Source organism: Pleionea sp. CnH1-48, assembly GCF_024124665.1.
Lineage (GTDB): Bacteria > Pseudomonadota > Gammaproteobacteria > Enterobacterales > Kangiellaceae > JAMXSB01.
Map to the genome: position 1 here is coordinate 1 of NZ_JAMXSB010000016.1, position 57,671 is coordinate 57,671.

49 protein-coding genes are annotated in these 57,671 nt (G+C 43.6%); 22 read left to right on the forward strand and 27 right to left on the reverse strand.

Annotation, left to right across the window (positions count from 1 at the left end):
• The first annotated feature begins 308 nt into the window (after positions 1-308).
• On the forward strand, positions 309-866 hold the full coding sequence (locus NH399_RS21290) for a hypothetical protein (RefSeq protein WP_253043223.1): 558 nt from the start codon (positions 309-311) through the stop codon (positions 864-866).
• 57 nt (positions 867-923) lie between these two features.
• Here NH399_RS21290 and NH399_RS21295 read toward each other — a convergent pair whose 3' ends face one another.
• Positions 924-3,026 carry a tetratricopeptide repeat protein gene (locus NH399_RS21295; RefSeq protein WP_253043224.1) on the reverse strand — a complete coding sequence of 701 codons (2,103 nt, stop codon included), beginning with the start codon at positions 3,024-3,026 and terminating at the stop codon, positions 924-926.
• A 207-nt stretch (positions 3,027-3,233) separates the two neighbouring features.
• Here NH399_RS21295 and NH399_RS21300 point away from each other — a divergent pair, with 207 nt between their 5' ends.
• A complete protein-coding gene (locus tag NH399_RS21300) occupies positions 3,234-3,590 on the forward strand; it encodes a hypothetical protein (RefSeq protein ID WP_253043225.1) in 357 nt (118 codons plus the stop codon).
• 56 nt (positions 3,591-3,646) lie between these two features.
• On the opposite strand, the gene cysZ is transcribed toward NH399_RS21300, so the two are convergent.
• Positions 3,647-4,393 (reverse strand): sulfate transporter CysZ, encoded by a 747-nt coding sequence (gene cysZ / locus NH399_RS21305; protein WP_253043226.1) that lies wholly within the window; start codon positions 4,391-4,393, stop codon positions 3,647-3,649.
• A gap of 275 nt (positions 4,394-4,668) precedes the next feature.
• Between cysZ and smc the strand changes: the two genes are divergently transcribed.
• The 3 genes from smc to NH399_RS21320 all read left to right on the forward strand — a co-directional run bounded on the left by smc (position 4,669) and on the right by NH399_RS21320 (position 11,063).
• Entirely contained in the window at positions 4,669-8,163 is a 3,495-nt protein-coding gene (gene smc / locus NH399_RS21310; protein WP_253043227.1) for a chromosome segregation protein SMC, read from the forward strand.
• Positions 8,164-8,180: 17 nt separating this feature from the next.
• Complete coding sequence (zipA, locus tag NH399_RS21315; protein WP_253043228.1) at positions 8,181-8,933, forward strand: cell division protein ZipA; 753 nt, start codon at positions 8,181-8,183, stop codon at positions 8,931-8,933.
• A gap of 180 nt (positions 8,934-9,113) precedes the next feature.
• Positions 9,114-11,063, forward strand: coding sequence for a helix-hairpin-helix domain-containing protein (locus tag NH399_RS21320; protein WP_253043229.1), 1,950 nt, complete (start codon positions 9,114-9,116; stop codon positions 11,061-11,063).
• A gap of 32 nt (positions 11,064-11,095) precedes the next feature.
• Here the strand turns inward: NH399_RS21320 and NH399_RS21325 are convergent, their stop codons facing one another.
• Positions 11,096-12,034 (reverse strand): MBL fold metallo-hydrolase, encoded by a 939-nt coding sequence (locus NH399_RS21325; protein WP_253043230.1) that lies wholly within the window; start codon positions 12,032-12,034, stop codon positions 11,096-11,098.
• Positions 12,035-12,398: 364 nt separating this feature from the next.
• On the opposite strand from NH399_RS21325, the gene NH399_RS21330 reads away from it, so the two are divergent.
• The 4 genes from NH399_RS21330 (at position 12,399) to rsgA (ending at position 16,037) form a co-directional block, all read left to right on the forward strand.
• On the forward strand, positions 12,399-12,791 hold the full coding sequence (locus NH399_RS21330; protein WP_253043231.1) for an MAPEG family protein: 393 nt from the start codon (positions 12,399-12,401) through the stop codon (positions 12,789-12,791).
• Positions 12,792-12,873: 82 nt separating this feature from the next.
• On the forward strand, positions 12,874-13,938 hold the full coding sequence (locus tag NH399_RS21335) for an isoaspartyl peptidase/L-asparaginase family protein (RefSeq protein WP_253043232.1): 1,065 nt from the start codon (positions 12,874-12,876) through the stop codon (positions 13,936-13,938).
• Positions 13,939-14,026: 88 nt separating this feature from the next.
• Positions 14,027-14,767 (forward strand): type I methionyl aminopeptidase, encoded by a 741-nt coding sequence (gene map, locus NH399_RS21340; protein WP_253043233.1) that lies wholly within the window; start codon positions 14,027-14,029, stop codon positions 14,765-14,767.
• Positions 14,768-14,999: 232 nt separating this feature from the next.
• Positions 15,000-16,037: a ribosome small subunit-dependent GTPase A gene (gene rsgA, locus NH399_RS21345; RefSeq protein ID WP_253043234.1), complete on the forward strand. Its 1,038-nt coding sequence runs from the start codon at positions 15,000-15,002 to the stop codon at positions 16,035-16,037.
• 179 nt (positions 16,038-16,216) lie between these two features.
• Here rsgA and NH399_RS21350 read toward each other — a convergent pair whose 3' ends face one another.
• The gene (locus tag NH399_RS21350) at positions 16,217-16,747 is read right to left on the reverse strand and encodes a hypothetical protein (protein WP_253043235.1); all 531 of its coding nucleotides are present in this window, start codon (positions 16,745-16,747) and stop codon (positions 16,217-16,219) included.
• 288 nt (positions 16,748-17,035) lie between these two features.
• Between NH399_RS21350 and NH399_RS21355 the strand changes: the two genes are divergently transcribed.
• Positions 17,036-17,476, forward strand: a complete 441-nt coding sequence (locus NH399_RS21355) for a hypothetical protein (RefSeq protein WP_253043236.1) — start codon at positions 17,036-17,038, stop codon at positions 17,474-17,476.
• 61 nt (positions 17,477-17,537) lie between these two features.
• Here the strand turns inward: NH399_RS21355 and NH399_RS21360 are convergent, their stop codons facing one another.
• The 12 genes from NH399_RS21360 to NH399_RS21415 all read right to left on the reverse strand — a co-directional run bounded on the left by NH399_RS21360 (position 17,538) and on the right by NH399_RS21415 (position 32,273).
• Positions 17,538-18,323, reverse strand: coding sequence for a sporulation protein (locus NH399_RS21360; RefSeq protein WP_253043237.1), 786 nt, complete (start codon positions 18,321-18,323; stop codon positions 17,538-17,540).
• Between the two features lie 75 nt (positions 18,324-18,398).
• Positions 18,399-20,558 carry a S46 family peptidase gene (locus NH399_RS21365; protein WP_253043238.1) on the reverse strand — a complete coding sequence of 720 codons (2,160 nt, stop codon included), beginning with the start codon at positions 20,556-20,558 and terminating at the stop codon, positions 18,399-18,401.
• Between the two features lie 407 nt (positions 20,559-20,965).
• Entirely contained in the window at positions 20,966-21,625 is a 660-nt protein-coding gene (locus NH399_RS21370) for a CoA transferase subunit B (protein WP_253043239.1), read from the reverse strand.
• 15 nt (positions 21,626-21,640) lie between these two features.
• Positions 21,641-22,339, reverse strand: coding sequence for a CoA transferase subunit A (locus NH399_RS21375; RefSeq protein WP_253043240.1), 699 nt, complete (start codon positions 22,337-22,339; stop codon positions 21,641-21,643).
• Positions 22,340-22,447: 108 nt separating this feature from the next.
• Positions 22,448-23,353: a hydroxymethylglutaryl-CoA lyase gene (locus tag NH399_RS21380; protein ID WP_253043241.1), complete on the reverse strand. Its 906-nt coding sequence runs from the start codon at positions 23,351-23,353 to the stop codon at positions 22,448-22,450.
• 3 nt (positions 23,354-23,356) lie between these two features.
• Positions 23,357-25,363, reverse strand: coding sequence for an acetyl/propionyl/methylcrotonyl-CoA carboxylase subunit alpha (locus NH399_RS21385; RefSeq protein WP_253043242.1), 2,007 nt, complete (start codon positions 25,361-25,363; stop codon positions 23,357-23,359).
• 14 nt (positions 25,364-25,377) lie between these two features.
• Positions 25,378-26,208, reverse strand: a complete 831-nt coding sequence (locus NH399_RS21390; RefSeq protein ID WP_253043243.1) for an enoyl-CoA hydratase/isomerase family protein — start codon at positions 26,206-26,208, stop codon at positions 25,378-25,380.
• Positions 26,209-26,229: 21 nt separating this feature from the next.
• A complete protein-coding gene (locus NH399_RS21395) occupies positions 26,230-27,837 on the reverse strand; it encodes a carboxyl transferase domain-containing protein (RefSeq protein WP_253043244.1) in 1,608 nt (535 codons plus the stop codon).
• 57 nt (positions 27,838-27,894) lie between these two features.
• Positions 27,895-29,031 (reverse strand): acyl-CoA dehydrogenase family protein, encoded by a 1,137-nt coding sequence (locus NH399_RS21400; RefSeq protein WP_253043245.1) that lies wholly within the window; start codon positions 29,029-29,031, stop codon positions 27,895-27,897.
• A 204-nt stretch (positions 29,032-29,235) separates the two neighbouring features.
• Positions 29,236-30,420, reverse strand: a complete 1,185-nt coding sequence (locus tag NH399_RS21405; protein ID WP_253043246.1) for an acetyl-CoA C-acyltransferase — start codon at positions 30,418-30,420, stop codon at positions 29,236-29,238.
• Between the two features lie 260 nt (positions 30,421-30,680).
• Positions 30,681-31,841, reverse strand: coding sequence for an isovaleryl-CoA dehydrogenase (locus NH399_RS21410; protein WP_253043247.1), 1,161 nt, complete (start codon positions 31,839-31,841; stop codon positions 30,681-30,683).
• 60 nt (positions 31,842-31,901) lie between these two features.
• Positions 31,902-32,273, reverse strand: coding sequence for a MerR family DNA-binding transcriptional regulator (locus tag NH399_RS21415; protein WP_253043248.1), 372 nt, complete (start codon positions 32,271-32,273; stop codon positions 31,902-31,904).
• Between the two features lie 582 nt (positions 32,274-32,855).
• Between NH399_RS21415 and rmf the strand changes: the two genes are divergently transcribed.
• Positions 32,856-33,029: a ribosome modulation factor gene (gene rmf, locus NH399_RS21420; RefSeq protein WP_253043249.1), complete on the forward strand. Its 174-nt coding sequence runs from the start codon at positions 32,856-32,858 to the stop codon at positions 33,027-33,029.
• Between the two features lie 115 nt (positions 33,030-33,144).
• Here rmf and NH399_RS21425 read toward each other — a convergent pair whose 3' ends face one another.
• Entirely contained in the window at positions 33,145-33,681 is a 537-nt protein-coding gene (locus NH399_RS21425; RefSeq protein WP_253043250.1) for an NUDIX hydrolase, read from the reverse strand.
• A 1,126-nt stretch (positions 33,682-34,807) separates the two neighbouring features.
• Here NH399_RS21425 and nadA point away from each other — a divergent pair.
• Both nadA and NH399_RS21435 read left to right on the forward strand, forming a co-directional pair.
• On the forward strand, positions 34,808-35,836 hold the full coding sequence (gene nadA, locus NH399_RS21430) for a quinolinate synthase NadA (RefSeq protein WP_253043251.1): 1,029 nt from the start codon (positions 34,808-34,810) through the stop codon (positions 35,834-35,836).
• Positions 35,837-35,898: 62 nt separating this feature from the next.
• Entirely contained in the window at positions 35,899-36,732 is an 834-nt protein-coding gene (locus tag NH399_RS21435) for a class I SAM-dependent methyltransferase (RefSeq protein WP_253043252.1), read from the forward strand.
• 127 nt (positions 36,733-36,859) lie between these two features.
• Here the strand turns inward: NH399_RS21435 and NH399_RS21440 are convergent, their stop codons facing one another.
• A complete protein-coding gene (locus NH399_RS21440; RefSeq protein ID WP_253043253.1) occupies positions 36,860-39,103 on the reverse strand; it encodes a TonB-dependent receptor in 2,244 nt (747 codons plus the stop codon).
• Positions 39,104-39,385: 282 nt separating this feature from the next.
• Here NH399_RS21440 and NH399_RS21445 point away from each other — a divergent pair, with 282 nt between their 5' ends.
• Positions 39,386-39,745 (forward strand): cupin domain-containing protein, encoded by a 360-nt coding sequence (locus NH399_RS21445; protein ID WP_253043254.1) that lies wholly within the window; start codon positions 39,386-39,388, stop codon positions 39,743-39,745.
• Positions 39,746-39,797: 52 nt separating this feature from the next.
• On the forward strand, positions 39,798-40,298 hold the full coding sequence (locus NH399_RS21450; protein ID WP_253043255.1) for a histidine phosphatase family protein: 501 nt from the start codon (positions 39,798-39,800) through the stop codon (positions 40,296-40,298).
• 29 nt (positions 40,299-40,327) lie between these two features.
• Here NH399_RS21450 and NH399_RS21455 read toward each other — a convergent pair whose 3' ends face one another.
• Positions 40,328-41,146, reverse strand: a complete 819-nt coding sequence (locus NH399_RS21455; RefSeq protein WP_253043256.1) for a pyruvate, water dikinase regulatory protein — start codon at positions 41,144-41,146, stop codon at positions 40,328-40,330.
• A gap of 104 nt (positions 41,147-41,250) precedes the next feature.
• Here NH399_RS21455 and ppsA point away from each other — a divergent pair, with 104 nt between their 5' ends.
• From ppsA to NH399_RS21490, 7 genes are all read left to right on the forward strand, one after another.
• Positions 41,251-43,626, forward strand: coding sequence for a phosphoenolpyruvate synthase (gene ppsA, locus NH399_RS21460; RefSeq protein ID WP_253043257.1), 2,376 nt, complete (start codon positions 41,251-41,253; stop codon positions 43,624-43,626).
• Between the two features lie 127 nt (positions 43,627-43,753).
• Entirely contained in the window at positions 43,754-44,194 is a 441-nt protein-coding gene (locus NH399_RS21465) for a GNAT family N-acetyltransferase (protein ID WP_253043258.1), read from the forward strand.
• A 379-nt stretch (positions 44,195-44,573) separates the two neighbouring features.
• The gene (locus NH399_RS21470) at positions 44,574-46,205 is read left to right on the forward strand and encodes an AMP-binding protein (RefSeq protein ID WP_253043259.1); all 1,632 of its coding nucleotides are present in this window, start codon (positions 44,574-44,576) and stop codon (positions 46,203-46,205) included.
• A complete protein-coding gene (locus NH399_RS21475; protein WP_253043260.1) occupies positions 46,202-47,092 on the forward strand; it encodes an alpha/beta fold hydrolase in 891 nt (296 codons plus the stop codon). The genes NH399_RS21470 and NH399_RS21475 overlap by 4 nt, the downstream gene beginning before the upstream one ends.
• On the forward strand, positions 47,092-47,538 hold the full coding sequence (arsN2, locus tag NH399_RS21480; protein WP_253043261.1) for an arsenic resistance N-acetyltransferase ArsN2: 447 nt from the start codon (positions 47,092-47,094) through the stop codon (positions 47,536-47,538). Before NH399_RS21475 ends, arsN2 begins: the two co-directional genes overlap by 1 nt.
• Positions 47,539-47,541: 3 nt before the next feature.
• Positions 47,542-48,423 carry an EamA family transporter gene (locus NH399_RS21485; protein ID WP_253043262.1) on the forward strand — a complete coding sequence of 294 codons (882 nt, stop codon included), beginning with the start codon at positions 47,542-47,544 and terminating at the stop codon, positions 48,421-48,423.
• Positions 48,424-48,624: 201 nt separating this feature from the next.
• A complete protein-coding gene (locus NH399_RS21490; protein WP_253043263.1) occupies positions 48,625-50,670 on the forward strand; it encodes a S9 family peptidase in 2,046 nt (681 codons plus the stop codon).
• Positions 50,671-50,723: 53 nt separating this feature from the next.
• On the opposite strand, the gene NH399_RS21495 is transcribed toward NH399_RS21490, so the two are convergent.
• The 8 genes from NH399_RS21495 to NH399_RS21530 all read right to left on the reverse strand — a co-directional run bounded on the left by NH399_RS21495 (position 50,724) and on the right by NH399_RS21530 (position 57,641).
• Positions 50,724-51,152, reverse strand: a complete 429-nt coding sequence (locus NH399_RS21495) for a SufE family protein (protein ID WP_253043264.1) — start codon at positions 51,150-51,152, stop codon at positions 50,724-50,726.
• A 61-nt stretch (positions 51,153-51,213) separates the two neighbouring features.
• Positions 51,214-51,747 carry a putative Fe-S cluster assembly protein SufT gene (gene sufT, locus NH399_RS21500; RefSeq protein ID WP_253043265.1) on the reverse strand — a complete coding sequence of 178 codons (534 nt, stop codon included), beginning with the start codon at positions 51,745-51,747 and terminating at the stop codon, positions 51,214-51,216.
• Between the two features lie 17 nt (positions 51,748-51,764).
• The gene (locus NH399_RS21505; RefSeq protein WP_253043266.1) at positions 51,765-52,112 is read right to left on the reverse strand and encodes an iron-sulfur cluster assembly accessory protein; all 348 of its coding nucleotides are present in this window, start codon (positions 52,110-52,112) and stop codon (positions 51,765-51,767) included.
• Positions 52,113-52,132: 20 nt separating this feature from the next.
• The gene (locus NH399_RS21510) at positions 52,133-53,380 is read right to left on the reverse strand and encodes an aminotransferase class V-fold PLP-dependent enzyme (protein ID WP_256489755.1); all 1,248 of its coding nucleotides are present in this window, start codon (positions 53,378-53,380) and stop codon (positions 52,133-52,135) included.
• Positions 53,377-54,702 carry a Fe-S cluster assembly protein SufD gene (gene sufD, locus NH399_RS21515; protein ID WP_253043267.1) on the reverse strand — a complete coding sequence of 442 codons (1,326 nt, stop codon included), beginning with the start codon at positions 54,700-54,702 and terminating at the stop codon, positions 53,377-53,379. Before sufD ends, NH399_RS21510 begins: the two co-directional genes overlap by 4 nt.
• 2 nt (positions 54,703-54,704) lie before the next feature.
• Complete coding sequence (sufC, locus tag NH399_RS21520) at positions 54,705-55,454, reverse strand: Fe-S cluster assembly ATPase SufC (RefSeq protein ID WP_253043268.1); 750 nt, start codon at positions 55,452-55,454, stop codon at positions 54,705-54,707.
• A gap of 24 nt (positions 55,455-55,478) precedes the next feature.
• Positions 55,479-56,915 (reverse strand): Fe-S cluster assembly protein SufB, encoded by a 1,437-nt coding sequence (gene sufB, locus NH399_RS21525; protein WP_253043269.1) that lies wholly within the window; start codon positions 56,913-56,915, stop codon positions 55,479-55,481.
• Positions 56,916-57,143: 228 nt separating this feature from the next.
• Complete coding sequence (locus tag NH399_RS21530) at positions 57,144-57,641, reverse strand: Rrf2 family transcriptional regulator (protein WP_253043270.1); 498 nt, start codon at positions 57,639-57,641, stop codon at positions 57,144-57,146.
• Between the last annotated feature and the right edge of the window lie 30 nt (positions 57,642-57,671).

Below are 57,671 nucleotides of genomic sequence, written 5' to 3' on the forward strand. Positions count from 1 at the left end.
TTCCTCTGTCTTGATACCTTTAGCTGCTTTACGTGCCCAGGCTTCAATTTCTTTCTTGTCCATCGGTCTACCATCTCCTATTCAATAGGTTAATAATAGACAGTTACACAGAGTTATTTACAGTCTCTGGATATATTTAAGTATTCGCCCTAAAAATAGGTCATTAATTAATACTAGACTGCTTCTTTTTTGCTACCTGATTTTTGTAGTGAATTGGTGCGTCCTGTTTTATACGATATTTCATATCAGGTTTTGACAGTTAAATTACTGTAAGCATATTTATTATTTTTATAATCGGAGTTAAATACATGCTAAGTTGCATTAATAAGAGAGTCGCATTAGTCGGCGCTGCTTCTATCCTTTTTTTATCTGGCTGTACTTTTCAGGCTACACCATACTCACCATCTGCCGTTAACGTGAAGGTGATCTCTAACGAAAGCTTTAATAAATTCGAAATCAGTGAGTTCTCTTCTTTTAACTCTGATTTAAAATCCATAGGTTGCCGAGCTGCGGGACCTGTAAAGACACCTAATGGTCAAACCTATGAGAGCTATATCTTTGAAGCTTTTAAGAGTGAGCTTAAATTAGCTGAAGTTTTCTCGGAAGACTCCGCTGTTAAGTTGAAAGGAAAACTTGAACATATCGACTTTAATTCAAACTTAGGCTCTGGAAATTGGAACATCCGTTTGTCTTTCACTGATGGTAATGAATCATTTGAAGTAAATACTATTTATCCTTTCGAGTCATTCTGGGTCGCCGATCGAGCCTGTCAAAAAGTAGCTGAGTCACTGGCTCCAGCGGTTCAAAAAACAATTCAGGACATTGTCGCCCATCCTAAATTCAAATTAATGGTTGGTAAACGCTAATATTGCGATAGTTAAGCTGCCTGTTTATATTTTATAGTCAATCAAGCTATAGCTCTGTCACAGAGCTTTAGCTTCTTTCAATTCCTGTAACTCTTGCTGAGCAGGCCAAAATCTCAGCGATGTCTCCAAAAACTCATTGGCTTCTGATTGTTTAGAATGTTCTAGTAAATACTTTGCATAATAAAGATTAAATAACTTGAACAGGGAGCTAGTGGAATATTGGTTACCTGTTTCTCTGACACGTTTAAAGGCGGATTCACAACTGCTTGCTTTGATCACACCCTCACGGCTATCAAAAATGCATTCAGATATGTCCGCATAAAGTAAGCGGGAGTCTAGCAGCTTGTATTTATCTTTAATCTTTTTGATCAAACGGTGAGCTTGACTTTTGTTATTAGCTAAAGTTTCAATATGCAGCTGTATTTGTTCGATATAGCTTTGTGCCTCATGGTCATATCGTTCTGAAAGTGCGAGCGTAATTTCTCTGGCTTTCTCAAAGTGACTTTGTTCGGCATAGGTTAATGCGAGCTCGCTGTCGATTTGCAATTGATGGACCATCATTTGCGATTTTTTAGACTTTAAGCGTTTGTAAATTTCAATAGCAGTTTCAGGCTGGTTAAGCATGCGATAGTTGCTGGCTAAAGCTAACCCTTCATCCTTGGAGCCAGAGAAAGAATCTAGGCTGGTCAGCAAGGGGAGTGCATCATTATATCGTCCTTCTCGAATAAAAAAGCGGCTTCGTAATTGGTCAACTTCCGCAGAATTTCCTAAAAGGAGTGCTGCTTCATCAAGCAAGCTATGAGCTTTCTCATATTCGCCGGAGAAGTGATAAGTTCTTGCGATTTGAGCCAGATAGTGGTGTTGTTCTGGAGCTTCTGCGTATAAGGAAGTGTAAAGCGTTTGAGCTTTCTTTAAGTCTCCCATCAACATGTACTGTCTAGCAAGCAAAGATTTATACTGTTTGTGCGTGAGTGATACTTCTTCTAATAACTTTATGGTTTTGTTGACTTTGGAAAAAGTCATATAAAACATAAGCAACTCGATCTTAGCGTAGATATTGTTGCTTTCCATCGAGTTCCATGACTCTAGTAACTGTTGCTGTTTATCGTATTGGTGAGCATAGTTAAATTTAGCGGTCTTTAATACGTAGACTAGATCATTGGGCAGCTTAAAGTGATATTTGAGTGCCCGATTAACGTATTGTAAAGACTCTTCGCTATTACCTGTTTTTTGTACGGTAGCAACGCCTAATTCTGCTAATGCTAGAGCAAACTGGCTGTCTTTCGATACTGCGCTTTCCAATAACTCTAATGCTTTATCAAGTTGTCTCTTACGAATAGAAATTAGGCCCTGTGTATAGTCTTTTAAAGCGCTGACATTGCTGGTTACAAGTTCCAAAGCGGGGTAGTCATCCCCCTCCCATTTCTGATTCAATGCTTGAGTGATATCTTGTGTGAATTGGTCGACGCAGTTCACTAAGGAGTCATCACACTGCATATCCTTTATTTTTTTGACTGGATTTGTTGAATAAAGTGAAAGCTTCAGTTGATGGTTGTCGCCTGTGCTAGCTTGCTCTCCTGTTAACAGGTACTGCGCTGCAATCTTGTTAGCAATGTAAATTGAAGATTTAAGGTTTTTGTGCTCAATAGGTAGAGCTGAACCGGATGAGTTATAGGCGAAATAGGAGCTCGATATTGAACTTGCCACACGTATGTTTTTATTTTGTTCTAGATCCATCTGTAGCAATAAAGTGAAAGCTTGAGACCACCAAGCGTTGTCTTCATCACTCAGATTTTTTAGTGGAATAATGGCTATTAAGGGAGGCTGACGTGACGAGCTTTTTTCGACGACCACTTCAAGTGTTTTATCTGCCTTGTTAGAGATATAAGCAAGTATTCCGCCACTGATGATTAAATTAACAATGATGAGCCAGAGTTCTTTTTTTGACCACTCATCACGCCCTTTAGCGCCATGATTGTAGGCGACATAAGTTACAGCGGGTAGCAGCGTGAGAAAAAACACTGCAAATTGCAAAGGAAACCGGGTACTTAAGTTAAATTCCCCAGAAAGCCAGCTAGACATCTCGACACATAACCAAACAAATGCCAGATAACCTCCAACAATTTGAAGTACTCTCCTCTCCAAAATCTCTTTAAACAAGTTGTTAATCATCCTGGTTGGTTTATGAATCTAACTAATACATATGAGCGCTAATAGTATCACAGCAGACCCCAAGATGACTTATATTTAACCTAAGTTAAACTGGTCGTTTTTTGATATACTCATAGGGTCGTATGGCATAATCCAATAGATTTCTTTTTCGCCATATCGACAATAGTCGAATATTTAGTATCTAAGGAATTCTTTATGAAGTTATGTTTATCTAAATTACTTTTGTCTGCTGTTTTATTGGGGGCTGTGGTGAATGCAAAAGCCGCCTATGTATATAGCGGCATTAGCAATATCACTTATCTTTCTGTTTATAATCGGAGTAGTGCTCCTGGTGATATTTTTGTGAAGTTATCTAATCCTGCTGAAGAGTGTACTGCTGGTTATTATGTATCGGCGGACTCACCGGGTAGAGATACGGTGATGAGTGTTTTGCTTTCTGCTTATCACGCGAAGTCGAGAATTCGTATTAATGCTTATGATTCGCCAAACTGGAGAGGAAGCAATAACGATAAAACTTGCGAAATAGAAGGCGTTAATTTCGTCGACTATTAATGTCTTGTAAGTAGGAATAAACCCGCTGCTCTTAGTATTAGAGCAACGGGTTACGTTTAATTTTTATACTGCTCAAACCACATAATAGTAGCGCCAGCCACAGCAACGGGCATAACCAAAATATTCACAACAGGGATCATAGTAAAAAACACGATCACTAAACCAAAGCCCATGGGGCCAGAGCGATTTTGGCGTAATAGTTCGAGTGTGTGTTCAAAGGGTCTTTTGCGGTTGTCCTGAGGATAGTCCACATACTGAATGCACATCATCCAGGCACTAAACAAAATCCAGATGATTGGAGCAATTAAATTAAGTCCCGGGACAATAAACAACACTAGACATATCAGTGCTTTGGGTAGCCAATACTTAAACTTGTGCCATTCGCGACCGAGTAATCTGGGCAAGTCTTTTACCACTTCGCCTGCAGTCATATCCAGACCGTCGTAGTCTTTCCCGGCTATTTTCTTCTCTACCGCTTCTGATAACAACCCGTTAAAAGGCGCGGCTATCCAGTTGGCTAAAATGGCAAAAGCATAAAAAATACTCAAGATGATGACTAGGGTGAAAATTGGCCAAATCAGCCAGCCCATGTAGTCGAAGACCCATTGAACCCACTCCCAGCTCGCGTCATAAATCGCTTGTTTCCAATCTGATAGGCGAGAAAATATCCAAACCGCCGCTCCTGCGAGTAATAAGAAATTGATGAGCAAAGGAAAAAACACAAATTTGCGTATTCCCTTTTGCTTGACCATGGCTAACCCACGGGTGAAATATTGAGCACCACTAAATCCACTGGTTATCATATTGTTAAATTCTTCCTCAAAATAGATATCAAAGAGTGTGTTTCCGGTACGAAATAATTTACACTAACTGGCTAAAGTTGAAAAAGCGAAATGTTGAAAGAACTGTAAGAGATATCTGTCTTTTTTGTTCATTTGGACTAAGTTTTAAAAACAAAAAGTAATAAAAATCATTATCTTGATTAGTTTTTGGTCAAGAGGGTGTGTTGAAAAATACCTATTTGCGATAAAATGCGCGAGTGAAACACATATAATTAATAACGATACAGATTCGAGTTATGCGCTTAAAACAAATTAAGTTAGCGGGATTTAAGTCTTTTGTGGACCCCACAGTTGTACCTTTTCCTCAAAATTTGACCGCCATTGTGGGTCCTAACGGCTGTGGCAAGTCGAACCTGATTGATGCTGTTCGATGGGTAATGGGGGAGTCTTCTGCCAAGCACTTGCGTGGCGACTCGATGACTGACGTTATTTTTAATGGCTCCACAGCCCGTAAGCCCGTAGGGCAGGCCAGTATCGAGCTGGTATTTGATAACTGCGAAGGGCGTGTTATTGGCGAACTGGCCAATTTTTCTGAAATTTCTATCCGTCGCATGGTGACACGCGAGGGACAATCTAATTATTTCCTCAATGGCGCACGTTGTCGCCGTAAAGACATCACCGACGTGTTCTTAGGCACCGGTCTTGGGCCACGTTCTTATGCGATCATCGAGCAGGGTATGATCTCGCGCTTGATCGAGTCAAAGCCCCAGGAACTTCGTGTCTTTATCGAAGAGGCGGCAGGTATCTCTAAGTACAAAGAGCGTCGTAGAGAGACTGAGAACCGTATTCGCCACACTCGTGAAAACCTCGAACGCCTTGAAGACATTCGTGAGGAGTTGGGCAAGCAGCTATCTCACCTGCAACGTCAGGCCACATCGGCCATGAAGTACAAAGAGTTCAAAGCCGAAGAGCGTGAATTGAAGGCACAGCTCTCTGCCTTGCGTTGGCAGCGCTTCCATAATCAGGTGGGAGAATATGAGCAACTGATTGGCCAGTTAGAAACCGAGCTGGAATCTCGCATTGCCGATCAGCGTGGTGCCGATGCCGATATCGAGCGCTCTCGAGAGCTACACATTGAATTGAGTGATCAGTTTAATGAAGTACAAGGCCGGTTTTATGGTATCGGTGCAGATATCGCGCGTCTTGAGCAAGCCATTAAGCACCAAAAAGAACGCAAAGTTCAGCTAGTTGAAGACATCCGAAACGTAAGCGAGTCTTTACATCAAATTGGTGATCAAAAAGAAAACGACCAATCCCGTCTTGAAGAACTGCAACAAGAGTTGATGGAAGCTGAACCAGAGCTCGAAATGCATAATGAGTCTTTTGAGGCGTCTCAAGAAGAACTCATGCAGCTAGAAGAGTACATGCTGGATTGGCAAAGTCAGTGGGATTCGTTTAATCAGGAATCCTCCAAAAACAACCAGCAACTGGAAGTTGAGAAAACTCGATTACAGCACCTTGAATCGCATATCTCGCGAATGGTGTCGCGTCTAGAAAATACCGAAAGAGAGCTGGCAGGTTTAGAGTCTGACTCGATGGAAGCATCGATGATGGAAGCTTCTGAAGCGCTAAGTTTGGCGGAAGAAGAAACCGCTGCACTGGCTGAGATGGTAGAAGAGCTGGTTGAGCAGATTTCTGGGTTGCGAGAGCAACAACGTGAGAAGTCTCGCACCATCGATGAAACTCGTAAAGAAGTTCAAAAAATGCAGGGCCGCAAGGTCTCGCTTGAAGCCTTACAGAAAGCCGCTTTAGGACGTTCTAACAAGGTCGCCAGCCAATGGTTGGAGCAAAAAGGCCTTAAGTCTAACCAGCGCCTGGTTGAAAAAATGTCGGTAGAAAGCGGCTGGGAAACAGCCGTAGAAACCGTTTTGGGCGATACGTTGCAGGCCGTGTTGGTGGATGATGTTGAGCTGTTAGCCGATCTGAACGAGCTGAGTGAAGGCGAATTATCTTTCTTGCAAAAGAATACCAATGGTGAATTGGTTGCTGATAGCTTGGCTAGCAAGGTAACTGCCCCCGTCGATCTTGGTGGCATTCTTGGTAAAGTAAAAATGGCTGATGACTTGGCCAGTGCGATGTCGATGAGAAGCCAACTAGCTTCTGATGAAAGTGTGGTGACTCGAGACGGTATCTGGCTGGGCAAAGAATGGATCCGTGTTAGTCGTAAAGCCGAGAACGAAGCCGGTCTGGTTGAGCGTGAGGCAGAGCTGAAAGAATTATCGGCACAGCTGGAGGAGAAAGAGCTTTGGTTAGAAGAGCGTGAAGAAGAAGCCGAAGCACTGAAAGAAAAAACGCGCCAGCAAGAAAATGCCTGGGAGCAAAAACAGCGTGAACTGCGCGACGCCAATAAGGTCTATAGTGAATTAAGAGCCAAAGTTGGTAGCCAGCAAGCCAAGCTAGATCAAACTCGCCAACGTATGGAAAAACTGCGTCGTGAGCAAAGCGAAGTTCAGCAGCAAATCCAGACAGACGAAACTAATGTCACCAAAAGCCGAATGCTGATCGGTGAGCTGGTCGAATCGATGGCGGGTGATTTAGAGAAGAAAGAAGAACTATCTTCGATGCGCGAAGAAAAGCGCAATCGATTAGAGCAGGCACGCAGTCGTTCTCGTGAAGCAAAAGACGTTGCTCATAAATTAGCGTTACGAGTGGAGTCGCTAAAAACGCAAATCAACTCAACTCAAGTCAACTTTCAGCGTATGCATGACCAAGTGGCACAGCTGCAACAACGTAAAGCAACGCTAGAAGACAACTTAGCGGGTGTGAGTGAACCAACTGATGATTTGCAGATCGACCTTGAGGATGCGTTAGAAAAGCGCTTGCTGGTAGAAGAAGAATTAAAAGCTGCACGTGAAAAATTATCGGAAGCTGATAATCAAATGCGTGTGCTGGATAAAAAGCGTGCTGAAGCTGAGCAAGCCGCGCAAGTTATTCGCTCACGTCTTGAACGCTCGCGAATGGAATGGCAAGAATGCAAAACGCGTCAAAACACTCAGGCCGAATCTCTGGTAGAAGAAGAGCATGCGGTAGAAGAGTTAGTCGCTGGTTTGCCAGAAGACGCTAATGAAGATGAATGGCAAAAACGTCTTGAACAAATTGCCACTCGTATTCAGCGTCTGGGTGCTATTAATCTGGCTGCCATTGATGAGCATAAGCAACAAGAAGAGCGCAAGGTTTATCTTGATACTCAACATGAAGATTTAACCGGTGCCTTAGAAACGCTGGAGAATGCGATTCGTAAAATTGATCGCGAAACTCGTACGCGTTTCAAAGAGACCTTTGATAAAATTAACTCAGGTTTAAAAGAATTATTCCCGAAAGTTTTTGGTGGCGGTCACGCTTACCTGGAACTGACTGGAGAAGATTTACTCGATACTGGCGTGGCCGTTATGGCACGACCTCCGGGTAAACGTAACAGTACGATCCATCTGTTATCAGGTGGTGAAAAAGCATTAACAGCGATTGCGTTGGTATTCTCGATATTCCAGCTGAATCCATCACCTTTCTGTATGTTGGATGAGGTTGATGCACCATTAGACGATGCCAACGTTGGTCGTTTTTGTAACATTGTTAAAGAGATGTCAGAGAAAGTTCAGTTTATATATATTTCGCACAATAAGGTTGCGATGGAAATGGCGCACCAGCTCGCAGGGGTAACTATGCAAGAGCCTGGAGTATCGCGTCTGGTTGCTGTAGACATCGAAGAAGCAGCAGCTCTGGCATCACAGTAATCATCAAGGAGTGTGATATGGAGTGGGAATTAAGAATAATACTCGCGGTAATAGGGTTTGCGATCCTCGGTATTATTTTGTGGGACGGCATGCGTCGTTCTCGTAATCGCAAACAAAAGCAGAAGCTTCATCCGAGTGATGTTGCAACTGATGGGGCTTCGCGCGATAGCCAGGGCTTCGATATGGATGGAGTGAGCGAGGCTCGTGTGGTGAGTCGAGCTAAAGCACCACAAATGGTTATTGACGATGAGCCTTTGGTGGCTTCTCGTAATGACGAAAAAACGGAGCCTAAGGTAGAGCCAATTTCGACAGTCGAGCAGAGTGAAGAGCAAGAGCCCGAAGTCATTTTGTCTTTGGCTTTAATTTCTCAAGATGAAGAACTTTTCTCTGGGCAAAAGCTATTGCAATCAATGATCGAAAATGGTTTGCGATTTGGCGATATGGATATTTTCCATTACAACCGAACCATTACGGATTCTCAGCATAAATGGTTCAGTGTTGCCAATGCGATGAATCCTGGCACCTTCGACCTCAATATAATGGAAAATGAGCAGTTTAAAGGGTTAACCTTTTTTATGACTCTGCCAGGACCTTTTGAGCCAACCCAGGCCTATTCTAAGATGGTTGAGGTGGTCCGCAGTATTCAAGAGAGTGTTGGTGGGCAAATTATTGATGGCAGTCGCAGTGTGTTCACTGAACAAACTTTTCAGCACGAGCTGGAAAAAATCAAAGAATTTAAGCGACAAAATTTGACGCCAAAGCATAGTTAAATAGTACTTCTAGCAAGCAGCATAGGTTTGTAAATGTGCTGCTTATTAGTTTCTCTAATTATGTTTATGGTGGGATCTGGCCTGTACCTATTGTCTAAGTAAAGCCAGATATTCCTTATGGATAAATAATCATTTCTTCTATTCTGCTTCTGAATAGAGCCAGTTTCAGGTCAACTAATAATGAGTACAACAATTAATCAAGAACAACTAGATGCATTAGCAAATGCCAATTTAAAGGTTGGTGAAGAGCGAGTTCTTTTTTTACTTAATGAAGAGAACTTAACGAGCTTATCTATTAATGATTTAGAAGAAACGTTAAAAATTGCTAATGCGGCCTATCGAGCTGGTGTCCCTCTTATTGATGATCATGTTTATGATCACGTTTTCTTAAAAGAACTAGCGACCCGTGATCCTCAACATCCTTTTTTAACCCTTGTTGAACCTGAGCCTGTTCATGTATCAAAGACTGTGGCGTTACCACAAAAAATGCTATCTACGGATAAAGCATACAGCGAAGAAGATATTATTAAATGGATTGATCGATTAAAAAAAGCGGCTGACGAAATTGATTTGCCGCTTAGCGAACTGATGATTCGAGTAACGCCAAAACTGGATGGGTATGCGGCGTATGATGATGGTGAAACGCTATACACTCGTGGTGATGGTGTTCGCGGTCAGGATATCACTCGTGCGTTTGCACGTGGAATGCAAGTTGCTGAGCAAAGTGCTCGCGGCCAGGGTGCTGGTGAGATTGTTATTAAGAAGAGTTACTTTGAACAACACCTAAATGAACATTTCGAAAACTCGCGTAATATTCAGGCCGCTATTATTGCAGAAAAGAAAGTTGATGAACGCGTTCAGAAGGCAATTGATGATGGCGCTGTCGTGTTTTATCCCTTTGCGGCGATCACTAACTGGCAAGGGCATTTCGAGGCCTTGTTAAAAGATTTTGACGAGGTTACTGGAGAAATCTGGAGCGCTGTTGATTTCGATGTGGATGGAGTGATTTTAGAAGCGACTCATGATGAGCTTAAACAACATATGGGAGCTACTCGACATCATCATCGTTGGCAAATTGCTTATAAATCCAATGTCGAAAAAGCAGAAGTTAAAGTAATAAAAGTAACGCCTCAAACCTCTCGTACAGGAAGAATTAGCCCTGTAGCAGAGTTAGAACCTACCCGGTTGAGTGGAGCGACTATTAGCCGAGCCACGGTTCATCACTATGGCATGGTAAAAAGCAATGGTGTAGGACCTGGAGCGGTTGTTCAATTGGTTCGTAGCGGCTTGGTCATTCCAAAGATAGAAGAAGTGTTGCAACCTGTTGAGCCTGAGTTTCCTGAAGAGTGTCCTAGCTGTGGTTCTCATGTTGTATGGGATGGCGATCATATTATATGTCCTAATACGACTGAATGCCCTGCACAAACCGAAAACACCATGATTCATTTCTTTAAAACCCTGGGCAACATTGATGGTTTTGGACCTGCGACGATTGCGATACTCAACGAGAAAGGCGTTCGTTCCATTCATGAAATTTATCAATCAAAAGTTGAAGATTTTGTTGAGATGGGATTTGGTGATAAAACCTCTGAAAACCTGGTCAATCAATTGGCAGCGAGTCGCAGCATAGAGATCGAAGATTGGCGTTTTTTAGCAGCTTTTGGAGTTGTCCGTCTTGGTCCTGGCAACTGCGAAAGATTACTGGAGCATCATGATATCGAAACAATTTTTGATGTGTCGGTTGAAGATATGGTGAAGATTGATGGCTTTGCCGAGCTTAGTGCGCAAACTATTGCTGAAGGCTTAAAGAATATTAAGCACGAGTTTTTCCAGATTTTTAATTTGCAGTTTAATTTACGCAGAACCGAAAAACTCGGTGGTGGAGATGGTGCCGAAACGCCCATCACCGGAAAACAGGTCGTTTTTACCGGGAGCATGGTTTCTGGTCCTCGTGGTGATATGGAGAAGCAAGCCAAAGCTCTGGGAGCCAAAGTAGGCAAGTCTGTATCAGGAAAAACCGATTATCTGGTTACGGGTGAAAAGGTAGGGGCTAATAAGATTAATGCGGCTAAAGAGAAAGGCGTAACGGTGTTAACCGAAAGTGAATACCTTGCCATGATCAATGGATAAAACAAAGGCGGCTGAATAGCCGCCTTTTTCATTTAATGCTGGTGAGAATGAGAGTGACTGGCTTTTTTCGTTTGAGTGAGTCCTTTATAAACTTGTCGGGTCATTCTTTCTGTAGTAATAAAGCCCCAATTCCATTTGTCGTGATATTTTTTTAATGGATTCATAGCGACAACTTCATCTTCCGATTTTCCGGCTTTAATCGCTTTAGCAATCAGTTTTTTGGCATCTTTTAACATAGCGACTGAACGAGCCAGATCTTCCTTTGAGGCCAAAGGACCATGGCCAGGTATGATTTTGGTTTTGTCATTACTTAACTTCAAAATTTTCTTCTGCGCTTTAATATAACCATCTACGCTACCACCACTGTTTAGATCAATGAATGGAAACATACCATTAAAGAAAACATCGCCAGTATGTACAACATTAGATTTTTTAAAGAAAATTACTGCATCACCATCAGTATGAGCGTGGGCAACGTGAATAAGGCGTGCATTCTCGCCATTCAGATGAAAGTTCATGGCATGAGAAAACGTAATAACGGGTAATGCGTCTTCAGAAACGGGCACATTTTCTTTACCGTTAAACATGCCTTTCTTAACAAGATGACGACGTAAGTTTTCGTGGGCTACGATCCGAGCGCCTTCTTTTTTCATTGCTGCATTATTAGCAATGTGATCGCCATGTACATGAGTATTGATAACAAAGTCGACAGGCTTTTTTGTCACACTTTTTATCGCTGTTTTCATAATATCTAGCATGGGAGGCATGGAGTCATCAATCATCACAACTCCGTCTTTTCCTATGGATAAACCGATATTGCCGCCTGTAAACCCGCCGACACCGGATAGCATATAAATGCCTGGAGCAACTTGAGTCGACTCAAAGCTGAGTTCTTGCTTTTTTTCTTCTGAATAGGTGTTTGTTACAGCCAGTGCAAGGCAGAGAGATAAAGATTTTATTAGAGTTTTCATTTATGAATCTCCGGGTTTATGTAACGTAAAGCACGATGGATTAGCAAGATAACACAAACAGGATAAGGCGATAAGCTGATAATAGTGCGAGAAGAGTTAATGCTATAAAGCGATTGATTTCGTCGTTAACCAGTTTGAATAAGTTACAAAGTTGACAGGGTAGGCTTTTTTAGAATATTTATTGGTTTTAAAGATAGGATGGTGTGTTGATTACACCAAATAGGTAGCTGATTCAGTGCCGCTATTCCCAATCTCAAATAAATTTCCTATACTAACCTGAATACCTTAAGCAAAGATTGAAGTATTGATGCGAAATAGGGTAAAAATGTTGCACCATAACAATTAGAAAATAAGTAAGTATATTATGATGTTATCGATTACAGGGTTATACGCTGCTCCGTTGGCGCTATTGATTTTATTTTTGGCTTATCGTGTTACTAAGTTTCGCCGTAAGCTATTAGTGGGTGTTGGTAGTGGTGGAGATAAAGAACTTGAAGGAGCTATCAGAGCTCATGCGAACGCAATTGAGTATGTGCCTATTGCACTAATCATTATTGCTATTTTGGAAGTAAATGGTTCAGCAGAATATTTCGTGCATGGTTTAGGGGCGACGTTACTTATTGGTAGAATCCTCCATGCGCAAGGACTCAGTTCTTCTATCGGCAAGTCGTTTGGACGCTTTTGGGGAACATTATTAACTTGGTTAGTGATCCTTATTGCCTCGGTTAGCAATTTGGTTTTATTTGTCATGAATTAAGTTGCGACTTTCTTGATCTAGCCAGGTAGCCGGAGAACATTATCCCGGTGAAATATCATTAAAATAAAAGTCGGGAGATTGTATGCGCGTATTGTTTGTTTTTGTGATGTTGAGTATGTCTACTTGGGCAGTGTCTTCAGAAAAAAAAGCGATTTCTCAGCCTCCTTTTGCCATTGCCATTCATGGTGGTGCTGGAACCATTCTCAAAGAAAACCTGTCACCCAGATTAGAGCGGGCTTATCACAAAAAAATGACCGAAGCGCTTAAGGCAGGTTACGAAGTTTTAGTGATGGGCGGTAGCAGTGTTGACGCTGTGCAAACTACGATTGTTATATTAGAAGACTCTCCGCTTTTTAATGCTGGTAAAGGATCGGTTTTTACTCACGAAAAAACCAATGAGCTGGATGCTTCAATCATGGAAGGAAAACATCTTAACGCTGGAGCTATCTCTGGTGTGAGTAATGTTAAAAATCCTATCAAGTTAGCTCATGCTGTCATGACTCAATCAAAACACGTTATGCTCAGTGGTGGTGGTGCAGAAGTGTTTGCGGAGAAAAACGGATTAGATATCGTCGACAGCGGATATTTTTATACCGAGCGCCGCTGGAATCAATTAATGCGTGTGTTAAAAGATAACAGCAAATCTTCTCGGTTATCAGAAGATAAAGATGATCAGTTTTCGGGCCTTAAGAGCTGGCCCGACGATGACAAGTTTGGAACCGTAGGGGCTGTTGCCCTTGATCAGGCTGGTAATCTAGCTGCAGGTACTTCAACTGGTGGAATGACCAATAAAAAGTTTGGACGTATTGGTGATTCTCCAGTGATTGGAGCTGGAACCTACGCCGATAATAATGCCTGCGCTGTGTCGGCTACCGGGCATGGTGAGTATTTTATTCGAGCGTCGGTTGCACATGACATTTGCGCTCGTGTTTTATACAAGAATATTTCATTGCAACAAGCGGCTGACGAAGTCATTAAGGATAAGCTGGTAAAAATGAAAGGTGAGGGAGGCGTTGTCGCTTTAGATCCCAAAGGCAATCCTGTGTTTTCCTTCAACTCGGTAGGCATGTATCGAGGATATATCGATAAAGATGGGAACGTTTATACTGGAATCTTCAAAGAGCCTCTGAAAACGGAAGAAAAATAACCCTCTTCTGTTAGTAAGCTAAAGCCATGGCCGAATCTATGGCTATTTGTTAGTATACTTTTATTGATAGAAATAAAAGTAAGAGCTTATGACCATCACTTCAGATGACGATATTAAAGGCTTAAAACATATCGGGCATATTGTTGCACGAACGCTTAAGACCATGGGACAGCATTTAAAACCCGGTATAACTACCCTCGAGTTGGACAAGATAGGTGGAGAGTTTTTAACTCAACAGGGAGCTAAGTCTGCCCCTAAACTGGTTTACAATTTCCCTGGGTTTACTTGTATCAGCGTTAATGAAGAAGCGGCACATGGAATTCCTGGAGACCGCATTATTCAGCCCGGTGATATTGTAAACATTGATGTGTCGGCGGAGAAAGATGGTTACTTCGCTGACAGTGGTTTTACCTTCCTTGTTGCCCCCGTTGATCCTGCAAAGCAATGGTTAATTGATTCAACTCAAAGAGCATTGAAAGCGGCTATGTCGGTCGCCAGAGCGGGTAAGAAATTGAATCAAATTGGCAAGGCTATTGAGACTACGGCAAAGAAAGCGGGATTTACAACATTGCGAGATCTGACGAGCCATGGAGTAGGGCGTGCTCTACATGAGGAGCCTGAACATATTCCTAATTTTTACGAGCCCGGTGACAAACGTGTTTTGCACGAAGGTATGGTGATCACCATCGAACCTTTTCTATCTACACGCAGTCAATACACCGAAACGGCAGACGATGGTTGGACCTTGTTAACAGGGGCTGGCAATTTATCGGCTCAATTTGAGCACACCATGATCATTACCAAAGGTAAGCCGATGATCGTAACCTGAGCAATATTGCTCAGCAAATAGATTACTATTGATGCCAGCTGGGTATTTTTTTATAATTCGGCTAACTGATAAGCACATTTTAAAGACTGGAGGATGCAGATGATTGTATCAAACATCTTCCGGGTTATTATTCCATAGCGCTTTTGCGCTTCTTATAACCCGGCGTTACACGCTGGGGCCTTAATATAGCCCCGTAGATAATTAATGATGATTTTGATCGTCAGGGGTTTCTATGTCACATTATTATCAACTGTCCCAAATGGGATGGAAACCATTTTTTCAGCAACAACTTTCTTTAGAAGAGTTTGAAGAGCACGATATTTACCGAGTCTCTTCTGTTTCGCGTGGTCACATTGAGTGTTTTGGTGAGCGTAATATACAAACGATTCCTTTACTAAGTTACTACTCAGATGCAGCTGTGGGAGATTGGCTCTTGTTAAATAAACAAGGCGCTGTCGTTCGCATTCTTGAGCGCTTTAGCGAGTTTCGTCGTAAAGCCGCTGGCAGCAAAGTCGAATCACAATTGATGGCTGCCAATGTTGATATGGCTTTTATTGTGTGTTCGCTAAATGATGATTTTAGTTTAAACCGAATTGAACGGTATTTGGCGTTAGTTAAAGAAGCGGGAGCAGAGCCTGTTGTTATTCTTACTAAGGCAGATCTATGCAACGGCATTGATGATTACCTTCAAAAAGTACAAGGCTTAGATCCATTATTAAGAGTACAAGCTGTTAACGCGCTGGATGCATCTTCTAGTCAATCTTTGATGCAGTTGGCTTTGAGTGGTAAAACTATAGCCTTCTTGGGATCGTCGGGTGTTGGAAAGTCAACTTTGATTAATCAACTCTCGTCTTCACATCAGTCTACAGGCTCTATCAGAATGGATGATGATAAAGGACGCCACACGACAACAGCACGATCGTTGCATTTTTTGTCCTGCGGAGGTGTATTGATTGATATGCCTGGCATGCGAGAGTTGCAGTTGGCTGATTGTGAGTCTGGAGTTAATGCAACTTTTGCAGATATTTATCAGCTATCTGCTGCTTGTCGTTTTACTGACTGTCAACATCAGGAAGAGCCTGGATGTGCTGTTCAAAAAGCGATTGAAGAAGGAGGTTTGGAGCGTCGCCGATTGGAACACTATCGTCGATTAATGCGAGAGCAATTTGTTAATGGCGCAAGCCTGGCAGAGAAGCGCTCCCGCGATAAGGCGATGAGTCGAATGTATCGAAAGGTTCAGCAGGCTGCTCGAGCATCAAAACATAAGTAAAGGAAAAGTTCATGGCTTCTGGTCATGAGCTTTTATACCCGTCGCCTTTCAAGGTGCAGCGCTGTTGTTCAAGTTGCAGCGCTGCGCGCACTCACCCCAATCACTTAGTCTATCTAAGCTCAGGGATTCGTTTGCTGGCCGCCTATCTGCCCCTTGAAATGCTTTGGGGATAGGTCGGATTACAGTTGTTCGTTAAAAAGTTCCAACAACTTATTTTGATAAGGCGAATCTACTGTTACCCGCGTAATGGTGTCGATACGAATCAGTTTGTGCAGCCGTGATAGTGAGTTTTTAGGGCCATAAGTGTGAATCTTTATCCATTCTTTGTCTTTCGCTTTTATTTCTCCAATGTCAAAGCTGTCTTCTTCTTGCTGATGAAAAAAGCACAGTTGAGAGTGGGTTTCTGCCAGCTCAAATAACAGACTTTCAAATGATTGTTGGTGCAGCTTCAATTTTTTATGCTCGCCATATTCGTTGACCAACAATTTTATGGCTTCATGTTCTCTATTACCCCAAAAGAGGCAATCAATTTGGTGAGTCTCAAACAAAGTAAATCCATCATATTCTCCATCATCAGTGTACAAACACATGACAACCGCATCATCACTGACAAACTCTATAGTGCCTGTTAAATCTTCATCTGAGCAGTCTCTACTGACCGATATTAGCTCGCTTTGAAGTTTTAATTTCTTTAGTTCTTGAGTAAGCATGAGAAGTCCAGGCTCCTTTGTTAATACCGCTACTAAAAGCTTATTATCTTATGATTGTAGCGTTTTAGTCAGCGCTTTGACAATCATTACAATGAGTACTCTGATCCTAAAAAGTATCGACTAAAGGAATCGGTAATTTAAGCAAAAAATAACATTAATAAAAATGCCAACTGGCTCACGAATAGAGGTTAATTAATACAAAATTTGATGTCGGGTGTTAATGCTGGCACCTATCTAAGATGATATTCTAGTTATTCAATACAAGCGTTTTGGGGTTTGATAAATACTATGTTTTATTTTGGACGTGTGGAGTTTCCCTGGCCATTGCTATTGGTTGTTGCAACCATTGCTGTGGCAGCTTTGTTTTATCATCAGTTGCCTGCCTACCGTATGTCTGACAGCAAACGCTATCGCTTTGCATTCATTGCGACAAGTTTTACCAACCTGGCTCCGGTACTTTCTCTTATTGTTAGCCTTTGGGTATTCACTTTTGCCCAGAGTCACCCAACCGCTCAAATATCTGGTGCTGGTGGTTCTTGGGGTGTATGGACAATGTTTTGGCCCTTGTCTTTGCTAGCGCATCTGGTGGGAGGGGTGGCAATATTAGTGAGTTTGATTCTTGAATATCACTGGTTAAAACATAAGTTCTTCTTTTTGTATCGTTTGCTAAGTCTTGGACTGTTATTGCTTTCTTTCTCTTGTGTTATGGGGAACTTTCCTGATGCTTGATCTTTTCTGTCTATTTAAAGGATAAGACGCAGTAGTGAACTGCGCCATACTAATGTAGTGCTTAGCTATGTGAGCTGATTACATCGGCTAACAAGTTTTGTATGTCGTGAATATTGTGTTCATTAACCGTAAGAGCTGTTTTGGTTTCGTCCATATCAAACATAGATAGGAATAGACCGCTCATGCCTCGTGCACGGCGATCAATTTCTAACATAAGGCGCAGTTGATGCCCATCGTTAATAAATACGACTTCAACTTCGCTGACGCGTCCTGCAAACGGCCCAGAAGGCGCTTTAAACTCTAGCTCTTGCATAAAAGGAACATGGAAGTTTTTTACTGCTTCACATTCGGCTTCTACTAAAACAAAACCTAGCTCTTCTAATGCTTGAAGTACGCTAAGTTGAAGATCATTGGGTTCAACCTGCACATAATCTTTGTCGGATTTATCCAGAGCAAACTCGATATCTAGATTGGTTTCTACCCATGTGCGGCTGCGGCCTAGTGTGAGTGGCGAGGTTTCTGGCATAGTGATGCTAAAGGGAACTTCGCGTTCTTCATCAGGCTGAATTTCGAAAGCTTCGGGAAGATCGTAGGCAACAAGGGTTGCTGTTTCTTCTACCGTTTCAGTCTCTTCATTTCCATCTTCATCTTCCACTTCTATTTCGACCATATAGTTGCAACGGACATCCAGATCGATTTTTTGGATTTTTTGTGCGGCTTTGCCGCCTTTGATTTGAATAATACCGGAGAGTTCTCCGCCAGGATAAACGACCGAGTTATCTAAAATAGCGTCTACTTTTGCAGCACCGATGCCCACTTTTGATAAGGCTTTCTTAAAGAATGACATAAGTAATTTCCTTTTGTAGGTTTTTCATTAAACGAATAAAAGCGTACCAGCCGAGGCTGGTACGAATACAACAAACTATCGAATAACGTCCATTTCTTTGATTAGGTTGTCTGCGCCATCAATGTTTTCCATTACCCATAACATATAGCGGGCATCAACATGAATAGAACGGTTAAGAGCTGGCTCATAATCCCAGTCGCCAATAATGCTCTCATAAACACCATCAAACACCAATCCAACAAGCTCAGCTTTGCCGTTAAGTGTCGGTGAGCCTGAGTTGCCACCAGTAATATCCAGAGTTCCTAAGAAGTTAACTGGAACCGAATCGATGTCTTTCATGTAGTAGTTGCCATATTGCTTACCCTCAATCAACTCAAGTTGTTTTTTGGGGGAGTCAAATGGCTTTTCACCTGTATCTTTTTGCGTAATACCTTCTAAGCGAGTGAAAGGTACTGCATACAATCCATCTTTTGGAGAGTAGCCTTTTACATTACCGTAGGTAACGCGCAATGTGCTATTTGCATCAGCGTATACTGGCTTGTTTTTGCTATTGTAGAAAGCAATCATGGCTTCCATGTATTTAGGACGTACTGCATTAATGTCGCCAGAAAGCTGTTTGCTTTCTTTCTCGGCTTTCATTCGTGCATCATAAGTCGCAATAGCAAGCTTAATGAATGGATCGTCACTTTTGTTAAAGTCTTCTACTGATTTGTTCATCCAGTCCAGACGAGTATTCTCGTCACCTAACTTAGATTTTGCATACATGGCATCAAGACGCTTGCTTAATTTTTTTGCATCTAGTTTTTTACCAATACCAAAGAATTTATCAAGATCTTTACGACGTTGTTCTTTAGGAAGCTCCGCGTAACGTGTCAACATGTGCTGTAATAAAGCTTTGTCTACTTTGGGTGCATAACGACGGTCCATTGCACGCATGCCTTGTTCAAAACGCTTCATATCACGTTCTTGATAACCACGTTCGCGATCGATGTCAGCTTTTTGTTTTTCGATAGCTAGACGGTGTAGACGGTTAGCTGTTGACATCATGCGAGTAAAGCCCATGAAGTTTAAGATAGTATCGCGCTTCGCATCTTTTTGAGCTTTGTCGATTAACTTATCCAGCTGACTGATGGCTTTGCCATATTTTTTGTTGTTTGATTTACTTTTCTTAACCCAGCCGCGCATGGCTTTTTCGCGCGCGTCTTTGCGTTGTTGCGTCGTGCCTTTGTGATAGCTTTCGATCATGCTGCCACGATTTTTCTCGTAGTTGGCCAGACCAGCAAGTGAGCTTTCGTATTTGATGCGATCATCACTGCCTTCAGCAGAATTATCTTTAATCACCTGAATCAATTCGCCCATTAATGCTTTTGTCAGCGGGTAGTTCACCGTGAATTCATTTTGAACTTCCGTAGCCGTGCGATAGCGGTTAGTACGTCCAGGGTAACCCAGAACCATAATGTAATCTTTGTCAGCTACACCTTTAGCGTTAACTTTTAAGTGATGTTTTGGCTCAAAAGGTACATTGTCTTTGTTGAAATCAGCTGGCTTGCCATCTTTGCCGACATAAGCTCGGTAGAAAGCATAGTCGCCCGTGTGGCGTGGCCATTGCCAGTTATCAATGTCACCGCCGTATTTTCCGATGCTGGAAGCGGGAGCATGAACCAGACGAACGTCGCGAATGGTTAACTGCTTAAACAGATAGTATTCAAGGCCACCATGGAAGTTCACAACAGAACATCGGTAATCTTTGTTCGACTCACACTCTGCAACCAAGGTTTTTGTCATTTTATCCAGAGCTTTAAAACGCTCTTCACCACCCATCTTATCGTTAACGACGCTTTTCATTTTGTCGGTTACGTTGGTGATGTTTTCGGTCACATAAACTCGCGAGCCAGGAGCTGCAGGCAACTCTTTATCGAACGACTTTGCAAGGAAACCTTTTTCTAACAGGTTGTTACCTTCTTTTGAGTTGTACTGGATTGAACCATAGGCACAGTGATGATTCGTGACTACCAAACCCTTATCTGAAACAAACGAAGCCGTACAGCCACCCAGGCTAACAATGGCGCCCATTGGGAATCCGGTGAGATCCTGAAGATCTTTAGGGTCCAGCTCCAGACCTGCTTCTTTAAGCTTTCCGGCGATGATAGGAAGTTGATGAGGTTGCCACATACCTTCATCGGCGACGACGAGAGACGTCATACCTGCGGCAAGGAGAGTGAGTAGTTTCTTCATTATTATTTACCTTAGTTATTATGAGAAGGAAGCAACCAAACTCACCTGAACTGAACCTTGTCATCCATCGTTACTTTCCTAGTCGTGATAAAACCAGGTTTATTACCAAGTATTAGTAGAAGAGATAGATTTAACGGAGATTTGGCAGGTGATTGGCCTAATTTCCCAGAGATACGAGTATCGGCAGCCATCTTACCTATTATGACCGCAGGTTTGAATAGCCAGCAAGGGGGAACTTGCTCTAGTTATTAACAAAATGTTTACGTAATTAATGAGGTAGCAGTGAATGCTCTTTTTGTATGATATTTGAACTGATTTGTTGTGTTTGGAAGGCTGGTTAGAACGATATTCCACTAAAAAGGCGAGTTAAAACTCGCCTTTTAAAGTCGAAATGCTATTCATGCTGTTTATGCAAAAGTCATTTCTGGTACGTCACCTTCAACCACTAAATCGCCTTCTGTTTTCTGTTTGATTTCTTCAACAGAAACACCCGGAGCACGTTCAATAAGGTGAAAGCGTCCGTCACGAATTTCCATAACGGCCAGGTCGGTAACGATTTTCTTGATGCAGTTAACGCCAGTTAGCGGAAGGCTGCATTGCTTTAATAACTTGGAGTTACCTTTTTTATCGGCGTGAGTCATGGTTACAACAATATTCTGTGCGCCTGCAACCAGATCCATTGCACCACCCATGCCTTTAACCAGCTTGCCAGGAATCATCCAGGAAGCGATGTTGCCATTTTGGTCAACTTCGAAAGCACCCAGTACAGTCAAGTCCACGTGACCACCACGGATCATGGCGAAGCTTTCTGCTGAGTTAAAAATCGCAGCGCCTGTTGCAGCGGTAACGGTTTCTTTACCCGCGTTGATCATGTCGGCATCCACTTGATCTTCGGTCGGGTAGGGGCCCATACCTAACAAGCCGTTTTCGGATTGCAACATGACTTCCATACCTTCTGGTACGTAGTTGGCTACCAAGGTAGGAATACCAATGCCTAGGTTTACGTAGTAACCATCTTGCAACTCTTGCGCAACGCGCATAGCAATTTGTTCACGAGTCAGTCCCATGATTTTCTCCTGAGCTTATTTGCTTAAAGTGAGTCGCTCGATACGCTTTTCGAACGTACCTTGAATCACACGGTTAACGTAAATACCTGGAGTATGAATTTCTGTTGGATTCAATTCTCCGGGCTCGACAATTTCTTCGGCTTCTACAACGGTAATTTTTCCTGCAGTAGCGGCCATTGGATTAAAGTTCATCGCAGTGTCACGATAAATGCAGTTGCCGTAGCGATCAGCTTTCCAGGCTCTGACGATGGCGAATTCACCCGTAATGGATTCTTCCAGTACATAAGGACGGCCATCAAATTCGCGAGTCTCTTTGCCTTCGGCAACAGGAGTACCATAACCTGTTGCGGTAAAGAATGCGGGAATACCAGCACCGCCAGCACGCATTTTCTCGGCCAGAGTACCTTGAGGTGTTAATTCAACTTCTAATTCCCCTGCCAGATATTGACGTTCAAACTCTGCGTTTTCACCTACATAAGATGAGATCATTTTTTTGATTTGTTTGCCTTGCAACAAAATACCCAAACCAAAATCATCAACACCACAGTTGTTTGAAACGAAGGTTAAGTCTTTTGTACCCATGGTTTTTATCTGGGCAATTAAACCTTCAGGAATACCACATAATCCGAAGCCACCGGCGATAACGGTCATACCGTCTTCGAGTCCGGCCATCGCTTCTTCATAGGTTTTAACGACTTTGTCAAAACCAGCCATAGGAGCTCCTTGTATAGTTCATTTTATAGCGGGACAGTGGTGATACTGTCCCTGTTGTCTAGTGAAGCTTCTTTGTTAAAAAAGAAGCTCAAAAATTATTTTGGTGATTTATGAGCACTGGCTTTTGAGTGCTACTGCCACTTTGGATACGGGTTCGCGTTCAAGGTGTTGTGAAATAAAACGCCCAACGGCGGCCAGCTTATCCAAATCAACACCCGTATGAATGCCCATACCTTGCAGCATATAAACAACGTCTTCAGTAGCCAGATTGCCCGACGCGCCCTTAGCATACGGACAACCGCCTAAGCCTGCAACAGAACTGTCAAGGGTGCTTATTCCTATTTGTAAGCAGGCGAGGATATTGCTTAAGGCTTGACCATAAGTGTCATGGAAGTGAACGGCTAATGCTTCCATTGGCACTTTCTCGGCAACGGCTTTTACCATGGCTTGAGCTTTAAGTGGTGTCCCGACACCAATGGTGTCGCCGAGCGAAATTTCGTAACAGCCCATGCGATAAAGTTTATCGGCCACATCGGCTACTTTCTCTGGCGCAATCTCGCCTTCATAAGGACAACCCAAGACGCAAGACACATAACCACGTACTTTGATGCCGTTAGCTTTGGCGGCTTCCATTAATGGCGCAAAACGTTCCAGACTTTCATCAATGGAGCAGTTAATGTTTTTCTGTGAAAAACTTTCTGAAGCTGCTGCGAAGACGGCGACTTCTTTTGCTTCTGCTGCCAGAGCGCCTTCAAAGCCACGCATGTTGGGCGTTAACACGGGATAGTTAACGCCTTCTTTGCGAGTGATTGACTGCATGACGTCGGTGTTGTCACCCATTTGAGGCACCCATTTGGGCGAGACAAAGCTGGTGGCTTCAACTACCGAAAGGCCTGTTTCTGATAGACGGTTAATTAACTCGACTTTAACGTCAGTAGGAATGGTTTGCTTTTCATTTTGCAAACCATCACGTGGGCCTACCTCAACAATTTTTACCTTGTCTGGATAATTCATGGGTTAGTCCTTCGACTCTGCTTCGAACACAACCAGCTCGGCGCTGTCACCCACCAGATCGCCTTCGTTATAAAGTACTTCTGATACAATGCCATCGGCAGGTGCTTTGATGGTGTGTTCCATTTTCATGGCTTCCATCACTAATAGTGGTTGGCCACTTTCAACTTTATCACCCGCGTTAACCATCACCGAAATGATGGTACCTGGCATCGGTGCCGTTAGGTTTGCTGCACCTTGATCATCATCGTCGCTTAGTCCTTCCTGCTTAACAGAAAGAGCAAACTCTTTTCCGCTGATAAAGATATTCAGATCATGGCCTGACTCGATAACACTGGATTTAAACTGGCGGCCATTAAAATTAATGCTGACTTCTTTATCATTCATGGAGCCGTTAACAGACCACTCACCGCTTTCTAGTTCGATCAAGAAATCAGGACTACGGAAGTGAACCACTACGGGATACTCCACCAATGAGTCTTTATCAACAAAGGTAACGTGATGGTGATTGTCTTCGTTTAAGCGCCAGCCCTGAGTGCTGTCCCAAGGTGAGAAAGGATCCGCATTATCAGCAACAAACTGATCGCCACGATCTTTTTGTTGCAGCATGGTGTACAAAGCGGCAACCGCTAACAATTCATCGCTGATGGAAGCTTTTTCTGGGAACAGTTCTTCTTGATAACGGCTGATAAAATTGGTATCGAGATCCGCTTCATTGAAACCATCGTGAGCGGCTAGTTGACTTAAAAATTCCAAGTTGGTTTTCAGGCCAACAATTTGATAGTCAGCTAATGCTCCTCGCAAACGCGCTAAGGCTGCATCACGGTCATGATCCCAAACGATGAGCTTGGCAATCATAGGATCATAGTGAACAGAAACTTCGTCACCTTGGCGGATGCCAGTATCAATGCGCACATGATCATTAGTGTTTGGTGTTGCCAAATGGTTCAGACGACCAGTTGCTGGCAAGAAATCTTGATCAGGATCTTCTGCATAAATACGCGCTTCAAATGCGTGACCATTAATGGTTAGCTGATCTTGAGAGCAGGGCAGAGGTTGGCCGCTGGCGACACGAAGCTGCCATTCCACCAAGTCTTGTCCCGTGATTTTTTCGGTAACGGGATGTTCAACCTGAAGGCGGGTATTCATTTCCATAAAGTAGAATGAGCCGTCTTCATCAAACAGAAATTCTACGGTACCAGCACCTACATAACCGATGGCTTTAGCGGCTTTAACTGCAACATCACCCATTGCAGAGCGTTGTTCTGGTGTTAAGCCAGGAGCCGGAGCTTCTTCGATAACTTTTTGGTGGCGTCGTTGTACGGAACAGTCGCGCTCAAAAAGATGTAATGCATTGCCATGAGTATCGGCAAACATTTGAATTTCTACGTGGCGAGGTTTAGTCAGGTATTTTTCGACCAGTACTTTGTCATCGCCAAAGGATGCGAGTGCTTCACGTTTACATGAGGCTAATGAATCCGCAAACTCGTCGTTGTTCCAAACAACGCGCATCCCTTTACCACCACCGCCGGCGGTTGCTTTGATCAAAACCGGATAGCCGATGCTGAATGCTTGTGCTTGTAAGTAATCGGCATCCTGATTTTCGCCATGATAGCCAGCAACCAAAGGTACGCCGGCTTCTTGCATGATTTCTTTTGCCGCACTCTTAGAGCCCATTGCATCAATGGCCGTCGCAGGCGGACCAATAAATTGAATATCTGCTGCTTCGCAGGCACGAGAAAAGTCTGCGTTTTCTGAAAGAAAACCATAGCCGGGATGAATCGCTTGTGCGCCCGACTTTTTGGCTATCTCTAAAATTAAGTCGCCTTTCAAATAGCTTTCTTTTGCCGGAGCAGGACCAAGCAACCAGGCTTCATCTGCCATCGCTACATGGCGAGCGTTTTTGTCGGCTTCAGAATAAACGGCAACACTCTTGATGCCCATTCGTTTGGCCGTCTCGATAACGCGGCAGGCAATTTCGCCACGATTCGCAATAAGAATTTTTTCGAACATTATTTAAAATCCTGTTATTTGAGCCAGTTGGGCTTACGTTTTTCTAAAAACGCAGTCACACCTTCACGTCCTTCAGCAGAAGCACGAATGTCGGCGATGCGTTGAGCTGTTTCGCGAATCAGCTCTTCACCCATGCCCAGCTCAGTGACCACTTCGATCAATAGCTTTGCAGCTTTAATGGCTTCGGGGCCGTTACTCAAGATGTTTTTAATAAAGTCATTGGCATAGTTTTCTAACTCATCGGCCGCAACAACTTCGTGTACCAGACCCATTTGATGGGCACGTTGTGCGTCAAAGCGCTCGGCGGTTACAAAGTAACGGTTGGCCTGACGCTTACCAATAGCTTCGATGACATAAGGACTGATCACAGAAGGTATCAACCCCAACTTTACTTCTGACAAACTAAACAAGGCTTTTTCGCTCGCAATAACCATGTCACAACAGGCGACCAGGCCAACACCACCACCAAAAGCTGCACCTTGAACGATACCTAAGGTCGGCTTATAAGAGGTATGCAAGCTTTGCATGAGTGTTGCCAATGCAAGTGAGTCCTGATAATTCTCATCCCAACTGTAGTCGGCCATGCGACGCATCCAATTGAGATCGGCACCTGCCGAAAAGCTCTTGCCATTAGAGCGCAAGACAATCAGTCGAACACGAGGATCTTCATCAACTTGTTTTAAGGCGTCAGTTAAGTCGCTAATCAGATTGTCATCAAACGCATTATGAACTTCGGGACGATTTAACGTGATGATACCTGCGCCCGCTTCGGTAACTTCTAACAGTAGTGGTTTTTCCGCAGCTGGTTGTGTCTCATTTGTTGGTGTTTTTGTTTCATTCGACATTAGTTGATTCCTTGTAATGGATTACATGCGGAAAACGCCAAAGCGAGTTTCTTCTTTCGGCGCATTTAACGTTGCTGACAAACTTAATCCCAAAACCATACGCGTATCGGCAGGATCGATGATGCCATCATCCCACAAACGAGCACTGGCATAGTAAGGATGCCCTTGAGTTTCGTATTGATCTCTGATGGGTGCTTTGAATGCTTCTTCGTCTTCGCTCGACCACTCAACGCCTTTGCGATCAAAGTTATCGCGTTTAACCTGGGCCAATACGTTGGCAGCCTGATCACCACCCATTACTGAAATACGAGCATTGGGCCACATCCACATAAAGCGAGGGTTGTAAGCGCGACCACACATACCATAGTTACCTGCGCCGAAGCTGCCACCGACAACAACGGTAAATTTAGGCACTTTGGCACAAGCAACGGCGGTTACCATCTTAGCGCCGTTTTTCGCAATACCGCTGTTTTCATATTTGCGGCCAACCATAAAGCCAGTAATGTTTTGTAAAAACACCAACGGAATATTACGTTGGGTACAGAGTTCGATGAAGTGTGCGCCTTTTAGGGCTGATTCACTAAACAGAATACCGTTATTAGCAATGATGCCGACGGGGTAGCCCCAGATGCGAGCGAAGCCACAGATAAGCGTGTTGCCGTAGAGTGGTTTAAATTCGTCGAGTTCGGAGTTATCAACCACTCGAGCAATGACTTCTCTGATATCGAAAGGTTTGCGAGAATCATGAGGTATTACACCATACAATTCTTCTGCGGCGTACTGAGGTTCTTGCGGTGGTTTAATCGGCCAGTTAGGCGATTTTTTGTGGTTCAGGTTCGATACAATCTGACGACAAATTTTTAACGCATGCTCGTCATTATTGGCATAGTGATCGGTTACGCCCGATGTTTTACAGTGAACATCGGCACCACCTAAATCTTCTGCACTAACGACTTCACCTGTTGCTGCTTTTACTAGTGGCGGACCACCTAAGAAGATAGTGCCTTGCTCTTTAACGATAATGCTTTCGTCTGCCATGGCTGGAACGTAAGCTCCACCGGCAGTACAGCTTCCCATCACCACGGCAATTTGCGGGATGCCTTTGGCTGACATGTTCGCTTGGTTATAAAAAATGCGACCAAAGTGTTCTTTGTCTGGGAAAACCTGATCTTGTTGCGGTAGGTTAGCACCACCAGAATCAACCAGATAAATACAGGGTAGATGATTCTGCTCGGCAATTTCTTGCGCGCGTAGATGTTTTTTAACTGTCTCAGGAAAGTAGGTGCCACCTTTTACTGTTGCATCGTTGGCAACAATCATACACTCGACACCACTGACACGACCAATACCAGTAATCATTCCGGCGGCAGGTACTTGATTGTCATACATGTCGTAAGCGGCAAATTGAGACAGTTCCAAAAAGGGAGAACCGACATCCAATAATTTGCGTACACGATCACGAGGCAATAGTTTGCCTCGGCTTAAATGTTTTTGATTTCGTTCTTCACCACCACCTTGTGCAATCAAGGCCATTTTGTCACGCAGATCATCGACAAGCGTTGTCATTTGTTCTGCATTGGCTTTGAATTCCGCACTACGGGGATTTATCGTTGATTTTATGACGGACATGTTTGTTTCCCGTGTTTCTAAAAAGACAGAGGCGCGAAGCCTCTGTTGTTTTATTTTTTATTCGTTTTCGATAGCACGACTGATAACGATTTTCTGAACTTCGCTGGTGCCTTCGTAGATTTGGCAGATGCGCACATCGCGGTAGTATTTTTCTACCGGGAAGTCACTTAGGTAACCGTAACCACCATGAATTTGAATGGCTTCGGAACAGACTTTCTCGGCCATCTCTGAGGCAAACAGTTTTGCCATAGACGCTTCTTTTAAGCAGGGCTGACCATCATCTTTAAGTTGCGCTGCGTGCAGCACTAACTGGCGAGCTGCTTCAATTTGTGTGGCCATATCGGCCATTTTAAAAGCGAGTGCTTGATGGCGAGTTAAGGGCTTTCCGAAAGCGGTTCGTTCAGCGGCATAAGCTTTGGCGGCTTCAAGTGCTGCTCGCGCAATACCCAGACATTGAGCGGCAATACCAATACGTCCACCTTCTAGATTAGCTAAAGCAATCTTATAACCTTCGCCTTCTTCGCCTAAACGGTAGCTTGCCGGAATACGACAATCTTCCAGAATGATTTGGCAAGTGTCAGATGCGTGTTGTCCCATTTTCTTTTCGACGTTAGCCACTATGTAGCCTTCTGTCTTAGTGGGAACGATAAACGCACTGATGCCTTTTTTACCCGCTGCAGGATCGGTAATAGCAAACACAATGGCTACATCGGCAGTTTTTCCGGAAGTAATAAATTGCTTCACGCCATTCAAAACATAATCATCACCGTCACGTACGGCTTTGGTTTTTAGATCCGATGCATCGCTGCCTGCATGAGGCTCTGTTAGACAGAAAGCGGCTAGCTGTTCGCCACTTGCAAGAGGGCGCAAAAAGGTTTCTTTTTGCTCGTCATTACCGAATTGATAGATAGGCATGCTACCAACAGAGTTGGTGACACTCACCACCGTTGAACAAGCAGCATCACCGGCGGCAATTTCTTCTAGTACTAATGCAGCCGAAGTGTAACCAATGTCACAACCGCCCCATTGCTCTGGGATTAACATGCCATAAAAACCCAGTTCGGCGAGTCCTTTTAAGGCATCTGCTGGAAACGTTTTTTCTTCATCCCATTGCTGAGCAAAAGGAGTGATACGCTCTTGAACATACTGACGCGCGGCTTCGCGAATCATTTGTTGTTCTTCTGTTAATATCATCGAATATCTACCTCTATGGGAAATGCTTCCCATCTTTCAACGAGCAAAAATAAAATGCTTAAAGCTCGCTCTTTTATGTCTTAACTTTGATGCAAAAAGGCCAGAGTAAAGTGTTAAACAATCATCACACCTTATTCTGGCTATTGCAAAATAACGCTGCGCTAATTAAGGTTTACTGCCCCGGGGCGCTAGACGTTAAGTGTCTTATACAAGTTCGATAGCTAAAGCTGTTGCTTCGCCGCCACCAATACATAAAGAAGCAACACCACGTTTTTTCTCGTAGCGGCGCAATGCTTCAATCAAAGTGACAACAATACGTGTGCCGGAACAACCGATTGGGTGTCCTAGTGCACAAGCACCACCGTGTACGTTGACTTTGTCGTGATCCAGTTCTAACTCTTTCATCGCTGCCATGGTTACAACGGCAAAAGCTTCGTTGATTTCGAACAAGTCAACATCGTTTTGCGTCCAGCCAGTTTTTTCGAACAGGCTTTTCATTGCACCAACAGGCGCTGTTGTGAATTCTGCTGGCTCTTGTGCGTGAGTCGCGTGACCAACAATTTTTGCCAGAGGCTTAAGACCACGTTTTTCTGCTTCTGATTGACGCATTAAAACAACCGCTGCTGCACCGTCAGAAATTGAGCTGGCGTTGGCTGCTGTTACGCTACCGTCTTTTTTGAAAGCAGGGCGTAGCTGAGGAATTTTATCCAGGCGTGCTTTTAATGGCTGCTCGTCAGTATCAACAACCGTCTCGCCTTTACGAGAAGCGATAGTGAAAGGTGTAATTTCATCTTTAAACGCGCCTTCTTCAATGGCTTTTTGTGCACGCTTAAGTGAAGTAATAGCAAATTCGTCTTGCTCTTCGCGAGTGAAATCGTATTTAGATACGCAGTCTTCTGCATAGACACCCATGGCCTGACCTTCGTAGGCATCTTCTAAGCCGTCAAAAGCCATGTGATCAATTAATTTACCGTGACCGAAACGATATCCGCTGCGTGCATTGTCTAACATGTGCGGTGCGTTACTCATGCTTTCCATGCCGCCTGCAACCATCACTTCGTTAGTGCCAGCCATTAGTAGGTCGTGGGCTAACATAATGGTTTTCATGCCTGAGCCACACACTTTATTGATAGTGGTACAGCCTGCTGATTTTGGAATGCCTGCACCAATAGATGCCTGTCGCGCTGGTGCTTGACCAAGTGCTGCGGGTAATACACACCCCATAATCACTTCTTGCACATCTTCGCCTTTTAAACCGGCGCGTTCTACTGCAGCTTTAATTGCGCTGGCACCGAGTTCTGGTGTTTTGACGCTAGACAGGGCGCCCATAAATCCACCCATAGGAGTTCGTGCCTGGCCAACGATGACGATGGGATCATTATTACTCATGGTATTGTCCTTTCAGTTTCACACAGCCGTTTTGTGGGCTGTCTGGATAGTCTGGTTTGCTTTGTCTCTTTGTTTTGATAATGAGGCTATCCCGGGTAAAAGATATGACTCTAACATTATCAAAAAAATTCGTTAAAAACCGTTTTTATTTATTGTCTGATGCGATAATAAACAGGCTTTTTATGCTATTAAGAAATCAGTGCAAAGTGCTCAATCATTTCATTAACTTGCTTGAACACTTTGCCAATGATTCACTGCGATTATTCGGTTTCTTTAAACAATTCGCGGCCAATCAACATACGGCGAATTTCTGATGTACCGGCACCGATTTCGTAAAGTTTTGCATCACGTAATAAACGGCCTGTCGAGTACTCATTAATGTAGCCATTGCCGCCAAGAAGCTGAATAGCGTCTAGAGCCATTTGAGTGGCTTTTTCGGCACTGTAAAGAATAACACCAGCAGCATCTTTACGGGTGGTTTCACCACGATCACAAGCTTGTGCTACTGCATACACGTAAGACTTACAGGCATTCATATTGGTGTACATATCGGCAATTTTGCCTTGAATCAACTGGAACTCGCCGATGGCCTGGCCAAATTGCTTACGTTCGTGAATGTAAGGAACCACAACATCCATGCAAGCCTGCATGATGCCCGTTGGGCCACCTGATAAAACTAAGCGCTCGTAATCAAGACCACTCATTAAAACGCGAACACCTTTGTTCACTTCGCCTAATACATTTTCGGCAGGAACGATGCAGTTTTCGAAAACCAGCTCACAAGTGTTTGAGCCGCGCATGCCCAGCTTGTCGAGTTTTTGTGCAGTAGAGAAACCTTCGAAACCTTTCTCGATGATAAAGGCGGTAATGCCTTTTGAGCCTGCTTCTAAATCTGTTTTGGCATAAACAATTAAGACGTCGGCATCAGGGCCATTGGTGATCCACATTTTGTTGCCGTTCAGGACATAGTGATCGCCTTTGTCTTCAGCACGTAAGCGCATACTTACAACATCGGATCCTGCGCCTGGCTCGCTCATTGCCAAAGCGCCAATGTGTTCGCCACTACAAAGCTTTGGCAAATACTTCATTTTTTGTTCGTGAGAACCATTCTTGCGTAACTGGTTCAAGCAAAGGTTAGAGTGAGCACCGTAAGACAGGCCGATAGAAGCCGAAGCACGAGAAATTTCTTCCATCGCAATCACATGCTCGAGATAGCCCAGTCCAGAACCGCCGTATTCTTCTTCTACGGTCATGCCCAGTAAACCCAGCTCGCCTAACTTGGGCCATAACTCATTAGGAAATTCGTTCTTCTCATCGACTTCTGCCGCGATAGGAGCAATTTCTTTTTCTGCAAAACCGCGAACGGTATCGCGGATCATGTCGGCTGTTTCACCCAGATTAAAATTCAGGCTGGTAAACATAGTTCTTTCCTTTCTCTTTAACTCGTTAAATTCGGCGTTATGGCAGATTGGAGTATCTGCTTACTGAGGATTTATACGTCGCTCAAGTGCATCGAGTTCACCCAGCATTGAATTAATATCTTTTAATTGCTGGTTGAGTTGTTCTCGACGCTCAAAAATTTTGGTAAGTAACAGCTCGCGCTGCTTTTCTTCACCGTGAGGGATATCGTACAAATCGATGATTTCTTTTATTTCTGCTAACGAAAAGCCAACACGTTTACCGCGTAGTATAAGTTGCAGACGAACACGATCTTTAGGGCGGTATATTCGACGTGTGCCACTGCGCTCAGGGCAAATCAGCCCGTAATCTTCGTAATGACGAATGGAGCGGGTGGTGACGTCAAACTCTTGCGCCAAATCGCTGATGCTGTAGGAATGTTGATTATCTTTCATTGGGTAAGCTTACATAACCTTTACGTAAACGTAAAGTAAGTCGCGAGTTTTAAGGCTCATGGTCAGATGATTCATAGCAAACCTGGTGAAAATTTGCTCGAAAATTGGCGTTTTTTCTATTTTCGACCAACAAAAAATGCATAAGTGGGAGATTTTAGCTTGGCTTATTACTGGATTTTAGAGGTCATTCTTAACGTGCATAAAATGCTTTAGTTGATTGATTTTTAAAGAGAAAGTTTGAAGTTATGAAATGTGGATTCTTTTTTGAGATATTAAATTGAGTTTATTTGTTAATTTTTTTTGATAACCGCTTGAAAATTATTGTTTTCCGCCCCATTAAAAAGTGAGAAGATGAAGTTATTGTAAACAAAGTGCAATAAAATTGTGCTTTTTAATAGCGAATTTTTATTGGAGATCATGGTCAAATAATTCTAAGTTCAATATAGATGTGGATGTGAGGTGGCTTAGCTGAAACTTCCGCCAGTTCAGAATGAACGAGCTGAACCTTCCGGATATTAAAGTTTTGGCGCTCCTTACATCCGCGCCAATCACTGCCCATCAACAACTAGAAGAGGTAAGTCTATGAAAAGACAAAAACGCGATCGCATGGAAAGAGCTCATTCTCGTGGTTACCAAGCTGGATTGGGAGGCAAGTCCAGAGAGTCTTGTCCGTATTCAACACTCGATATAAAAGAACAGTGGCTCGGCGGTTGGCGTGAAGCTAGGTCTGAAATAGGCAGCGGATTATTTACCTGACAAATATAGAATAAAAGAATTGTGCTGTAGCACATCAGTAACGGCCCACAAAAGCCGTTAAAACCCCGCGCTAGATGCGGGGTTTTTTTATGTCTCAAAAAAAGTTCTGCAAATGTTAGCCCGGCTGAGGAAAATCAATTTCGTGTTGTGAGAAGTAGCCCTTCTTACGATCTTCATAAAATCGCTTGATAGCAAAGTCCACTGTATGGAAAGCCAATTGTTCCCACGGAATTTCATCTTCCGCAAATAATTGAACCTCTAAACTCTCTACCCCTGGGCTGAAGGTCGCATCCCCTAATTCCGCAAGATAAAGCATATAAACCTGACTGATATGCGTAAGGTTAGCGATCACAAAGAGTTCTTTTGTCGTTATCGTGGCACAAGCCTCTTCAAAGGTTTCTCGTTCAGCTCCCTGACGTGTTGATTCTCCGTTTTCCATAAAGCCAGCTGGCAATGTCCATAAACCATGACGAGGTTCAATGGCGCGACGGCATAACAAGATTTTATCCTCTTGATACACCAGGCAGCCACAGACCAACTTTGGATTCTGATAGTGAACGGTTTCACATCGAATGCACACATAACGGAGGTGGATATCACTATCCATTTTTTTAAGCTCGACGTTATGTCCGCAACTTGAACAGAACTGCATGAGGTTTCTTATCCTTTATATAGAAACTGATGTTATTGATTTATAGTAATGAATCTCGTCGAGGTTAGCGAACGGTATTTGGCTTTTGAGTTTTGATTTCAGGACTTTTATTGAAAGCCTTAGCTACAGATGAGTTGTTTGTTAGTTCAGCGTTCAGAGAAAAGAACGAAACAAAAACACAAAGCAAAACCGAATCTTCCTTGGCACAGACAAGATCAACAAATCCCTTCGGAACTAACAGATATACTAGAACCGTAAAATTCCTGCTGAGCGAATGCCAGCGCAGCGACTAAGAGCGCTTTGGCTACTTTGCCGCTCTTGGTAAAGTATGCTCGCCACAAGGCGAAACTTGTCTTTTCAAAAGAGTAGAAGAGTAAAAGAGTAAAAGGCAGTCTTTTGAATGACCCCTCACTCTAAACGAAAAAATTCTAACTTTATTCCACCTGCAGGTTTCGCCATGCCAGGCGAGTCCCTTTTGTAAGCCCGCAAAAGAGGCGAAAAAGGGCAATGCTCCAAAGATGAGGCCTATCGGCACCACTCCGTAAAGTCTTAGCCCTTCGACTGAGCGTCTTATACGCACTTCCTTGTGCGGATAAGACTCTTGCTGCGTCCATGCAGCAAGCCAGTGCGGTCTAAGCCTTTACTCCGTTCTCATCCAGTCACAAAAAGGCGTCGTCTGAAAGCCTGGAGCTAAGAAAGAGAACGAAACGAAAAAACATGACCAAAATAAATCTTCCTTGGCACGGACAAGAGCAAAAAATCCCTTCGGAACTAACAGATATACTAGAATCGTAAAATTCCTGCTGAACGAATGCCAGCGCAGCGATTAAGGGCGCTTTGGCTACTTTACCGCTCTTGGTAAAGTATGCTCGCCATAAGGCGAAACTTATCCTCTCAAAGGGGCTGATGAGCTGAAGAAAAACGCATAAAACTCATTTGTAGATGTAAAAGCGAGAAAGACTAACCAGTATCCAAAAAACAAGAAAAATCAAAAAGATACCCACAAAAAACGACAAGTTGACCCCAAACAACGACCTACCGACCACAAACTAATCACCGATAACTCGCCAATGACCCCAATAATTTTATATAATGCCCGGATTATCAGCTTTACCGGTAGTCCTTAATGACGCAAGCAGCACCACTGATTGACGTAGATGTCCCATTACCTTTACCACCCAAAACATTGTCCAAAGCAGAGAAAGATGCCTACTTTGAGCAAATCTCGGCTCTGCTAACAAAACACAATGCCGTACTCATTGCCCACTATTACACAGACCCCGAAATTCAGGCTCTGGCAGAAGAAACGGGCGGCTTTGTCGGTGATTCATTGGAAATGGCTAAATTTGGTGCTCGTCACCCAGCAGACACCCTGATTATTGCTGGCGTACGTTTTATGGGAGAAACAGCCAAAATCCTGAGCCCAGAAAAGCGTGTGTTAATGCCTACTTTAGAAGCAACTTGTTCTCTTGATCTTGGTTGTCCTGCGGACCAATTCGAAGCTTTTTGTAACCAACACCCCGATCGTACTGTGGTTGTATACGCCAACACTTCTGCTGCTGTAAAAGCAAAAGCCGATTGGGTCATTACCAGCAGTATTGCTGTCGATGTGGTTGAGTACTTAGATAAAAAAGGCGAGAAGCTAATCTGGGGACCTGATCGCCACTTAGGTCGCTATATTCAGAACAAAACGGGCGCCGATATGATTTTATGGCAAGGTCACTGTATTGTTCATGATGAATTTAAGTTTAAAGCGTTAGAGCAAACAAAAGCTTTGCATCCTGATGCGGCTGTGTTGGTACATCCCGAGTCACCAGAAAGCGTTATTAACTTAGCGGATGTGGTTGGTTCAACGTCGCAATTGATTAAGGCGACTCAAACTTTACCTCAAAAGAAGGTGATTGTGGCGACGGATAAAGGCATCTTTTATAAGATGCAGCAGGCAGCGCCAGATAAAGAGTTGATCATTGCACCCACGGCGGGAGAAGGGGCGACATGTCGCAGTTGTGCGCATTGTCCGTGGATGAAAATGAATGTTTTGGAAAATGTATCGACGGTATTTGATCGCAATGATAATGAAATATTCGTTGATGCAGATTTGGCGCAGGCGGCGCTTAAACCTTTGACAAAAATGGTGGAGTTTACCAGTCGTTAAAGGCATTTATCCGCTCACCCAAATTGTATAAAAAAAGTAAAAAGCTACTTTGGGAGATAACAATGAACATGAAAAAACTCGCTTGGGCAACCGCTGTTGCGGTTGGCTTATCAATGAGTGCCAGTGCAACTGCGGGTGTAAAAGACCCAATTAAAAAAGCGGTTGCAGGCGAACATCGTAGTGCTAAGAACAAAGCTCGTGATGGTGCTCGTCACCCTGAGCAAACGTTAAAGTTCTTGGGTCTTAAACCAGGTATGACTGTCGTAGAGATTTGGCCTGGCGGCGGTTGGTATACCGAAGTTATCGCGCCAGTTGTTAAAGGTAAAGGTAAGTTTTACGCTGCTCATTTTGATGCGGATGCGGGCGTTGATTTTTTTACCAAGTCTCTTAATCGTTTTCAAGAAAAGTTTGTTGCTGATAAAAAGACGTACGGTGACATTCATGTGACCACTTTTAATCCTCCTTCAAAATTAGAGATTGCACCTGCGGGCAGCGCAGATATGGTTTTGACATTCCGTAATGTTCATAACTGGTATATGCGTGGTGACGAAGAAGGCATCAAAGCATCATTTGGCAGTATGTTTAAAGCGTTGAAGCCTGGCGGTATTCTTGGTGTTGTTGATCACCGTTTGCCAGAAAGCCGTGACCAGAAAAAAGATAAAAACTCTGGTTATATGAAGCAAAGCCTGGTTATTAAATGGGCCGAGGACGCTGGTTTTAAACTGGTTGATAAATCAGAAGTCAATGCTAATCCAAAAGATTCTGCTAATCATCCAAAAGGTGTCTGGACTTTACCACCACGTTTACGTTTGGGTGATAAAGACAGAGCTAAGTATGAAGCGATTGGCGAAAGTGATCGTATGACGCTAAAGTTTGTAAAGCCTGCGAAGCGCTAAATATACCCGTCGCCTTCCAAGGTGTAGCGATGTTGGCCGCACCTCGAAATGCTTTGGGTATACAATGTTCTCCAATAAAAAAGCCAATCTTTATGATTGGCTTTTTTTTCGGTTTTTAAAAAGTGGATTACATATTGGCGACTACGCTTAAGAAGATTTGTCGTCCCTGAATTTGATAATCAAATGGGAACGGGCCAGTTTTTAATAAACGGGCTTCTTCTTCAAACAGGTTGCGCACATCCAGATTGATATCCACCATATCATTGACTTTATAAACAGCCTTGGCATTAAAGGTAATCCAGGCATCAATAGTGGTTGGACGATGATCATCCAGGTTGTAGTTGGCAGGAACATCAACACCTAATGGCAAAAAGCCGTTAGGGTTGCCCAACTCATTTGCTCGACGTTCTACTTCACCGTGATAGTGGAAGTAAGTAGAGATATCAAATTTGTCGTGTTTATAGGAGATTCCTGCATTGATTTTTACACCAGGTTCCCATTTAAGATCGTCTGGGTGAGAAGTGAATTCTGGGTTATTATTCGCATCGAAAGCAAGAATACGCTCGTCATCACGCTGAACAAAAGACAAGTTACTGAACCAGTTCCAGTCACCGTAGTTACCCAATAATTCAAATTCAAAACCTGAATTTTCCGTTGAATAAATATTGGTACTTAAGTTCAAGTTAACGGTTGAATAGGCAATTTGGTTTTCAAATTCCGTCTGAAAATAGTTAGCGCGAAAAACGTGGTTAGGATCGATCGTCCAGTCTAATACAAACTCCAGTGTCGTGATAAGTTCTGGCTCCAGCCCTTCAATGTTTGAGGCTAACGAGAAAGTATGAGCTCCACCCATTTCGGTAGGTGTTGGTGCACGGAAGGCTTTACCCCATAAACCTTTAAATACCAGATCTTCAGAGATAGACCAAACACCGGCAACCCTGGGGCTAACCCGAGAGTAGTCTTTACTGCGTTGAGGTTGACCTGCTGTGTAAACTTCTTTGTAATCCACAGACAATTTATCCCAACGAATACCAAAGGTCATTTCAAAATCTTCGCTGATCCAGTTACCTGTTGTTAGCTGTCCGTACAAAGCGGTGTTAATTACAGGTTCTTGCGCAATGTAGTCTAACCAGGGGCCGAGAGGTTGATTAATATCGCCGGGGAACGGGGCAAAAGTTACATCAACATCGATATTACTGTAATGCTCATGGTCATCTTTGTAGAGGAAGCGATCACCTTCAAAGCCACCTAGTAATGTGGCATTCGAGTCGTCACCGAAGAGGTAAGTAAACTGAGCCCGAACAAAAATATCGGCTGCTTCTGTATCTAAATACTCCCACATACCTGATGGGTAGAAGCCAGCAAACGCATCATCGGGATAGTAGCGTTGATTCCAGGTGATGTGATGCTTTTGATAACGCAATACGTATTCTTGAGACAAATTTTCACTGATATTGTTGTTATATTTGATAGAGAAAATATCGCGATATTCATTCATTTCTTCGTCAAAGTCTGGCACCCAGAATACCCAGCCGTGGCCTGTATCAAAATCCCAGGTTTGACGATGGTATTGGAATTGCCATTCATCGCCGACACTTAACTTGGCCCAAAAATAAGAATCGTCTTTGCGATCTCGATTCATAAATAATTGAGAACGAGGACGTCCAGTTTGCGGATCATTGAGTGTGGCCATACGGTTTGAACCATCATAGGTCAAATACTCGTTGCCTTCGGTAATATGGAAGGAGTAAGCCATAATAAAATCAATATCATCAGATACTGCGCCTGTCATAAATTCATGACGACGAGTTTGCTCGGTGCCAAAGAGTGTTACCTTGGAATAAATTTTATCCTCTAAATCGGCGGCTTTAAAAGTATTCATCTGCACAACGCCGTTAGTGGCGTTAGAGCCGTAGAGTGCAGAACCAGGGCCCCGTATAACCTCCATCACCTTTGTGGTAAAGGTGGGCATTAGCCAAGTGTAAGCAGTTCCGTACAGGTTATCGTTAAGAGGAACCCCGTCGACAAGGTGCAAAATATGGTTGTTACTCCAGCTGTCAAAGTTACCACGGGTGGCGACTGTTGGACGGTCATAATCCTGACTGGGGCCAAAACCGGGCAAGGAGTAGAGTAGGTCATTGATGACATCAAACCCGTACTCGTCGAGTTGTTCTTGCGTGTAGGCAGTGATAACTGCTGGAGCTTCAGAAATTTTAGTGGCTATTTTGGAAGCGGAAGTTACTTTAAGGTTGAGTAAATCTTCCAGTGAAATATCTCCAGAAAACTCCTCTTCGTCTTCTGCTTGAAGCATCAGTGGCGACAATGATAATGCCAACAGAACACAAGAAGTCGTGCGTTTTAGTTGAATCATAGGGGTACCATTTTGTCTTGTTATCACGAATAAAAAGCAAACACGAGCTTGCCAATGAACTAACTCAACTTCCGTTGTTGAATAGGGGGAACGAAAGTACTGCTGAGTTATTTTTATTTTGAATAGCGCTGTGGTTTAAGTTATTAACTTATTAATTTCAACGCTATTTTCTATAACTGTGTATAGACTATGGAAAATGTTCTTGCAAGATAAGCACGTTGGTTGGGATGACATGCAAGTATGTCGTTTTTTAATGTTTGATTTCTTTTTGAGATTTTAAAGGTGAATAAGAAAATAAATGAAGTTGGAAGTCACAATAGTGAGCCATTGTCAGGCAATCTGTTCGAGAATATTCCTGACTCCTTACCCGAAGAGTATTTTGAGCATCTGGTTCACTCCGAATCGTTAACCATAGAGCGTATTGTGTCACGGGGACATGTAACGCCAGAGGGTGATTGGTATGATCAAGAGCGCCATGAATGGGTGCTGGTGTTGCAAGGAGCGGCTATGCTTACTTTTGAAGATGGTCGACAAGTTCAGCTCGGTCGAGGTGATTTCCTAAATATCCCTGCGCACCAAAAACATCGAGTAAGCTGGACAGATCCTGATTGCGAAACTCTATGGTTGGCCGTGCATTATTAGGGCAGTAGCTGTCAATGAAAGAGCGGCAGCCTGCACTGAAAGAGGATGGGTGATGGCAAGCAATAAAAGTTTGACGCTGGTGCGACATGCAAAGTCCAGCTGGAAATTCCCTGAACTGGATGATTTTGAGCGCCCTCTTAATAAACGGGGCCACCGTAATGCCCCCAAAATAGCAGAACGTTTGAATGAGGTTGGCCTGAAACCAGACTGTATTATCTCGAGTCCTGCGGTTAGAGCACTGTCAACGGCTCAAATCATAGCGGATATCCTGCTCTTTGAGCGCAAACGAATCATTGAACATCCTGATTTGTATCATGCATCCGTTAAGACATTGATCGGTATTATTTGTCAGCAAGATGATAACCTTAAGCACCTGATGATTGTTGGCCATAACCCTACCTTAAACGATCTGCTTTGGATGACCGATGTTGATATTGATAATTTACCGACCTGTGGCGTGGTTAACTTTTCGTTAGATATTGAGAGCTGGTCATCCTTTTCGCATCAGGCTCTCAAGCTTGAGTATTATGATTATCCAAAGCGAGAGCGCTGAGTGTCACAACGCTCTCCAGTAAGGCTGATTTAAAAACTGGTCCGTTTGAGTCCACTTTGCACCATGATCTTGGTCGCTATTTCTTCAATAGACTTGCTGGTGGTATTGAGTACTGGCACTTTTTCTCGGCGTAACAGGGCTTCTACTTCTCGCAGCTCGTACTGACATTGCTTGAGTGAGGCATAGGTACTGTTGGCGCGGCGCTCAGTTCTGATTTCATGCAGGCGATTGGGGTTGATGGTGAGCCCAAAGAGTTTTTTCTTGTGCTTTTTGAGCGCGGGTGGCAAACGCAGGTTATCCATGTCGTCTTCGGTAAAAGGATAGTTGGCAGCAAAAATACCGAACTGCATGGCCATATAGAGTGAGGTGGGGGTTTTTCCGCAACGAGAAACACCGATCAGAATAATGTCGGCTTCGTCATAGTAGCGGGTAGTCGTGCCGTCATCGTTATTTAGCGCAAAATTGATGGCATCGATACGGGTGTCATAGCGGCCTTTTTTATCATAAGCGTGGGTTTTACCGACGCTAAAGTTAGACTTCAGATTGAGCTCTTTTTCTAATGGGCCTATGAAGGTCTGAAAAAAGTCCAGTACCAACCCCTGACTGTCTAAAATAACCTCTCGAATGTCAGGTTGTACAATGGTATCGAAGATAATGGGTTTGACGCCGTCACGCTCGGCGGCTTCGTTTATTTTCTCGCGCATGGCGTTGGCCTTGTCGATCGTATCGATAAAAGGCGCTGATTCTTGGTCAAATTTGCCTTCATCGAACTGACTGAGCAAAGATTGACCAAGCATTTCTGCCGTTATTCCGGTTCGATCGGAAATAAAAAAGACCTTTCGTTTCATAATTTTGAACCATCTTGTAAAATAGCAAACATGTTTGATAGTCAGATTTAAGCATGTAACCTCAAAGTCTGGCAAATGCGCGTAACAACTCAGGAGAGAATAAAGTGCAAAAGTATGTACTCTGGTATGATGGCTTAGGCATGGACGATGTCGAAATCGTCGGCGGTAAAAATGCATCGCTGGGTGAAATGATCAGCAATCTTTCCAATATGGGCGTGAGTGTTCCTAATGGCTTCGCTACTACTGCAGATGCTTATCGTGAATTCCTTAGCCAGAGTGGCCTGGAAGAGCGTATCCACCAGGAGCTAGAAACACTGGATGTCGAAGACGTTGAAGCTCTGGCCCAGACGGGTAAAAAGATTCGTCAGTGGATCATCGAAACCCCCTTTAAATCTGAGTTCGAAGAGGCTCTGCGTCAGTCTTATGACACGCTAAAAGGCGATGCTAACGACGAATTTGCTGTAGCCGTCCGTTCTTCTGCCACCGCAGAAGACCTTCCTGATGCTTCTTTTGCTGGCCAGCAAGAGACTTTCCTGAATGTTCGTGGTTTTGACAACGTTAAACTAGCGCTTAAAGAAGTATTTGCTTCACTGTTTAATGACCGTGCCATTGCTTATCGTGTCCACCAGGGCTTTGATCATAAATTAGTCGCCTTATCTGGCGGTGTTCAAAAGATGATTCGCAGTGACATCGCGTCCAGCGGAGTAATGTTCACCATCGACACAGAGTCAGGTTTTGAAGACGTTGTCTTTATTACTGGTGCTTACGGACTGGGTGAGACGGTCGTTCAGGGCGCTGTTAATCCTGATGAGTTTTATGTCCATAAACCCACATTAAAAGCCAATAAGCCTGCGGTTGTTCGTCGTACCATCGGCGGCAAGGCTATCAAAATGATTTATGCCGATAGCGAAGAGCATGACAAAACCGTTGATACCGTAGACGTTTCTTTAGACGAGCGTCGTCAATTCTGTATCAACAACGAAGAAGTTGAAGAGCTGGCACGTCAGGCACTTATCATTGAGAAGCACTACCAGCGTCCAATGGATATTGAGTGGGCTAAAGATGGTGCTGATGGCAAACTTTATATTGTTCAGGCGCGTCCAGAGACAGTAAAAAGTCGTGACGATGGTCGTGTGTTAGAGCGCTACCAGCTCAAAGAGACAGGCAAAGTTATCGCGAATGGTCGTGCGATCGGTCAGCGTATTGGTAAAGGACCTGCTCGTGTTATCAGTGACATTAACGAAATGTCTAAAGTCCAGCCTGGTGATGTTCTGGTTACTGATATGACGGACCCAGATTGGGAACCTATCATGAAGCGCGCATCGGCGATTGTTACCAACCGTGGCGGACGTACTTGTCATGCAGCGATCATTGCCCGTGAGTTAGGCATTCCTGCTGTCGTTGGCTGTGGTGATGCGACTGATCACATCGAAAATGGACGCGAAGTCACGGTTTCTTGTTCAGAAGGTGATACGGGTAATATCTACGATGGCTTACTGGACTTTGAAGTCAGTCAGAGTGCTGTTGATAACATGCCTGAGCTGCCCTTCAAAATTATGATGAATGTGGGTAACCCAGATCGTGCTTTTGATTTTGCTCGTTTGCCACATGCTGGCATCGGCTTAGCACGATTGGAATTCATTATTAATCGTATGATTGGTGTTCATCCTCGCGCATTATTAGAGTTTGACCAACTGGAAGATGAAGACTTAAAAGAGCAAATCAAAGACTACATCGGTGGTTATGATTCGCCAGTTGAGTTCTACATCAGCAAGTTGGTAGAAGGCATTGCGACTTTGGCATCGGCATTTGCACCAGAAAAAGTCATTGTGCGCATGTCTGACTTTAAGTCGAATGAGTATGCCAACTTGGTGGGCGGCTATCTTTATGAGCCAGAAGAAGAAAACCCCATGTTGGGCTTCCGTGGTGCTTCTCGTTATATCTCTGAAGAATTCCGTGATTGCTTTAAGCTTGAGTGTGAAGCAATCAAGCGTGTACGTAACGAAATGGGCTTAACGAACGTTGAGATTATGATTCCTTTTGTGCGTACAACCAGCGAAGCAGAGCGAGTGATTGAGCTATTAGCAGAAAATGGCTTGAAGCGAGGCGAAGATGGATTGCGCGTGATTATGATGTGTGAGCTACCATCAAATGCATTGTTAGCGGATGAATTCTTGCAACACTTTGATGGTTTCTCTATCGGTTCTAATGATTTAACTCAGTTAACCTTAGGATTAGATCGAGACTCAGGCATTATTTCTCATCTGTTTGATGAGCGTAACGAAGCCGTTAAAGTATTGTTGGCACGTGCTATCGAAGCTTGTAATAAAGCAGGCAAATATGTAGGTATTTGTGGACAGGGGCCTTCGGATCATCCTGATCTGGCCAAGTGGTTGATGGAGCAGGGCATTGACAGTGTCTCTCTCAACCCGGACAGTGTGATTGAAACTTGGCTATTCCTGGCAGAGCAAGAAAAGTAAGACCTGAAAGGCGAGTTAAATAACTCGCCTTTTTTTATGCGTGTTAATCCTGCTGCTTTCAAGTGGTAAGGATGTGGCCCACCCTGTTAATAAAGTACTTAGAGTATACAAGCGGAGTAAATTATTTTTGATCAGTTATCAACAAATCACCATTGAACAAGTTTTGCCATTACGACAAAAAATATTGCGGCCTCACCAGAGTGTGGAGGAGTGTCGTTATGATTGTGACCATTTTGAACAAGTCTGCCATTGGGGCGCTTTAGATCATAATAAAGTCATTGCGATAGCGACTATTTTTCCTGAGCGGCATACCGATATCGCAGCAAATAATCCCTGGCGGTTGAGAGGGATGGCTTGTGATGAAAATTATCAAGGACAGGGCATCGGCGGTATTATATTAGAACGTTGCCTGGAACATATCCGTCAACAAGATGGTGATTTATTGTGGTGCAATGGAAGGACACCGGCATTTAATTTTTATAAACGTTTTGGTTTTACTACCTTTGGTGATGAATTTACTATTGAAGGTATTGGCCCTCATTATATTATGATGAAACCTCTAAGTTAGAGTCTGTTAACTTCTCAATGAGAGGTTAATGTGTTCTAGAGTCTTTCGTTTAAGGTAGGTGGTTTGTTAGGATGACAACTTACCTTAGGGTTTGTTGATTTTTCGTTGACCGCCTCTGTTGTGTCTAAAATGGCATTAATTGTGGCACTGGTCTGGTGACACCTAATAAACGATGAGCAACATACCCTATACCCAAAGTATTTCAAGGTGCAGGTAGGCGGCCAGCAAGCGAATCCCCTGAGCTTAGACACACTAAGTGATTAGGGTGAGCGCGCGCAGCCAACACCGCTGCACCTTGAAAGACGACGGTATAAATCAAGATCTGTGTCGTACTTGAATTCCTCAACATCATCTCGATAAATAAAAAAAGAGAGATATCATGGCACTGAAAACTCCGATCCAACGTTTCAATGAGTGGCAGAAAAAAGATCCAGAAAAAGTTTTTTTGCGACAACCAATAGGCAACGAATGGCGACTATGGAGTCGCGCTGAAGCTTGGCAGCAAGCAGCGTCTATTGCTCACTATTTAAAAAAATTTCCTGCGCACTCAAAAATTGGAATTTATTCACTTAATTGTGCCGAGTGGTTTATTTTAGATATGGCCATTATGATGGCTGGTCATATCTCTGTGCCTATTTACCCAACGGCAGGACGCTCAACCATTGAAAAGGTTGTTAAGCACAGTGAGATGAAGCTCGTTTTTGCTGGGAAGTTATACGATTGGGAAGGTTTGCAGGGGCTTTTTGATAATCTTGAGGTGATTTCTTTTTTTAAGGATAAATCCGGTTTCGAATCAATCACAGATTTATTAGAGCGAACGTCATCAATAAAAGAGCCTGTAGATCCTTTGCCAGATGATATAGCAACCATTATTTATACCAGTGGAACAACGGGTGATCCCAAGGGCGTTATGTTGTCTTATGAGGCGATATCCAATGCCATTGATACGGTTGGTAAAAGTGTCGGTTTTACCGAAGATGATCGACTGTTTTCGTATTTGCCTCTTGCTCATATTGCAGAACGATTTGCCGTAGAGTTAGCCTCTATCTATTTTGGTGCTTGTGTCAGTTTTGTTGAGTCTCTGGATTCATTCGCTAACAACTTACGTTCAGTACAACCTACCATGATGTTTGGTGTGCCGCGTATTTGGGTTAAGCTAAAGTCGGGTGTAGAGAGCAAACTTGGCGGACAGGCCATGACTCAAAGATTAATAAGTTTGCCAATCGTTGGTGGATGGCTTAAGAGAAAGCTGGCTAAACTGATGGGATTTGGCCATGCTCGTGTTTTATTGTCGGGAGGTGCTTCCATCGCCCCAGATGTAATTAAGTGGTACGAGCAACTAGGCATTGAACTGAATGAAGTTTATGGTATGACTGAGACTTGTGGTTTATCCCACATGAACTTAAAAGGACAAAGAAAAGTAGGGACGGTGGGGCGTTGTTTTCCTGGCTCTGAATGCAAACTTAGTGAGTCTGGAGAAGTGTTGTTAAGAAATAACAGTCTCATGTTGGGCTATTACAAAGAGCCTGCTCTGACGGATAAAGTGATTCAGGATGGTTGGTATCATACTGGAGACTTAGGGCATATTGATGATGAAGGATTTTTGAAGATCTCGGGACGAGTGAAAGAAACGTTCAAAACATCAAAGGGTAAGTTTGTTTCTCCTGTAACTATCGAAAACATTTTAAGTAATTTGTTACCTGTTGAGCATGTTTGCGTATTAGGTCAGGGATTGCCTCAGCCCGTTGCATTGGGCGTGGTGTTGGAAGCATCAACTCCTGATGAACGAAAAAGTATTGAGCAGCAATGTGAGGCAGCCATCGCGCAAACTAACCAGCAGTTGGAGGCTCATGAACGATTAACTCATATTTATTTAGTGGGAGAAGATTGGAGCCCAGAAAATGGTATGATGACACCAACGTTGAAATTACGCCGACAATCGATCGCTGAGAAGTACCAGCCTTTGTTGTCTAAAGATAATTCGAAACCTGTTTGTTGGGAGGTTGCATGAGCCTATTAGAAGACTGGAAGAAACAAGGAGACTTTAAAGAGGTCAATGGCCATCGAGTGTTTTATATTGATACAGGATCACCGAAGCCTATCTTATGCATTCTGCATGGATTTCCTACTTCCAGCCTTGATTACGTAAAAGCGTTAGAGCTTTTATCGGCTCATTTTCGAGTGGTAGTTCATGATCATTTGGGATTTGGTTTTTCTGATAAGCCTGCGGATTATTCTTATTCTCTTATCGAACAAGCTGAAGTGGCAATGTTGTTGTGGCGCCAATTAGGTATCGATAGCTGTTATGTTCTGGCCCATGATTATGGTACTAGCCTTGCCACAGAATTGATGCACCGGGATTGCGAAGGATGGCTGAATATGGATATTAAAGGCTACTTGCTTTCTAATGGCAGTATGCACATAGAGCTGGCTCAGTTGCGTCCGATTCAAAAACTTTTACGCAGTAAAACCTTTGGCCCATTGGTTGCCAAACTGTTAGGGTTTGGATCTTTTCGACGTAACATTAAAGCCATTTTTACTGATGAGTCAAAAATATCAGAATCACAGTTAGAGGCTCACTGGCAACAGATGATTGAGCAAGACGGACGCCAACGTTTGCCAATGATATCCCGTTATTCTCTGGAGCGTTGGACGTTTTGGCATCGATGGATTGGTGCGCTCCAGCGGATACAAAAACCGATTGATATCATCTGGGCCGACAGCGATCCTATTGCGGTTGCGGCTATCGCAGAAACCTTGCACAGTGAAACGTCTAATTCAACGTTAAAGTGGATTGAGTCCTGTGGGCATTTTCCGATGATTGAGAAGCCCGAAGATTGGTCGGATGCTGTGATACAATCGCTGTCTGTTCGAGAAGAAATGGCGAAATCGGCATAATGCAATTCTTAAACAACTATCGGGTACAGCCTGCTACAAAAGAGGCTCTCTCTTCGGTGATTGCTTTACTGCAAGAGTGCAAGTTACCGACTGCTGATATTAATGCCGATAATGTTGGTATGTTTACGACGGTCTCTCTCGACCATATTGTGGCTGTTGCTGCACTGGAGCCAGTTGGCGATTATGCGCTGTTTCGTTCTTTGGCAGTTCATCCTGAGCATCGGGGGCAGAGTATTGCTCAACAGCTATTGGCGCATATTGAGCAACAGGCAAAGAAAGCATCCCTTAGCCAGTTATTTCTACTAACTTACGATGCCGACTCATGGTTTTTGCAGCAGGGGTGGCATCGGATTGAGCGGTCATCCGCTCCTGAATCGATTCAACAGACGGCTCAGTTTTCGGGTTTATGTTCTGCAAAAGCGATCGCTATGACCAAGGAGTTGTAATTTGTGAATAAACCGCGTGCCTTGTTAACGGCTGTTGTCGCTGTGTTTATGATGGCCTTTGTGCCAGTGATCGTAAAAGTTATTCAAGCTAATGAAGCAACTATTGGTATGGTTCGTTTGCTCATTGCTGCGGCAGGTGTTTCTTTGTGGCTGGTGATGCGCAAACATTCATTACGTATGTCTCGTCGCGAGTGGCTCTGCCTGATTTTACTGGGCTTAGTGTTTGCTGTTCACTGGTTCACCTATTTTAAAAGTATTAAGTTATCGACGCCTTCTATCGCTGCGATTGGTGTGGCAACTTATGGCATTCACCTTACTTTCTTGAGTCGTATCTTTTTAAAGCAGGCCTCTAACTGGTTTGATTGGGTCGCTGTTATGGTGGCGTTTTATGGAGTGTATCTGGTTGTCCCCGAATTTGAATGGGAGTCTGATCAAGTACAAGGACTGTTGGTAGGGGTTGTGAGTGGTTTCCTCTATGCCTGCTTGCCTATTATTCATCAAAAGTCAGCTCATATCCCCAACAGCATTCGAGCATGGGGGCAATTTGCTTTTGCTCTGGCTGCATTTTGTTTGTTGTTGCCCTGGTCTCAATGGCAACTCAATACGACCGACTGGAGTGGGTTAGTGTTTATGGGGATCGTATCAACTCTGGCTGCACACAGTTTGTGGGTCAAGGCGACAACAGAGTTGCCCGGTATTACGACCAGTATGATTTACTATCTCTATGTTCCGATTACTATGGTTTACAGTTTTGTTTGGACATCGGAGTCCATATCAATGCAGATGCTATTAGGAGCGACTTTGATTATCGGGGCGAATGTTGCTGGATTGGGGTTGCGTTGGTTACAAAGTCGCCGAAAATCCACAACCGTTAAGGTTTCGTGATTATCTGGTCCGATGATAATTGGGATTATGGACACCATTAGGCGAAGCCCTGCATTTTTATTGATATAAACGGTATAATCGGGCGCAGTGCCAGGGGCCCAAAGTGCTAATGGTTAAATATTGTGTTATTGGATTTATCGAGCCAGATTTTTCATCTGCTCAGACAAAAATGAATATCTCAAAAACAATTAAGGAAGTGCTATGAAGTTTTTCCACTTATTTTTTGTAGCTATGTTGGCCGTTTCGTTGCCAGCTGTGGGGGCAAAAAAGCGCGCTATGTCGTTAGAAGACACGGTGCGAGTTCATCAGGTTGGCGGTGCTCACGCATCACCGAATGGCCAGTACATTGCTTATACCAAGTCGATTCCTCGAACTCTGTATAAAGATGACGACGGCAGTCACTATGTTGAATTGCATTTATTAGATGCTAACAACAAATCACGCCCATTTATTACAGGTGATGTACGTGTAGGTAATGTGCAATGGTCTGCTGATAGCAAGCACATCTATTACACAGCGAAGCGTAACAAAGATAAGTTCAGTGCAATTTATCGTATTCCGGTAGACGGCGGCGAGTCGCAGAAAGTTGTTGATCACAAAAATAACATTAGCAGTTTTACCATTAACCACGATGGTAGCGTTTTGGTGTTTCGCGCTAAAGAAGCGAAAGACAAAGATGCTAAAAAGTTGAAGAAGAAAGGCTTTAAAGCTGAAGTTTACGAAGAAAGCGCTAAGTTCACTCATGCTTACAAAGTGCAGTTGAAAAAGGATGATAAAAAGCCAGAAAAAATGGCGATTAAAGCGAATATTTTATCGGCTGTATTCCATCCTAGCAAAAACAACCTGTTAATGCGTGTTGCACCAACACCATTAATTGATGACAACTACATGAGTTCTCAATATCAAGTGTTCAACTTGAAAGGTAAAAAACTCGTAGCTATTCCTTCGGAAGGTAAGTTGGGCGCTGCCAGCTGGTCAACAGATGGTAAGCACATTGGTTATATTGGCGCAGAAGACAAACACGATCCTTCTTCGGGCCGTTTATTTGTAGCCAACGCATCTTCTGGTAAAACCAAAGAGTTATTAAAAGATTACATGGGCCATGTGCGTGGTATTCAGTGGTTATCGGCTAACGAACTGGCTTATATCGGCCATGTGGGTACCGAAAGCGAAATGGGTGTTGTTAACATTAAAAGTGGTGACGTAACCGTTGGTATTGAAGCCGGTAAAGGCATTTTGCATAGCTTCGATGCAGATACCAAAGGTCAGCGCATTGCTGCTGTTGTTAGTCGACCAAACCATCCTAGAGAAGTCTACGTTGCATCACGCAAAGATATGAAGCGCGTAACAGAGACGAATACTTGGTTAAAAGACATTAAAATGCCTAAGCAAGAGACGGTTAAGTTTAAGTCTCGTGACGGTTTAGAGCTAGAAGGCGTATTGGTTTATCCTTACGGCTACAAGAAAAGCAAACGTTATCCTTTAGTGATGATGGTTCACGGTGGACCAGAAGCACACATCAGCAACGGTTGGAATGAGCGCTATAGCCAGCCAACTAAGCACATGGCTGCTAATGGTTATGCGATATTGTTACCTAATTATCGCGGTAGCACAGGTCGTGGTGTTAAGTTCTCTAAATTAGGTCAGGCGGATTATGCTGGCGGCGAATTTAATGACCTGGTTGATGCCAAAGAGCATTTAGTAAAAATGGGATTGGTTGATAATAAGCGCGTTGGTATTACTGGTGGCTCTTATGGTGGTTATGCTTCTGCATGGGCGGCTACTGCATTAACAGAACATTTTGCAGCCAGTGTTATGTTTGTTGGTATCTCTGATCAGCTTTCTAAGTTTGGTACAACCGACATTCCGAAAGAAATGTACAACGTACATGCTCGTAATTATCCTTGGGATAAATGGCAGTGGATGTTAGAGCGTAGCCCAATTTATCATGCCGATAAAGCCAAAACACCTATCTTGATTATGCATGGTAAAAACGACACTCGTGTACACCCAAGCCAGTCTATGGAAATGTATCGCTACTTGAAAACTCATGGCAAAGTACCTGTCCGTTTAGTTTTCTATCCTGGTGAAGGTCATGGTAACCGTAAAGCGGGTGCTCAGCTTGACTACAGCATGCGTTTGTTACGTTGGATGGAATTCTATCTGAAAGGCAAAAAGAAGAAGGGCATGGCAATGCCTGATTACGAAATTGATCACGCTAAGCGTCTCAATGAGAAAAAATCGTAATATAAAAAAGCCGCTCAATTGAGCGGCTTTTTCTTAACTGATATTTTTTATATTTAGCTTTTCGTTGCTTCCGCAATGGCTCGAATTTTTTGTACCATCGCACGTAACCCGTTACCACGAGTTGGGCTTAGATGTTTGAGCAAATCAATTTGCGCAAAAAAGCTTTCGATATCAAAACTTAAAATATCTTGAGCTGATTTATTGTTATAAGCACTCATTACAATCGCCAGTAGTCCACGTACTATATGAGCGTCACTGTCGACTTCAAACGTTAACACCTCATCTGACGGAATTGGCTCTAACCACACCTGACTTTGGCAACCACGTACCAGACGATCATCGGTTTTTAGTTCGTCACTCATGGCGGGCAGTTCTTTGCCCAGATCAATAATGTAACGGTAGCGATCTTCCCAGCTATCAAAAAAGCCTAGGTTATCCAACACCTCTTCACTGGATATTGTTGTTCCGAAAGGATTTGTCATAGGGATTCCTGAAAACTTTGGATTAAAATATGGATTATTTAAAGTGATGTCGAAACAGGGACTAGAAGAATAAGCCTGTTTCGAGCTTGGCTTCGTCAGACATCATGTCTCGCGACCAAGGTGGATCAAAGACCAGTTCTACTTTTACAGCCTCAACGTTAGGCACCTTATTCACGCGATATTCGACATCGGTGATTAATACTGGGCCCATACCACAGCCTGGTGCGGTGAGAGTCATATCTATGGTGACTGCTTTTGTGTCTTGATCCACAGCCACTTTATAGACTAAACCTAAGTCACAGATATTAACGGGGATCTCGGGGTCATAAATGGTTTTTAGTGCTTCCCAAACTTGCTCTTCGTGGATACTGCCATCAGGGCAGGGCGCAAAGTCTAACTCGGCTGCCTTCATGCCAATAGCATCTGCATCTGAGCCATCAATGCGGGCCAGATTTCCGTTAACTGCGACAGTGTAGTTGCCGCCGAGAGCTTGGGTAATGGTGATAAAACTGTCTTTGGGAATCGTTATTTGTGTTCCAGCTGGTACCAGGCGAGCAGGGCAGTCGCGCAGCGTCACGACCATTTGTCGTTCCATTCGTTTTCTACCTCGCCTTAAATGACAAAACTTTCGCCGCAGCCACACATGGCTTTGGCATTGGGATTATTAAATTGAACAATGCTGTTAACGCCTTCGGTGGCGTAATCAATTTCGGTACCCATTAGCAGCGTTAAAGCGTCTTGTGCGACAAAGAGTGTTAGCCCATCGAACTCAAACGTTTTGTCACTGTCTTCGGCTTGATTAACAAAATCAAGTTCGTACATATAACCTGAGCAGCCGCTTTCTTTAACCCACAAACGAACGGCACTGGCGTCGTTTTTTTCTACCTGACGCTTAAAGTGGCGAACGGCTTTATCGGTCATCGATAAATCTTCGCCAGGAGTAAATGTTTCTACCGTCATAACAACCTCTTATCCAGACCTTAGCACAAAAACATTTTGGCTTTGTTTAGGGCTTCGAATAATCGTGCGATATCTTCCTCATTATTATAGAAAGAGAAGGATGCACGAATGGTTCCGGGGATTTTAAACTGTTCCATAATCGGCATGGCACAATGATGCCCTGTTCGAACCGCAATGCCTTGCTGATCGAGAAGGGTCCCAACATCATGGGGGTGAGTGCCATCCATAAGAAAGCTCATCACGCCAGTTTTATGCGCTGCCGTACCAACCCGTCGAATGCCATCAAATGCATCTGCCAATGCTTCTGCTTTGTGCAGCAATGCATCTTCATAAGCTAATAATTGGGGCCGATCATACTGATTCAAGTAGTCGATAGCTGCTCCCATGCCAATAGCACCAGCAATGTTAGGAGTGCCTGCCTCAAACTTATAAGGGAGCTGGTTGTAAGTGGTTTTTTCAAAACTGACCACTTCGATCATTTCGCCACCACCTTGATAGGGTGGCATTGTTTCTAACAGGGCTTCTTTACCATAAAGAACACCAATGCCTGTTGGTGCAAACATCTTATGGCCAGAAAACGCATAGAAATCACAATCCAGCTCTTGCACGTCGATCGTTAAATGCGGTGCGGCTTGAGCACCGTCTACAACCACTTTAGCGCCAACGGCATGGGCTTGACGAACAATTTCTTTAATTGGGTTGATGCTGCCTAAAGCATTGGATACGTGCCCAACAGAAATAAGCTGTGTTTTTTCGTTGAGCAGAGAGGCAAAAGCAGCCATATCCAGTTCGCCCGTTTCCAACACTGGAATAACACGTAAGCTTGCGCCTGTTTGCTCACACACCATTTGCCAAGGGACGATATTGGAGTGATGTTCCATCGCAGAAACGAGCACTTCGTCGCCAGCTTTTAGCTGACTTCTGGCGTAGGTTTGGGCAACCAGATTAATACTGTCTGTGGTGCCTTTGGTCCAGATAATTTGTTCAGCTTTAGGTGCATTAATAAATTGCTGCACTTTACGACGAGCATTCTCAAAGTCGGCTGTTGCTCTGTCACTCAAGGCGTGTGCGCCACGGTGAACATTGGAATTATCCAGTTGATAATAGCGAGCAACGGCATCAATGACTTGCTGAGGCTTTTGCGTCGTCGCGGCATTGTCCAGATACACCAGTGGATGCCCGTTAACCTGTTGATGCAGGATTGCGAAGTCTTTGCGTATCAGAGCAAAATTAATATCTGTGTTGGATGAGGCTAACGCTTCACTCATAGATCACATTCCGCTAAGTGTTGTTGGTTGCCAAACAATTCGGCAATGACTGGACGCAGATAAGCACCAATGGCTTCATGTTTCACGCCATCGATCAATTCGTTAATAAAGCCAAAGCTCAACATTCTTTCGGCTTCTTCACGAGAAATTCCGCGCGATAACAAATAAAACAGTGCATTGTTATCCATCTGGCTTACGGTCGCGCCGTGAGCACAGCGAACGTCGTCGGCATAAATTTCAAGTTCTGGCTTAGTATTGATTTCTGCTTTATTAGATAACAACAGATTTTTGTTGCTTAGCTCTGCCAGTGTCTTTTGTGCTTGTGGATGAATATGAATACGGCCATTAAAAACAGCTTTACTGTTGTCATCCATAATACCGCGGAAAACTTCACTGGTTGTGCAATGAGGAACCGCGTGTTCCATGTTGGTATGGTAATCAACATGTTGACGATTTTTCGTTAAGTAAACACCGTTCACGTCACTGTGTGCGCCAGAACCTTGATAGTTAACTTCAATATCAATGCGTTTAATTTTTCCACCCAAAGCAAGATGGAAGCTGTTCAACTGAGCATCGCGTTGCAAGTTGGCATGCATGGCACCTAAGTGAATCATTTGCTCGTCTTCAAGATGAAGGCGGTAGTGATGCAGGTGAGCATTATTGCCCAGTTCGATTTCAGTTAACTGATTAAACAAACTGTTACCATTGCTTTCAACCGAGGCAAAGTGTTCTATTACAGCTGCCTGAGCATTATCTTCTACAACAAAAAGGTGGCGTGATTGAGCCGTCGCTGCCTGAGTTTGGCTTGAAGCATAATGAACGACATGAATAGGGGATGCCGTTTGACCTTTAGCTACATGGATGAGCAACCCATCATGGGTCAGGCTGCCATTTAAATGCGTGAAAATATTGCTGCTATTGCCTGAAGCTTTGCCTAGATAGTTTTGAATCAAGGCTTGTTGCTTTTCGTTCGCTTCACTGAAAAGACAAACACTGGCATTAGAGTCGATATCTAGTTGTGAGCGAGTTGCATCGAATACACCGTCAACAAACACTAACGTTTGCGCGTTCAGATTTTCAATCGCATAAGCTGATTCATCGATGGTTGATGAGGCTTGACTTGGCTGATTGAAGTTGGCTTGTTGTAACGCGTTGAGGCTGGTGTATTTCCAGTTTTCTGTCTTGCGAGTCGGCCACTGATTTTGACTAAAGCGAGTCTGTTGTTGAAGACGAAAATCTGCCAACCATTGAGTTTTGCTTTGTGACTCATGTGAAGACACAAAGGTTGTCGCTTGATCAATAAAGTTCATTGTTTCTGACATTGTCAGGCAACCTCTCCCTCGATCCAGCCGTAGCCTTTCTCTTCTAATTCTAGTGCTAATTCTTTGCCGCCAGATTTGACAATTTTGCCATCCGCTAACACGTGAACGTAATCTGGAACGATGAAATCCAGTAGACGTTGGTAATGAGTCACAACGACAAATGAACGATCAGGACTACGTAATGAGTTAACCCCTTGAGCAACAACCTGGAGTGCATCAATATCCAAACCAGAATCGGTTTCGTCGAGGATGCACATCTTTGGCTCTAGCATCATCATTTGCATAATTTCATTACGCTTTTTTTCGCCGCCAGAGAAACCTTCGTTAACACCGCGCTTTAAGAAGTTTTGATCCAGATTAACGGCTTTGCATTTTTCGCGCGCCAGTTTCATAAAGGACACGGAATCAATTTCTTCTTCGCCACGATATTTGCGGATTGCATCCATTGAGGCTTTTAAGAATTCCAGGTTACTGACGCCTGGAATTTCTACAGGATATTGGAAAGCTAAAAACAGTCCTTCACCTGCGCGTTCTTCGGGTTCAAGCTCAAGGATTTCTTTGCCTGATAAAAAGGCTTTGCCCTGAGTAACTTCGTAGCCGTCGCGGCCAGATAAAACGTTACCTAAGGTACTTTTTCCTGCACCGTTAGGACCCATAATTGCGTGTACCTCACCGGGTTTAACTTCAATGTTTAAACCTTTTAAGATGGCTTTGTCATCGACATTGGCATGCAAGTTTTCAATCGTTAACATCTACTTTTTTTCTCCGGTAAGATACTAGCCAACAGAACCTTCAAGACTCACTTCGAGCAGTTTGCCTGCTTCGACAGCGAATTCCATTGGTAACTCTTTAAAGACTTCTTTACAGAACCCATTCACAATCATAGAGACAGCCTTTTCTGGCTCGATTCCACGTTGCTGACATAAAAATAATTGGTCGTCACTGACTTTGGAGGTTGTCGCTTCATGCTCGACAACAGCAGCCGGGTGTTTGCTTTCGATATAAGGGAAAGTATGAGCACCACACTGATCACCAATAAGTAGTGAATCACATTGAGTATAATTACGTGCGTTTTCCGCACCTGGATTCATACGAACCAGACCACGGTAGGCATTTTGGCTTTTACCTGCCGAAATACCTTTAGAAATAATGGTTGAGCGGGTGTTTTTGCCCAGATGAATCATCTTGGTGCCAGTATCTGCCTGCTGATAATTATTCGTTAATGCAACAGAATAGAATTCACCAATACTGTTATCACCTTTTAACACAACAGAAGGGTATTTCCAGGTGATGGCAGAACCTGTCTCAACTTGAGTCCAGGATATTTTTGCATTCTGATGACAAATACCGCGCTTGGTTACAAAGTTGTAAATACCACCTTTACCTTCTGCATCGCCCGGATACCAGTTTTGCACTGTTGAGTATTTGATTTCAGCATCTTTCATTGCAACCAGTTCGACAACCGCCGCGTGCAATTGGTTTTCGTCACGCATGGGTGCAGTACAGCCCTCAAGGTAGCTAACATAACTACCTTCGTCAGCAACAATCAATGTACGTTCGAACTGGCCCGTTTTGGCTTCGTTGATACGGAAATAGGTCGACAGCTCCATAGGGCAACGCACGCCTTTTGGAATGTAAACAAAGGAACCGTCACTGAATACTGCGCAGTTAAGTGCGGCATAGAAGTTGTCTTTTTGTGGAACAACTGAACCCAGATACTTTTTGATCAGATCTGGGTACTTATGAACGGCTTCTGAAATAGGGCAGAAAATAACGCCAGCTTCTTCTAACTTGTCACGAAAAGTTGTGGCTACAGATACCGAGTCAAAGACTGCGTCTACTGCAACACCTGCAAGAATCGCTTGTTCATGCAGAGGAATACCTAACTTCTCATAAGTTTTGAGCAGCTCGGGATCGACTTCGTCCAAGCTCTTAGGCTTGTCTTCCATACTCTTTGGAGCCGAGTAGTAAGATACCTTATCAAATTCGACTTTGGGATATTTTAAGTGAGCCCATTCAGGCTCTTGCATCTCTTTCCAGACTGCAAAAGCTTTTAGGCGCCATTCCAACAGCCATTCGGGCTCGCCTTTCTTTGCCGAAATCGTACGAATAACGTCTTCGTTTAAGCCGGGTGGGATGGTGTCGGTTTCTACGTCTGTTACAAAGCCTGCTTTGTAATCAGACTCAATTCTTTCATTTATTACGTCGGTCATTACTCACTCTGCTCCTGATCGGCTGAGTTGGTTATTTAGCCTGATCGTCGGCTACAACTTAAGCCAGAGTAATTGGCTTCAATGAAGATAGAGTTAAGGAGGGGATTATATCAGAAATTATGTGTGGACCACCAAAAATAAAAACGCACCCGGTTAACGAGTGCGTATTTATTGAACAGTTCTTCCATTGTGGCAGGATTTACTGCAACAATGTGCTTTAACGTAGCGTTATAAAGCGTAGCAAGAAGACTGCGTTAGCGGCTCTGACGTAGGCACGTTTGTTGCCGAGTCGTGGATGCCGTCTGCGTCAATGACTACCAAAGAACTCTGCTTTTGCAGAACGCTATGAAGGCTGATACCGCTTAAGAATGTATGAATTTGGCTGCTTAACTCACACCAAAGATCGTCTGCCAGGCAGTTGCTCAATTCATCGCTATCGATAGAACGAGGCTTTTTAACATCGCCAGAGTCACCGTTAACAGCATCTACAATGCTTGCAATGCTGATATCGCTTGCTTCGTGGTTAAGCTGATATCCACCACCTGGACCACGTACACTGCGAACCAAATCATTGCGTCTTAACTTGGCGAATAACTGCTCAAGGTAAGACAATGATATTTCTTGACGACCCGAAATATCATTCAATGTTACCGGGGAGTGTTTTCCATGAATGGCTAAATCCAGCATTGCTGTGACTGCGTAGCGCCCTTTCGTTGTGAGTCTCATAAATATTCCTACTCCAGATATATGACCTTA

What these genes read in the sequence shown, in the direction of transcription:
- NH399_RS21290 (WP_253043223.1), top strand. Translation starts at nt 309, where the DNA reads ATGCTAAGTTGCATTAATAAGAGAGTCGCATTAGTCGGCGCTGCTTCT.
- NH399_RS21300 (WP_253043225.1), top strand. Translation starts at nt 3,234, where the DNA reads ATGAAGTTATGTTTATCTAAATTACTTTTGTCTGCTGTTTTATTGGGG.
- cysZ (WP_253043226.1), bottom strand. Translation starts at nt 4,393, where the DNA reads ATGATAACCAGTGGATTTAGTGGTGCTCAATATTTCACCCGTGGGTTA.
- smc (WP_253043227.1), top strand. Translation starts at nt 4,669, where the DNA reads ATGCGCTTAAAACAAATTAAGTTAGCGGGATTTAAGTCTTTTGTGGAC.
- zipA (WP_253043228.1), top strand. Translation starts at nt 8,181, where the DNA reads ATGGAGTGGGAATTAAGAATAATACTCGCGGTAATAGGGTTTGCGATC.
- NH399_RS21320 (WP_253043229.1), top strand. Translation starts at nt 9,114, where the DNA reads ATGAGTACAACAATTAATCAAGAACAACTAGATGCATTAGCAAATGCC.
- NH399_RS21325 (WP_253043230.1), bottom strand. Translation starts at nt 12,034, where the DNA reads ATGAAAACTCTAATAAAATCTTTATCTCTCTGCCTTGCACTGGCTGTA.
- NH399_RS21330 (WP_253043231.1), top strand. Translation starts at nt 12,399, where the DNA reads ATGATGTTATCGATTACAGGGTTATACGCTGCTCCGTTGGCGCTATTG.
- NH399_RS21335 (WP_253043232.1), top strand. Translation starts at nt 12,874, where the DNA reads ATGCGCGTATTGTTTGTTTTTGTGATGTTGAGTATGTCTACTTGGGCA.
- map (WP_253043233.1), top strand. Translation starts at nt 14,027, where the DNA reads ATGACCATCACTTCAGATGACGATATTAAAGGCTTAAAACATATCGGG.
- rsgA (WP_253043234.1), top strand. Translation starts at nt 15,000, where the DNA reads ATGTCACATTATTATCAACTGTCCCAAATGGGATGGAAACCATTTTTT.
- NH399_RS21350 (WP_253043235.1), bottom strand. Translation starts at nt 16,747, where the DNA reads ATGCTTACTCAAGAACTAAAGAAATTAAAACTTCAAAGCGAGCTAATA.
- NH399_RS21355 (WP_253043236.1), top strand. Translation starts at nt 17,036, where the DNA reads ATGTTTTATTTTGGACGTGTGGAGTTTCCCTGGCCATTGCTATTGGTT.
- NH399_RS21360 (WP_253043237.1), bottom strand. Translation starts at nt 18,323, where the DNA reads ATGTCATTCTTTAAGAAAGCCTTATCAAAAGTGGGCATCGGTGCTGCA.
- NH399_RS21365 (WP_253043238.1), bottom strand. Translation starts at nt 20,558, where the DNA reads ATGAAGAAACTACTCACTCTCCTTGCCGCAGGTATGACGTCTCTCGTC.
- NH399_RS21370 (WP_253043239.1), bottom strand. Translation starts at nt 21,625, where the DNA reads ATGGGACTGACTCGTGAACAAATTGCTATGCGCGTTGCGCAAGAGTTG.
- NH399_RS21375 (WP_253043240.1), bottom strand. Translation starts at nt 22,339, where the DNA reads ATGGCTGGTTTTGACAAAGTCGTTAAAACCTATGAAGAAGCGATGGCC.
- NH399_RS21380 (WP_253043241.1), bottom strand. Translation starts at nt 23,353, where the DNA reads ATGAATTATCCAGACAAGGTAAAAATTGTTGAGGTAGGCCCACGTGAT.
- NH399_RS21385 (WP_253043242.1), bottom strand. Translation starts at nt 25,363, where the DNA reads ATGTTCGAAAAAATTCTTATTGCGAATCGTGGCGAAATTGCCTGCCGC.
- NH399_RS21390 (WP_253043243.1), bottom strand. Translation starts at nt 26,208, where the DNA reads ATGTCGAATGAAACAAAAACACCAACAAATGAGACACAACCAGCTGCG.
- NH399_RS21395 (WP_253043244.1), bottom strand. Translation starts at nt 27,837, where the DNA reads ATGTCCGTCATAAAATCAACGATAAATCCCCGTAGTGCGGAATTCAAA.
- NH399_RS21400 (WP_253043245.1), bottom strand. Translation starts at nt 29,031, where the DNA reads ATGATATTAACAGAAGAACAACAAATGATTCGCGAAGCCGCGCGTCAG.
- NH399_RS21405 (WP_253043246.1), bottom strand. Translation starts at nt 30,420, where the DNA reads ATGAGTAATAATGATCCCATCGTCATCGTTGGCCAGGCACGAACTCCT.
- NH399_RS21410 (WP_253043247.1), bottom strand. Translation starts at nt 31,841, where the DNA reads ATGTTTACCAGCCTGAATTTTAATCTGGGTGAAACAGCCGACATGATC.
- NH399_RS21415 (WP_253043248.1), bottom strand. Translation starts at nt 32,273, where the DNA reads ATGAAAGATAATCAACATTCCTACAGCATCAGCGATTTGGCGCAAGAG.
- rmf (WP_253043249.1), top strand. Translation starts at nt 32,856, where the DNA reads ATGAAAAGACAAAAACGCGATCGCATGGAAAGAGCTCATTCTCGTGGT.
- NH399_RS21425 (WP_253043250.1), bottom strand. Translation starts at nt 33,681, where the DNA reads ATGCAGTTCTGTTCAAGTTGCGGACATAACGTCGAGCTTAAAAAAATG.
- nadA (WP_253043251.1), top strand. Translation starts at nt 34,808, where the DNA reads ATGACGCAAGCAGCACCACTGATTGACGTAGATGTCCCATTACCTTTA.
- NH399_RS21435 (WP_253043252.1), top strand. Translation starts at nt 35,899, where the DNA reads ATGAACATGAAAAAACTCGCTTGGGCAACCGCTGTTGCGGTTGGCTTA.
- NH399_RS21440 (WP_253043253.1), bottom strand. Translation starts at nt 39,103, where the DNA reads ATGATTCAACTAAAACGCACGACTTCTTGTGTTCTGTTGGCATTATCA.
- NH399_RS21450 (WP_253043255.1), top strand. Translation starts at nt 39,798, where the DNA reads ATGGCAAGCAATAAAAGTTTGACGCTGGTGCGACATGCAAAGTCCAGC.
- NH399_RS21455 (WP_253043256.1), bottom strand. Translation starts at nt 41,146, where the DNA reads ATGAAACGAAAGGTCTTTTTTATTTCCGATCGAACCGGAATAACGGCA.
- NH399_RS21470 (WP_253043259.1), top strand. Translation starts at nt 44,574, where the DNA reads ATGGCACTGAAAACTCCGATCCAACGTTTCAATGAGTGGCAGAAAAAA.
- NH399_RS21475 (WP_253043260.1), top strand. Translation starts at nt 46,202, where the DNA reads ATGAGCCTATTAGAAGACTGGAAGAAACAAGGAGACTTTAAAGAGGTC.
- arsN2 (WP_253043261.1), top strand. Translation starts at nt 47,092, where the DNA reads ATGCAATTCTTAAACAACTATCGGGTACAGCCTGCTACAAAAGAGGCT.
- NH399_RS21490 (WP_253043263.1), top strand. Translation starts at nt 48,625, where the DNA reads ATGAAGTTTTTCCACTTATTTTTTGTAGCTATGTTGGCCGTTTCGTTG.
- NH399_RS21495 (WP_253043264.1), bottom strand. Translation starts at nt 51,152, where the DNA reads ATGACAAATCCTTTCGGAACAACAATATCCAGTGAAGAGGTGTTGGAT.
- sufT (WP_253043265.1), bottom strand. Translation starts at nt 51,747, where the DNA reads ATGGAACGACAAATGGTCGTGACGCTGCGCGACTGCCCTGCTCGCCTG.
- NH399_RS21505 (WP_253043266.1), bottom strand. Translation starts at nt 52,112, where the DNA reads ATGACGGTAGAAACATTTACTCCTGGCGAAGATTTATCGATGACCGAT.
- NH399_RS21510 (WP_256489755.1), bottom strand. Translation starts at nt 53,380, where the DNA reads ATGAGTGAAGCGTTAGCCTCATCCAACACAGATATTAATTTTGCTCTG.
- sufD (WP_253043267.1), bottom strand. Translation starts at nt 54,702, where the DNA reads ATGTCAGAAACAATGAACTTTATTGATCAAGCGACAACCTTTGTGTCT.
- sufC (WP_253043268.1), bottom strand. Translation starts at nt 55,454, where the DNA reads ATGTTAACGATTGAAAACTTGCATGCCAATGTCGATGACAAAGCCATC.
- sufB (WP_253043269.1), bottom strand. Translation starts at nt 56,915, where the DNA reads ATGACCGACGTAATAAATGAAAGAATTGAGTCTGATTACAAAGCAGGC.
- NH399_RS21530 (WP_253043270.1), bottom strand. Translation starts at nt 57,641, where the DNA reads ATGAGACTCACAACGAAAGGGCGCTACGCAGTCACAGCAATGCTGGAT.